Genomic DNA, 57,671 nt, shown 5'->3' on the forward strand with positions numbered 1-57,671 from the left:
CAGGCGCGGGATGGAGCAGTCTGGTAGCTCGTCGGGCTCATAACCCGAAGGTCGTCGGTTCAAATCCGGCTCCCGCAACCACTGAAATAAATAAGAATAAACAGACACTCTTTAAGAGTGTTTTTTTATGTCTAAAATTTAGTAAGTGACTCATAACCCGAAGGTCGTCGTCACTGCGTGATGCGTTCGCTCTTCATAAACTCTGGCTCCCGCAACCACTGAAATAAATAAGAATGAACAGACACTCTTAAAGAGTGTTTTTTTATGTCTAAAATTTAGTGAGTGACTCATAACCCGAAGGTCGTCGTCACTGCGTGATGCGTTCACTCTTCATAAACTCTGACTCCCGCAACCACTGAAATAAATAAGAATAAACAGACACTCTTAAAGAGTGTTTTTTTATGTCTAAAGTTTGGTGAATGACTTACAACCCAAAAGCCGTCGCTTTACTGTTTACCACGTTCAATTGGCTAATCAGGAAGGAGCAATAAACGGCTATAAAGGTTAATTTAACTCATAGGGTTTATAGGTTAGTTTTGAATATAAAAGGAACTTAGCAGCTTAATTAGTGCTAAAAGTAGTTATTTTTTTAAACTTAGCGTAGCTTATGTAGCAGTAACGTAAATATTTTAGCAAGAGTAGGCATGACAGAACTTTACCACTGGTTTGATTTAATAGGTGTTGCAGTATTTGCCATATCGGGCACCTTGGTAGCGTATGAAAAGAAGATGGATGGCTTTGGTGTTGTTGTACTTGCTACCGTAACCGCTATTGGCGGAGGAACTGTTCGCGATGTGATATTAAATGTTCCGGTATTTTGGCTGCACGACCAAAGTTATTTTGCTGCAATTTTAGCTGCAATACTACTAACAACGCGGCTAATAAATAAGCAAAGAACCATACCCCACTATAATTTACAAATTGCCGATGCGTTTGGTTTAGCTTTTTTTGCTGTAATGGGCACGCAAAAAGCATTGCTCGCCGGTATGCCAGATATGACAGCAGTGATTATGGGGGTTATTACCGGATGTTTTGGTGGCCTAATTCGTGATGTACTTGCCCGGGAGATCCCCATGTTGTTAAAGGGCGAGCTTTATGCAACCACCTGTATAGCGGGGGGAATAGTGTACACCTTGTGTATTAACTTTTCGCTTATCGTTGAAGTTGCGATGATTTTGAGTATGTTGATGACTCTGTTACTGCGTTTTGCTGCCATAAAATGGGGTATTGTATTACACGTTTTTAAATATCCCGACTAAACTAAAGCTAAAGGGTATTTATTAGGATAGGGAATGTCGTTAGCTCGCATATATTCTCGTGCTCAGGTGGGCATAAATGCCCCCGAAGTGATTGTTGAGGTGCATTTAGGTAATGGTTTGCCTGCTTTTCATATTGTAGGTTTGCCCGAGGCCTCGGTAAAAGAATCTAAAGACAGAGTGCGTAGCGCACTTGAAAATTCTAAGTTTGGTTTTCCCGATCAACGTATTACTGTTAATTTAGCCCCTGCCGATTTACCAAAAGACGGTGGCCGATTCGATCTTGCTATTGCCGTAGGTATTTTAGTCGCCTCAGGGCAAATAGTGTGCTCAGACATTCATAAATATGAGTTTTACGGGGAGCTGGCACTTAACGGTGAAATACGTGGCGTAAATGCTATTTTGCCCTCGGTGCTTGCTGCTAAAGAGCAGGACCGCTGCTGTTTTTTACCACTGGCAAATGATAGCTTAGCTAGTTTAGTTAACGGGGTTAAACGCAAAGCCGTAAGCTCTATTGCAGAAGTGTGGGGCGATTTACTTAATCAGCAACCACTACCGTTAAATATACAATACCCAGATTGCACGCAAGCTCCTGATTTTTTGCTCGATTTAAGTGATGTGAAAGGCCAGCCTGGGGCAAAACGAGTACTCGAAATTGCCGCTGCAGGAGGCCATAACTTACTATTTTTGGGCCCCCCTGGTACGGGTAAGTCAATGCTGGCTCAACGTATGGCAACCATTATGCCGACCATGTCAGATGATGAAGCAATTGCTACTGCAGCGCTTTATTCTATTATTGGCCAGTCGATTGATTTAACTAATTGGCGACAACGGCCATTTCGTAACCCTCACCATACCTGCTCTGCCGTTGCATTAGTCGGTGGCTCGTCAAACCCTAAACCAGGGGAAATTTCATTGGCGCATAATGGCGTGCTTTTTTTAGATGAGTTGCCAGAGTTCGAACGTAAAGTGCTCGATTCGCTGCGTGAACCTATGGAAACTGGTACTGTCACTATTTCGCGTGCGGCAAGGCAAATGGAGTTTCCGGCGCAGTTTCAGCTTATTACGGCGCTAAACCCCAGCCCTACAGGTTGCCATAATGATAAGCGGGCAACGCCTGATCAAGTAATGCGTTATTTGTCGCGTGTTTCGGGGCCGTTTATTGACCGTATTGACTTACAAATTGAATTACCAAGGCTAACGAGTGTTGAGTTACAAAGTAGCAAACCCGAAGAAACCAGTGCAGTAGTAAGAGCGCGAGTAGAGGCTGCTTATTATTTGCAGCTAAAACGCCAAGGTAAAGTGAATGCGCGGTTAAACAATAAAGAAATGAGTATACATTGTGATCTCGCTTCCACTGAGTTGCAGTTTTTAGCCAGAGCGAGTGAAAAACTGGCATTATCGCCACGCTCATACCATAGAATAATTAAAGTAGCGCGTACTATTAGTGATTTAAAAGGGGCGGAGCGTATTAGCTTAAATGAGCTAAAAGAAGCACTTAACTACCGCGCCTTTGAGCGCTTACTAGCGCAATTAACTAAGTACTAAATAGAGAGCATATAACCTTTGCCGCGTACGGTAACAATGCGCTTTTGATCTTTTTCATCATTTAATTTTTTACGCAAACGGCCAATTAACACATCAACAGTACGATCGTTTGGGCTCCAATCAGGCTGGCCTATTTCTTCAGATATTTTTTCGCGAGAAGTTGCTTTACCTGCGTTACCAATTAAACAAATAAGTACTTTATGTTCCGCTTCGGTTAAGCGCGATTCAGCACCTGTAGCTGTAATTAGTGTGCGGTTGTCGGGGTGTAATTTAAAGTCGGCATATTCTATAAACTCTTCGCCGTTATCATCGTTTTTATCATTGTCTGAATTTAAGTGTGCAATGCGTTTATATAAAGCACGCATGCGCAGCTCTAGTTCAAGTAAGTCTACGGGTTTGCATATGTAGTCGTCTGCGCCTTGGGCAAGGCCAGCAATGCGATCGGCCTGTGAATCACGGCTCGATAATAAAATTACGCCAATATCGGTAAGAGTATTTAGCTCTTTTGCAAGTTGTAAGCCGTCGCGCTTTGGTAAAACAATATCAATAATGGCTAATGAAAAAGCACCGCGCAAATTAACTCGCGACCTTATAGTGCTCAGTGCATCGGCGCCAGTAGGGTCAACTTCTATTGTAAACTCGGTATTTGTAAAATGATTTTGGATGCGTTTAACGAGTAATTCGTCGTCCTCAACCAATAAAACATGAATAGTCATAATACTTTATTGTTAATGCTTATAGTTTTCTATGGTAGCACCATTAAGTAAAGGCTGAGAAGGGCGTTTATTGTTTTTAAGTAAGCTAATGTTTCAAAAGTAGTTAATAAGTTTACAGTTTAGAAAATTTAGCACCTTTAGGGTTTTATTAAAGGTGCTATTTAGCCTGCTGTACTCAGAATAAATATCTTAATCTAAGTTCACTTAATTATTAAAAACAATTTAGCACTAGTCGTTAGGGTAAAGATAATCCCACCATTGTGGCTCATTTTTAAGTTTTTTATCAAAATAAGCTAGCATGGTATTCCACCAATCAAAACGTTTGTCGCGGGCAATAATTTGATGGTTCGCACCTTTGTATTCTATTAACTCTACATCTTTATTAAGTAATTTAAGTGCAGTGTACATAGTTAAGCTTTCGCCAACGGGTACGTTAGTATCACTGTCACCATGAATGAGTAGCATAGGCGTGGTTACTTTATCGGCATTAAATACCGGGCTATGTTTACTATAAAGCTCGGGGTTATTCCACGGAAAGCTGTTTTTAGACGCTTCGCCAGAATATAAGTAGCCCCACCATCCTTCACCCCAGTAAGATGTGAGGTTAGAAATACCAGCATGAGAAATCGATGCGCTAAATAAGTCGGTTTTAGTTGCTAAATGCATAGTCATAAAACCACCGTAAGAGGCACCTAGGTTGCCTACCTTTTCGCTATCTACATAGTTGTATTTATTTAAAAATGCCTGCGTGCCTGCAATTATATCGTCGCTGGTGTAGTTGCCCCACGCATTAACGTGCTGCGCCGAAAACTTTTGCCCAAAGCCGGTAGCGCCTGTTGGCTGTATTACATAAACCACATACCCGTTTGCCGCCCATAAATTAAACGGATAACGTCCAGTAAAGCCTCGTGTCACTGGCGATGTGCCGCCATAGTAATAAACCAGCGCTGGGTGTTTTTTAGTTTTATCAAGGTGATTTGGGATATAAACACGCCCTGAAATTTCAACGCCATTTTTATTAGTGAAATTAAATTCTTCGAGAGTTGGAATTTGTGTATTTGCATAGCTAAGTGGCTTTGAATCCCAGACTATTTTAGCGGTGTTTTTACTTATATTAAATCGCTTTAATTGTTGTGGACTAGAAGCCGTGGTGCCACTGAGTAATATTTCAATGTTGCGCTCGTTTGAGTAGCTAAACTGCTCAACAATATCTAAACCGATATTTAATTTTTTAAAGCGCTGCTTACTTAAATCAAATAGGTAGAGCGGTTGGGTGTCGTGCTCAGTAACCTTTAGTAATGCGTCGCCATTGTTTAATACATTCAGGCTTCCAATTGCCGGATCAAACTGTTTACTGAGTGCTTTAACGTTTTTTCCGCCGTCTGTAAGCAGGTAAAGTTGACCGTCGTAGTTATTCGCTAGCATTTCTTTTGGCAATGCTCTACCTGCCCCATTTTTAAAGTCGGGACCTGCAACAACATACACATCTTTATTGGCGTATTTGGCCTGATTAAAAGTTTTAAATTTACCCAAAGAAGTAAGCTTATTTGATTTTAAATCAAGCTCTACTAGTTCTGTTTCTGGATGAGTTGACGCTTGCATAGCGACTACAGGGCGGCTCATTAATAGTTTACCGCGCTTATTGTTAAAGTCTTCAAAGCTATGCGAAAGCGGCCCTTGGCTGAGTGTTTTTATTAAACCACTTTGTGTATCAAGCATATAAACTTGGCTTACTGAGCGTGCGTATGACCAGCGATCTTGTAACCCTTTATAATGCTTTGTAAGCTTGTCATTACCCTTGTCTGATGCAGGGTTAGACCAACTAAATATTACACTGTGCTCGTTATAAAAGGTAAAACCGCTAGCGCCTTCTAAGCGAGTAGAGAGGGTTTTTATTGATAAGTTTTTACGGTTGAGTTGTTTTAATTCACCGTTTAGTAAATACACTAAAAAGCGATTGTCTGGGCTCCAAATAAGGTTGCTTGGTTGTTCTGCCTCAAAGCGATACAGCGTTTGATTGTCGGTGTTTTTAAGTTCAGTTACATTGTTTGCTTGATTTAGAGTTTTATCATTAAAGCGGCGCGTTGTCGTAATATAGTGCTCTGAGTTTGGTGCTAATGATAAGCCGCTAATAGTGGGGGCATCAAATAACTGCTTTGCCGATAAACGCTTAGTTTGTGAAGTGCTAAGGGTAATGTTATCGCTCGGTGTTTTTGGTGCAAAGTCGAGTGTTACATCGTGCCAATTTGCAACTTGTTGCGCAACAATAATAGCAGTATGACTACCATTATTTAAGGCGAGTTTGTAGCTGCTGTTGTCTGCCTTTTGCAATTCGCCATTTATAAACAATTGTCCTTGTTCAATGCCTTTTAAGGTTAACGTACCTTGGCTAAAACGCGTGGTTTCTATATTAAACTTAAGTGCCTGTAAGCCGCCTAAAGTGAGTGCATTTATTTTATTAAATGGCTGCCAGCTGTGTTTTTTGTCAAACACCGAAAAGTTAGCTATGGGGAGTTGTAGCTGGGGTAATAAGTTACTAATTATGGTATCGCTTTGGGCCGTTTGAAAAGGCTTTAATTGCATGTTTTCAGCCAGTGGCCCAATAAATTGAATTTTAGATTTATCAAGCGGCGCTGCAAGCGTAGCAAAACTTAAGCTGCTAAGAGTAAAAAGGGCAAAGGAGTGTTTAAATAGTTTATTGCTATGACGCCAAAGTGCGTTAAGTTTCATTATTATACCTATTATTGAGTCTTTGGCCAAATATAGCATGTATTGTTATCATGCCCATATATTCAACTAAGCGGAGATCAAATGACATTACTGATAGTTTATATGGTCGTTGCCATTGTTATTTCATTTTTATGCTCAGTAATGGAAGCCGTGCTGTTAAGCATTTCACCTAGTTATGTTGCATTACTGCGTAAAAAGCAGCCTGTATTAGCTAAGCAGCTCGAAAAACTAAAAAATAATATTGATCAGCCATTAGCGGCTATTTTAACGCTTAATACGGTGGCGCATACCGCCGGAGCCGCTGGAGTTGGCGCGCAAGCAGCTATTGTATTTTCGGATGCAGCAGTAGGGGTTGCCTCTGCAGTGATGACTTTATTTGTGCTGGTGTTTTCTGAAATCATACCTAAAACGTTAGGGGCAAACTATTGGCGAGTACTTACCCCAAGTGTGACTTACGGTTTACGTTTTTTAGTTATATTGCTTAAACCTTTTGTATGGCTTGCACAAAAGCTGACAAATTTAATGGGACCAAAGCATGACCAAGCCTATTATATTCGCCAAGAAATAGAAGCCATGGCCGATATAGGCACTGAGTCGGGGGCGCTGCACCAAGATGAGTCTGAAATAATTCGTAACTTATTACATTTTAGACATGCCAAATTATGCGATTTGATGACCCCACGTACAGTTATTTTTAAAGTTCATAAAGACTTAACCGTAAACGAATACTTGAACCTGCATGGTTCGTCGTCGTTTTCTCGCATATTGGTGTTTGATAAAGACACTGACGATATTATCGGCTTTGTGCATAAAAACGATATTATGTTGGCATGTCATCGCTTAGGTAGCGATTACAAAATTAGTAAACTAGTAAAGCCAATCTATACGGTTCCTAGTTCGCAAAATGCGTCGTCGTTGTTACAAACCTTATTAACAGACCGCACGCATATTTGTTTAGTGGTTGATGAGTATGGCGACGTACAGGGTATTGTTACGCTTGAGGACATGATTGAAGCACTAATGGGTTTAGAAATTGTAGATGAGCGCGATCAGTCCACTAATATGCGTGCGGTTGCGAAGCAGCGTTGGCATAAACGTTTGGCAAATAGTAAAAACTTAGTCACTGAAGAGGATAAACACCCTAGAGGAGACAACTAAAGAGGTCTCCTTATTAGCTTGGGGGTTTATAGTTAATGGTATTTCCTGTCACTTTAATCCAATATTGTGCCCAGTCTATAAATTCACTCTTAGATTTAGGACGACTAAATAAAAATCCCTGTATTGCTAAGCGAGTTTTGTAATGCCTTAAATAGGCAAGCTCTTCGGGGCGCTCAACCCCTTCTGCTACTAGTTCTAAATGCTCTTGATTGGTAATGTCGATGAGGGAGCTTACAACAACTTGAGAAAACTGATCTGTTTCTATATTACTAATAAGTGTGCGGTCTATTTTTATTTCGGTAAAGGGCAAGTTTTTAAGCTGGCTCATGTTAGTAAAGCCAACGCCAAAATCGTCAAGCGATAAACCAAAACCATGCATTCTTAAGCGGTTTAATGTTTCTAATTGGCTTAGGCTTGAAAGTGCATGTTGTTCGGTTATCTCAATAATAATATCACTAGATTTAAGCTGGTTAAGTTTTAATATAAGCAATAGCTTATTTGGGCAGCTAAGATCGTTTAACTGCATGGGGGATAAGTTAAATGCCAGTTTTAAATTTTGTCCTAGCTGCTCTTTTATATTTTCGAAATCACTGGTGGCTTTTTCAAAGAGCGCAAATGTAATTTCATTAATTAGATCATGTTGCTCAGCAAGGCTAATAAAACGAGCTGGTAAAATTATACTACCGTCGGTATTTGACACAATACGCGCTAATACTTCAGCACTTTTTATTTTACTGGTATTAATACATATTTTAGGTTGATAAAACGGCGTTATTTCGTCATTTTTTAATGCGTTAATAAGCTCTGTTTTTGAAATAGCAGGTTCTTTTATTAAAGTGTGGCTATTTAAATAGGCAACTTTATTTAACAAGGAGCCTACTTGAGTTAATTGTACGGGCTTAGAAATATTACCGATAAGGTGAGCATTATGCTGCTTGGCTAAGTTGGCAGCTAAACTAATTACCTTATGCTCCATTTCAGAAATAATAATAATGGCGCCTTGGTAATTTAGCTCTCCTAAATGGCGTATTAGCTCCATGCCATCCATTTCAGGCATGTTTAAATCGGTAAAAATGGCATCAAAATAGTTTATGTCACGTTTAACTTTTTCTAGCGCTTTTGTAGCACTTAGGCAAGTGGTTATGGTATCCGACATATCTAACTCAGTGAGGATTGCTTCCATTACAATTAAAATAGCTTTTGAGTCATCAACGACCAGAATATTAGGCACTACTTTTTTCACTGTTATCCCTTTCAATGCATAGTATGTACTACTGTAAAAGTAGTAGATTCTCATGTGTTTGCCATTCTTTTAATGTGTTTATTAGCCGGCTAATAAAAAGTTGTTATTAATCATGCTCGCTCGTGTTTTTTAGCTGAGTCGGTATACTAGCGCTATTGTTTTAAACGGTTTTAATTATGATAAGAATAGAACTTAAGTTAGCCGAACAGCCTTTTACACTAATGGTTTCTGGGCAAAAAGTTGTGCAGATATTTCATAGTCAACAAGCGATTACTTTTGATAACCCCCGCGACAACTATTATCAATTTACTTTTGATAACAAACTAATAGGTATTGATAGCTCATTGGTAAATGAGCAGAGTATTTCGTTGTTTGTAAACGATGAGTTTGCTACGCAACTTGCTTTACCTGCAGCTACTGGCGATGAAACTAAAAAAGGCTGGCTAGGATTGGCCGCACTTGGTTTTAAGTTATTTAAAAGTGCCAAAGTAATTAAGGTGGTGTTAGCGGGAGCGTCAGTTGCCGGCTATGCCTGGTTATTCAGTATTGAGTTTGCACTTATGCTTATTGCTTGCTTAGTGGTGCATGAATACGGCCATGTGCGTGCCATGCAATATTTTGGCATTAAAACCAAAGGCATTTATTTAATTCCGTTTGTAGGCGGGCTTGCAGTAAGTGATGATAAAATTACCACTCGCTGGCAAGATGTAGTGATTTCTTTAATGGGCCCCGCATTTGGGCTTATAACGTCAGTATTAAGTTTAGTGTTGTACTACGCTACCGAAATGGAAATATTTGCCGGTGTTGCTGTGCTTAGCGCTTTGCTTAACTTATTTAATTTACTGCCTATTTTACCGCTTGATGGTGGCCATGTATTAAAAAGTATTAGCTTTTCTATGCGCTCATGGGTCGGTTTAAGTGTATGTTTATTGGGAGTACTGTTTGGTTTATGGCTAAGTTACACCTTTGGTTTAATGTTGTTGGTGTTCTTTTTGTTTATTGGTGCGCTGGAAATTGTATTTGAATGGCGCGGCAGGCACACTTCACATTTAATGCCACTTGATAAGTATGGCCAAGGTTTTTCAGCGGTGATGTATGCGCTGGTGGTTGCAGGACATGTAGCAGTGATGATGCATTTTGCTGACTCAGAAAACCCCATTTTAAGCTTGCCAATGAAAATATTATCGAGCTAATCGTATTTAAAAGCAGGGCTGTAATTGCAGTCCTGCTTAATACATTATTTTTATACAGTTAATAAAAGCTCAACATTAAGGATATAAATACCCCAGTTACAAATAGCTGCACTACACAAAATCCCATAATGTCTTTGGCTTTTAGGCCTGCTATAGCAAGTACAGGTAATGCCCAAAAAGGTTGAATTAAGTTAGTCCACGCATCGCCCCAAGCTACTGCCATTGCAACCCTTGATATGTCGGCGCCAAGCGCTTGCGCTGCGGGTATTACAATTGGCGCTTGTACCGCCCATTGTCCGCCGCCCGAAGGCACAAATATATTAACCAACCCGGCACTTATAAAACTAAAAAATGGCAAACTGTCTGCATCCGCTATGGCAATAAAACCGCTTGATATTTGCTGTGCTAGGCCACTATCAACCATTACCGCCATAATGCCGGCATAAAACGGAAATTGAATAACAATACCTGCGCCACTAGGAATTGCCTGCTGTAAGCTATTGAGTAAGTTATGCGGTGTTTGATGTAAGGTTATAGCTAAAAACAAAAACAACGCAATTACGCTATTTAAGTTTAAGCCGCCACCGGCAACTAAAAAGTAATAACCTAAATAAATTAACCCCAGTAAGCCAATTGTAATACCAAGTAATTTACTTTGCTCTAAGTGTTGGGCTGGCCTGGTAATATTAATTATTGCAGGGGAGGTACTTTTTAATAGTGCGGGGTCTATGTAAACACTTTCCTCGGCGCTTGGTAGCATGTAACGGTTAACTAGCGGCATAATAATAAATAACCCTACTAGTATGGCAATATTAAAGCCAGCAAATAGCGTTTGCTCAGTGCTAATAATCCCCATGCTTGATTGCAAAAAGTGCCCTTCGGTGGCTATCGTCAGTGGAATTGAGCCTGCTAACCCGCCATGCCACACTACAAAACCTGAGTAGGCGCTGGCAACTAATAAGCGGTAATCAACTCGGGTGTGTTTAGCAATGGCTTTGGCAAATAACGCGCCAATAACTAAGCCAAACCCCCAGTTAAGCCAACTAGCGAGTAGTGAAATAAGCGTTACTAATATAATTGCTTTTGGTGCAGTGTTAGCAAAGGTGGCGAGCTTTTCTAGTAACTTACTAATAGGTGGAGTGCTTGCCAACATATAGCCGGTAATTAACACCAGCAGCATTTGCATTGCAAAGCTAAGTAAGTTCCAAAAACCATCGCCCCACGCTTGCAGTACCTCAATACCGGTTGTTGGAGTAAACACGCTAGCGATAACTAAGGTAATAACACTTAGCAGTATTACAAATATAAAGGGATCAGGCAGGTAGCGCTCAACGAGCTTGGTAAAGGGAGTGGCTATTTTATTAAGCATAACTAGGACTGTTGTTAGTATTATTTGCAGGGTAATTAATCACGAAAAACATTAATTGGCAAACCGCATTTAGTCTTATGGGCGTTATGTTTAAATGAGAATAGTGAAAATATTGCTTAAACCAATAGCATAAAGTAACGTGTTGTTTATAGATAATTTACTAACTAAGACTTTGTATTATGCCGGTGATATTTAAAAGGCTAGTGTTACTTGTACGGGCTCATATAGATCAGTTGAGTTGGCAAGCAGTGGCACTGGCTATTTTGACTCATATGCTTTTAACATGGGGATTGTTATATATAGCAAATGAGCAAGCACTCACCTCCCTAACAACCTTTTTTTATTATTACACGGTAACCACTTCAACCGTAGGGTATGGCGATTTTAGCCCAACCACAGATTTAGGGCGTTGGGTGGTGGCTTTAATACAAATACCTTTTGGTTTAGCTTTATTTGGCGTTCTGTTAGGCAAAACAGGGCAAACAATAACTTACTTAATTAGGCGCGCTATGACTGGTGATAAAAACTTTGCTCACAGTAGCAACCATATTATTATTTTTGGTTGGCACGATACCCGTACTAAAAAAATGATTGATTACATTCTGGCCGACACTAAACGTACCGAACGGCGTATTTTACTTGCAGTAACTGAGCAAATGGAGCACCCATTTTTAAGTAACGAAAGTGTCGACTTTGTGCGGTTAAGTAGCTTTACCGATTTAGAGGAGCTAAAACGTGTAGCTATAAGCTACGCCGATAAAGTGATTATTGACGGCCAAGACGACGATCAAACCTTTACTACCGCATTGCGTATTAGCCGTTTAGTTAAAGATGATTGCCATATAAGCGCGCATTTTTTAGATGAAACAAAAGTAGATATGCTATTAGAGCATTGCCAAAATGTAGAATGCAGCAGTGTTAAATCGGCAGAAATACTCGTACGTTCAATGCAAGATCCAGGTTCGAGCCGAGTGCACGAAGAGCTCCTATCAATTTTACATGGCGATACGCAGTTTAGCTTAGCCATTCCAGAGCAAAGCAAAGAGATGGAGTTTGGTACTTTGTTTCATCATTTTAAACATCAGCATGATGCTATTTTACTTGGTGTGGCGCACAACTTAAGTGCACAAAATATGGATTTAAATCCGCCGCTTGATTATAAAATTAGCGCCGGCGACATTTTGCACTACATAGCAGTAGAGCGAGTATTAAGTCGTGAGGTTGACTGGCCGGCTTTGGCAAAAGCATGAACGAAGTTATATTTTTAATCATTCTTTTAATTGCCTATATTTTACCTGTGGTTATTGTACTCAATAGTAAGCGTACTCAAGGCCACGAAAAAAATGCTTGGTTAATTGGCATTGTATTTTTTTCGTGGTTAGGGCTTATTATGTATTTAGCCATAGTGCCTAAACATGGGCGTAAAAAAAGGCAAAATAAAAAGCCTTAAATATAAGGCTTTTGGGCAATAGGAAGTAGTGGTATTGCAGGCCGCTAGTTTAAATTTTAGTACTATTCAAGCTCTTTCAGTTTGTGCTTCACAAGAGGGTCGTTTGGCGCTAATTGCTTGGCGACTTCGAGTAATTGGATGGCATCATCGGGGTGCTGATCTTGATGTTTAAGCGCTACATCAATAAGTGGCTGAATATCAATGCTAGCTTGATGCTCCTGTACGTGAGCTGTTTTTTCGTCTATCAAAATATTATGTGCAGTACTTAGTAATTCTAGGCGATGCGCCGATTTTTTATTCGCTTTATTGAGCCTTTTGTAATAGTCCTCTTTAAAGCGTAAGGTTTTAGTTTGCAGGCGAAACTGCGCAATATCAATTAGTTGATGGCGCATAAAGTCCACAGCTACTTGCTTATAAAAACCAAACTTGTTTAAGTAAGTGGCGTGAGTGCCGTGACCCATACCAAATACCCGTAAATGGTTAAGTTGCTTATAGCGCTTGGCATGTAGTCGATCAATACGATTAGTGGGGTCGTAAATAATATAGCCTTGGGCGTTGCCTAAATCTAAATCGGCATAACTGCCTTCCCAATCATATTGCTGAGCTATATCTGTGCTAGAGCGGTCGTCCCATGGCACTAAGCTTTTATTTTTAGTGCTAACAGGGTGAAAAAGCAATACCTGATCTAGCTTTAATAATTTTGCAAAAGCACCAACCGCAAAGCCACCACGGCTTAAGCCATAACCTAATCGAGTCTTAAAAGATGTAAGCAGTGGGGATAATTGTTCCAGAAAAAAAATTAAATTGCGGTTACGAAACCAATTACTTTTCCCTAGGTGCTGAAAGGCAATCACATTTACGTTTTGTTTTTGTGCCAGGTGATAACCCCAGGGCGCGAAGTCTGCGTGAAGGTCTTGCTCCTGCACATCAGTACCAGCAGGCGAAAAGGTAAATAGTAGGGGCTTATTAATATCAATAAAGTCGTACTTAACATATACATCGCCAAGTAAATCTCCCCCAGACATTGGCAGTTTGGCTTGCTGCTCATCACACGAAAGGGTTAACCACTCATCTAACCAATACAGTAACTTCATTTTTCCTCCACAAAAACAAGCGGCGAATTATAGCAAATTACCATAGATAAGAAAAACAAACGTACTTTTGTATTAGTGTCAGAGAGTTATACCTGTTGCATAGAGGATTGCTTTACTTATAAATTAGCCGGTAACTAAATTTACCGCTTTTTAAATAACTAGGCTCAGGTTAAATAGTAAAATATTTTACTCCTCAGCCATGTGGGTGATTATTTGCCAATCACTTTTGGTTACGGGCATTATTGACAATCGCCCGCCTTTTTTAAGCGCTATGTCGGTGATGCGAGGGTTAGCTTTTATTTCTTTTAAGCTAACCAGAGAGTTTAAATGAGATTGATAAGTTACTTCTACTACTACCCAGCGAGGATTGTCGCTGGTGGCTTTAGCATCATAATAATCACTACTTAAATCAAACTGAGTTGGATCTGGGTAAGCTGCTTTTGTTACTACAGCAATACCTACTACGCCTACGAGCTTGCAGCTAGAATGGTAAATCATTACTAGGTCACCTACTTTTACCTCGTCGCGCATAAAGTTACGTGCTTGGTAATTACGTACCCCTTCCCAAAGTGTGGTTTGATTTTGTGCATTTTTAAGATCGTCAATCGAAAATGCATCGGGTTCAGTTTTAAATAGCCAATACGCCATATCAGGACTCGTAGAATGATTTACATCCCTCTATTGTATAGTATCATTTGGGTATTAGAGAATTGAGGAAGTAATAATGAGCCAAGTATTAGATGATTTATTGTCGTTGTTAACACTTGAAGAAATTGAGCAAGGTTTGTATCGAGGGCAAAGCCAAGATTTAGGTTTTGGTGCTGTATTTGGCGGCCAAGTTATGGGCCAAGCGCTATCTGCTGCAAAAGAAACGCTACCAGAGGGGCGTATTGTACATTCACTCCACTCTTACTTTTTACGCCCAGGCGATGCCACTAAGCCTATTGTGTATGATGTAGAAGCTATTCGCGATGGTAAAAGCTTTAGCACTCGTCGGGTTAGTGCTATTCAGTACGGTAAGCCTATTTTTTACATGACAGCGTCTTTTCAAGGGGCTGAAGAAGGATTATCGCATCAGGCGACTATGCCTGACGTACCTTTACCCGAAAAGCTGCGTTCATCGTTAGAGTTTTATAAAGAAAACGCCGAGCAAATACCCGCAGCTATACGCAATCAATTTATTAGTGAAATGCCAATAGAAATACGTCCGGTGACCTTTCATAACCCATTTAAACCTGAAGCAATGGAGCCAGTTAAGCACATTTGGTTTAAAGCTAACGGTGAAATGCCAGACGATCAACGTATTCATAATTACTTATTAGCGTACGCGTCTGATTTTGAATTTTTACCAACTGCTTTGCAGCCGCATGGTGTGTCTTTTATGCAACCTAATATGCAAGTTGCCACGATTGACCATGCAATGTGGTTTCATCGACCATTTAGAATGGATGATTGGATTTTATACTCAGTTGACAGCCCAAGTGCAAGTTCTGGTCGAGGGTTAGTAAGAGGGCAATTTTTTGACCGCCAAGGCAACTTAATTGCCTCAACAATGCAAGAAGGGGTTATGCGTCAGCGCTAACTTACGCACTAGTAACAAAGGGTAGTAGGTGCCATATAAATTGTACGGCACCTACATTTAAACAAGTAAGCGGCGTTGCACTCACTCAAAACTAAGGCTTTATTTACACTGACCTTGTACTATATCGCTAATTGACTGCCAAACACGTGCTGGCAATAATGCTTTAAGATGCATATAAGTTTCACATAATTGCACGCTGCCTATTAAGCCCGCATCACCATCGGTAATTAAAGACTGTGCGCGTAAATTATCAATAAAGCTGACCAGCACCTTTTTATCAAAAAACTCTGGGGTTTTAATCCCATGCAAAGTACCTAAGCGTTGTGCTAGCACTTGGCTTTCTCGCTCTAACTCTGCTTTTTCAATGCCGTTGCTAGTTTGTATAAAGCCAATCACAATGGCATAACGCTGCAACGTAAAGTTTAGTGCTTTACCTAACATATCCAATTTAGCCAAACAGTCGTTGGTATTGGTTATATGAATGTTATCGCCATCAAGTTCTATTAAGTTTTGATCTACAAAATTAGCTAAAATACGCGTAATGTAGTCCTCATCTAGCTCTCGTAAATACCATTCTTTAGCAAATAGCGGATAAAACGCAGCAACTAGCTGCTGACACTTTGAAACTGTTGTGGTTTTTTCTCTAAACAAATGCAGTGCAATTAAACTTGGTACGGCAAAAAGATGTAAAATATTATTACGATAATAATTAAAGAGTGTTTTTTCTTTATCGTTAATCGCGATAATTTCGCCAAATTCATCACTTATCACATCAAACTTATTAAGCTTTAATGCATGCGTTAACAGTTGCTCTGGCGTTTCCTCTGGAGCTGTTACTTTATTACTGTAGCTGGCGTCGCGTTGTAAGCGTAAGTAAAAATCAAGTTGCGCTAAAAGTTTTGGCTTACTCAGTGCGTGCTTGTCGTTTACCAGTAAAATCATCGCTAATAAATTAACCGCATTAAGTGCCGCTGCATTGTTAATTTTAACCATAACTTGGTCGGCTAGGTTTGCCACTTGTGGGCCTAACCATTGTGGTTTTTGTACATCGGTAGGGTGTATGTCGTCACGCCAATTGGGTTGGTTGTCGTTTAAGTATTGGTTTATGGAAATAGGGTCACCAAAGTTTAAATAACCTCGACCATAGTTTTTAAGATTTTTAATCGCTTTAAAAATTCCAAAGATAGACTCACCTTTTTTATCATTTCCAGCGAGTTCTTTAAGGTACGTGTTAATTTCCATAACGTGCTCGTAACCAATATATACCGGCACAATAGAAATAGGGCGGTCAATACCACGCAGCATAGCTTGCATGGTCATTGCTAACATACCCGTTTTAGGTGGTAACAAACGCCCGGTGCGGCTACGCCCGCCCTCGGTATAAAATTTAACAGAATAACCTTTAATAAATAACTGGCTTAAATATTCTTTAAATACTGCAGAGTAGAGCTTATTACCGGCAAATGAACGGCGAATAAAAAACGCACCCGAGCGGCGAAAGATCCCGCCTGCCGGAAAAAAGTTAAGGTTAATACCCGCGGCTATATGTGGTGGTACTAAACCTTGATGATAAATAGCATAAGTAAGTAGTAAGTAATCCATATGGCTGCGATGGCACGGCATATAAATAATTTCGTGGCCTTTATTAGTCAGCTCATGAATTTGCTCTGTGTATTTTATATCTATACCGTTATATAGCTTATTCCACAGCCAAGTTAAAAAGCGCTCAGCTACGCGTATCATTGCCTCTGAATAGTTAGCCGCTATTTCATTAAGTAACTTAACCGCATTTTGACGTGCTTGCGCTTGGCTAATGTTTTTAGCTTTTGCTTCGTCTTGTATGGCTTTTTTTATTGTTGGAGAGGCTAATAATGAGTTAAATAGCTGCTCGCGCGATGGCATTTTAGGGCCTGTTGCGGCAAGTTTTTGGCGGCGAAAGTGCACGCGGGCTACTCTTAATAGTTTTTGTGGAAGCTCGTTAACGTCCGCTTTTTCGTCTACTAAAAGTGATAAGTCGAGTGGTTGGCTAAAGCGGATAAAGTTATCTCGGCCAGAAAACAACACCACAAATAACTTTCTAAACCAACTTGGTGTTAATGAGTGTGTTATGAGCGTGCTAAGTCCGGGCTTTTCTTTGCCGGGCGCTCGGCCCCATAAAATAGTAACAGGAATAACCTGTACATCTTTTTGACCACTACTTAATAAGTGATCAATAATTTGTTTGCCTTGCGCTAGTGCATTAGTTGGCTTTGCTATGTCACCAATTAATGGAGGTGGGTTTTCAATCCCTATAAAGCGGTCTAAGCGTTGTGTGCCTAATACTTGTTGTTCTCTAGGGTCGGGTAATCCATGGCGTTTACATACCCGAGCAAGCGCCGCTAAGTCAAAGCGAGAGTTTAAGCGCACAATATAAAAGGTAGGGTTTTTAGAGTTTAATTCATATTGTTCAGTCGGCTTTTCTGGCAGTACCTTACTTCTTACAAGTAAGCGGCTTACTCCAGCTGATAAAACATTTAAGCAATAATTTACAATACGCATCGACTCACCATATAGAGAGTAATTACCCATATAATTTGGGTATATAAAAGCAAAATTGGCGCATATGATAACATAAGATCTAAAAAAGCCTTTAATTTGCGTTGCCGATTAGTCAGTACGTTATGGCTTAATATATATGCATTACACTTGATTGTAGCTGCTCTATAATAGGTTGCAGTATATTTGAGCAACCAGCAGGCTGTAATTATTTACTAATTAGCTGTTGCATTTATCACCAATGTAATTATAATACGCAGGCTTTCAAAATTCCCAAGGGAACTTGGAAGGATAAATTAAGCTAGGATTTCTAGCTAATAAACAGGAGTTCCGATTTGGAACTCAACGTAGATATAATCTAACAACCGACATCTTAATATTTAAGATTGTTTCGGTCGTTTTTTTATGCTCTTTTAAATGCTCTTTATATTGAGGTTAAGAATGTCAAATCAACGCATTCGTATTCGCCTAAAAGCTTTTGACCACCGTTTGATTGACCAATCAACGGCGGAAATCGTGGAAACTGCGAAACGCACTGGCGCACAAGTACGTGGACCAATTCCACTACCTACACGCTTTGAACGTTTTACTGTACTAACATCACCGCACGTTAATAAAGACGCGCGTGATCAGTACGAGATCCGCACCCATAAACGTCTGATCGACATCGTTGAACCAACTGACAAGACTGTTGACGCTCTTATGCGTTTAGATCTTGCTGCTGGTGTAGATGTTCAAATCAGCCTGGGTTAATCGGAAGATTAGAGAGGTTTTAGGAAAATGGCATTAGGTCTAGTCGGTCGTAAAGTGGGTATGACACGAATCTTCACTGAAGATGGTGTATCTATCCCTGTGACAGTTATTGAAGCGACACCTAACCGCATTGCTCAGATTAAATCTGAAGCAACAGACGGTTATAACGCGCTTCAAGTAACCGCAGGCACTAAAAAAGCAAGTCGTGTAAACAAAGCTTCAGCGGGTCATTTCGCTAAAGCTGGTGTTGAAGCGGGTCGCGGTCTGTGGGAATTCCGCCTAAATGGTGGTGAAGGCGATTTTGAAGTAGGCGCTGAGCTTACTGTTGAATTATTCAACGAAATCAACAAGGTTGACGTAACCGGTACTTCTAAAGGTAAAGGTTTCCAAGGTGGTGTTAAGCGCTGGAATTTCAGCATGCAAGACGCTACACATGGTAACTCTCTATCTCACCGTGCTCCTGGTTCAATCGGTCAAAACCAATCACCTGGTAAGGTGTTTAAAGGTAAGAAAATGGCCGGTCATATGGGTGCTGAGCGTGTAACGACTCAAAACTTAGAACTAGTTCGCGTTGACGCTGAGCGTAATTTGCTTTTAGTTAAAGGTGCAGTACCTGGCGCTATCGGCGGTGACGTTATCGTTAAACCAGCTGTTAAAGCATAAGTCCTGGAGATTTAGTGATGGAATTAGCAATTAAAGACGCTTCTGGCGGTCTTGAAGTTTCTGAAGCTACTTTTGGACGTGAGTTTAACGAAGCATTAGTACATCAAGTAGTTGTTGCATACGCAGCAGGTGCTCGTCAAGGTACTCGTGCTCAGAAGACACGTTCTGAAGTAAGCGGTGGTGGTAAAAAGCCATGGGCTCAAAAAGGTACTGGCCGAGCACGTGCTGGTACGATTCGTAGCCCAATTTGGCGTTCAGGTGGCGTTAGCTTTGCAGCTAAACCACAGGATCATAGCCAAAAAGTAAACCGTAAAATGTACCGCGGTGCGATTAAAAGCATCTTATCTGAATTAGTTCGTCAAGAGCGTTTAATCGTTGTTGAAAGTTTTGCTCTAGCAGCACCAAAAACTAAAGAACTAGTTGCTAAGCTTAAAGAACTTGAGCTTAAAGATGTTCTTATCGTGACTGAAGAAGTAGATGAAAATCTTTTCTTATCGGCACGTAACCTTTATAAGGTTGACACGCGTGATGTAGCTGGTATCGATCCTGTAAGCTTAATTGCTTTCGACAAGGTACTTATTACAGCCGCTGCTGTTAAGCAACTTGAGGAGGCGCTAGCATGATTCGCGAAGAACGTCTTTTAAAAGTGATCGTTGCTCCACATATCTCTGAAAAAAGCACTATTGCTGCTGAAGAAAACAATACTATTGTTTTTAAAGTAGCAAAAGATTCAACTAAAGCTGAAGTTAAAGCAGCAGTTGAGAAGCTTTTTGAAGTAGAAGTAACGGGTGTTCGCACACTTAACGTTAAGGGTAAAACAAAACGTACTGGCGCACGTTTCGGTCGTCGTAACGACTGGAAAAAAGCTTACGTTACTCTTAAAGAAGGTAGCGAGCTAGACTTTGTCGGCGGCGCCGAGTAATAAGGGGATAGAATTATGGCACTTCAAAAGTGTAAGCCTACTTCTGCGGGCCGTCGTCACTTAGTTAAAGTGGTTAACTCTGATTTACATAAGGGTAAGCCGTACGCACCACTATTAGAGAAAAACTCTAAATCAGGTGGTCGTAATAACAATGGTCGTATTACGGTTCGTCATATCGGTGGTGGTCATAAGCAACATTACCGTTTAATCGATTTTAAACGTACTAAAGATGGCATTCCAGCCACTGTTGAACGTTTAGAATACGATCCAAATCGTAGCGCAAACATCGCTCTTGTATTATATGCAGACGGTGAGCGTCGTTACATTATCGCACCAAAAGGCTTAAAAGCTGGCGATGCAATCCAGTCTGGTGTTGATGCACCAATCAAACCTGGTAATGCATTACCAATGCGTAATATGCCTGTAGGTTCGACTGTTCACAACGTAGAATTAAAACCAGGTAAAGGTGCTCAAATCGCACGTTCTGCTGGTGCATACGTTCAAATCCTTGCTCGTGATGGTCAGTATGTAACATTACGTCTTCGTTCAGGCGAAGTACGTAAAGTTGAAGCTGATTGTCGTGCGACTCTAGGTGAAGTAGGCAATGCTGAGCATATGCTTCGTTCACTTGGTAAAGCAGGTGCAAATCGCTGGCGTGGTATCCGTCCGACAGTTCGTGGTGTTGCCATGAACCCGGTAGATCACCCACACGGTGGTGGTGAAGGTCGTACATCTGGTGGTCGTCATCCTGTGTCTCCATGGGGTAAGCCGACTAAAGGTGCTAAGACACGTAAGAACAAGCGTACTGATAAGTTTATCGTACGTCGTCGTACTAAATAATAGTTGAGGAATAGCCATGCCACGTTCTCTCAAGAAGGGTCCTTTTATAGACCTACACTTGCTGAAGAAGGTAGAGAAAGCGTTGGAAAGCGGAGACAAGAAGCCAATTAAAACTTGGAGCCGTCGTTCAATGATCATACCTAACATGATCGGATTGACCATCGCTGTCCATAATGGTCGTCAGCACGTTCCTGTGTTTATCACAGACGAAATGATCGGTCACAAACTAGGTGAATTTGCACCAACTCGCACTTACCGTGGCCATGCTGCGGATAAGAAAGCGAAGAAACGATAAGAGGGGAAGATAAATGCAAGCATTAGCTAAACATAAATTCGCCTCTGGTTCGGCGCAAAAAGCACGTCTAGTTGCAGATCAGATCCGCGGACTACCGGTTGATCGCGCACTAGAAATCCTGGCGTACAGCCCGAAAAAAGCGGCTGTATTAGTAAAGAAAGTACTTGAGTCTGCTATTGCTAACGCAGAGCATAACGAAGGTGCTGACATTGATGAGCTTCGTATAACAACGATCTTTGTGGACGATGGTCCTACAATGAAACGTATTATGCCACGTGCTAAAGGACGCGCAGACCGCATCCTTAAGCGTACAAGCCATATCACTGTTATGGTTTCAGATAGCTAGGAGATATAAGTAATGGGACAAAAAGTTCATCCTACTGGTATTCGCCTAGGTATATCTAAACCTTGGGTTTCTACCTGGTACGCGAGTTCAAAAGATTTCTCTGCACAGCTTTTTGGCGATCACAAAGTACGTACATTCCTTACAAAGGAATTGAAAACGGCTTCTGTGTCTAAAATCGTTATTGAGCGTCCAGCAAAATCAATCCGCGTAACAATCCACACGGCTCGTCCGGGTGTTGTTATCGGTAAAAAAGGCGAAGACGTAGAAAAATTACGTCAAGCGGTAACTAAAATCGCTGGTGTACCTGCTCAGATTAATATTTCTGAAGTACGTAAACCAGAACTAGATGCACAACTAGTAGCAGACGGCATTGCCTCTCAACTAGAGCGTCGTGTTATGTTCCGTCGCGCTATGAAGCGTTCGGTACAAAATGCAATGCGCATCGGTTCTAAAGGGATTAAAGTTGAAGTTAGCGGTCGTCTTGGCGGCGCAGAAATCGCACGTACAGAGTGGTATCGTGAAGGTCGTGTACCTCTACATACTCTTCGTGCTGATATCGACTACGCAACTTCTGAGGCCTTAACCACTTATGGTATCATTGGTGTTAAAGTTTGGATCTTCAAAGGCGAAGTTATTGGTGGTTTACCACTAGTACAAGAGCAAGAGAAGCCAGCTAAACGCGCACCAAAGAAAGCCAAAAAAAGTGCTAAGTAGAGGTAGCGAGTAATGTTACAGCCAAAACGTACAAAATTCCGTAAAACGCACAAAGGTCGCAACCGTGGTCTAGCGCAAAACGGTAACAAAGTAAGCTTCGGTACTTTCGGTTTGAAAGCTACTGGCCGTGGCCGCATGACTGCTCGTCAAATCGAAGCAGCTCGTCGTGCCATGACGCGTCACGTGAAACGTCAAGGTAAAATCTGGATCCGTGTTTTCCCAGACAAGCCAATCACGAACAAACCGCTTGAAGTTCGTATGGGTAAAGGTAAAGGTTCTGTTGAGTATTGGGTTGCTGAAATTCAGCCTGGTAAAGTACTTTACGAAATGGAAGGTGTTTCAGAAGAGCTTGCTCGTGAAGCGTTTGACCTTGCTGCTCGTAAATTGCCATTCAAAACAACTTTCGTAACTCGGACGGTAATGTGATGAAAGCTAGCGAACTAAAAGATAAAAGCGTAGAAGAGCTTAATACTGAACTTCTAGGACTTCTTCGTGAGCAATTTAATATGCGCATGCAAGCAAGCACTGGTCAGTTAGCTCAGACACACACGCTAAGAACAGTACGCCGCGATATCGCGCGTGTAAAAACAGTTATTAACCAGAAGGCAGGTCAATAATGAGCGATAAAATTCGTACTCTTCAAGGCCGTGTAATTAGCGACAAGATGGAAAAATCTTTCACTATTGCTATCGCACGTTATGTGAAGCACCCAATTTATGGGAAATTCATTCGACGCACGACTAAGCTACACGTACATGACGAAAATAATGAAGTTCAGGCTGGTGACGTAGTTACTATCCGTGAATGTGCTCCAATTTCTAAGAGTAAATCTTGGACATTCGTAGCAGTTATTGAACGTCCAAAACAAGCTTAATTTTTAATTAAGTCTGTTTTATAAAAAGCCCCGGCATTTATTTGCTGGGGCTTTTTGTTTTTACGAAGCTGCGAGTTTGAGCTGCAAGCAATCAGCAACTCAGAGTTAATTTAGCGCTCTTTTATGATTGTGGTATTTATACATAACAACAATATTTATCTACTCAATAAAGCTCAGGCACAAATAGCCCCTTTTATCCTTCGAAAATACATTTCTTAATCTGTTTTTAACTATATTTACTAAAGTTAATAACTAAATAGAATATCAAAGTTGATTCTGTTCTTTTTTTAACTCTGCATTGCCCGCTATCCTACAAGCTCAGTAAACCTCAACAGATAGTCTCTGGGTGAGGTAAAACTCATTTTGAACGACGTATAACAGTACGTTGTGTTTAACTTTTAGGGTTACGGGGAATTGATTCATGTTGCTAGGTCAACTAAACGCTGCGGCAAGTCCGCTATCGCAAGAGCAAGTACTAAAGCTGCAAGGTTTAGTGGCTGAGCTTAATCCAATTCAACAAGCATGGGTTAGTGGTTATCTTGCTGCAAATGCTAATACGGCGGCTTTAGGCGGTGCTGTGGGAGCAGCTCCAAGTGCTGGTGAGGCAGTTGCATTAACTATTTTATATGGCTCGCAAACAGGTAATGCAAAAGGTGTAGCTGCTAAGTTAAAAGCACAAGCAGAGTCACGCGGTTTAGCCGTAAAGCTAGTGAGCATGGCCGATTACAAACCAACTGCACTAAAAAAAGAAAAGTTTATAACTGTGGTTGTTGCAACTTACGGCGAAGGTGAACCACCAGAAGATGCAGAGGCTTTACACGAATTTTTAACCACTAAAAAAGCGCCTAAGTTAGATGGGGTGAAGGTAGCCGTGATTGGCTTGGGGGATTCGAGCTATGAATTTTTTTGCCAAACAGCAAAAGACTTTGAGCAGCGGTTAAATACACTCGGCGCAGAAACAATTTATCAACGCGCCGATTTAGATGTAGATTACGAAGACGAAGCGACAACTTGGATCACTGGCGCATTGGATGCCTTTGAACCGGATTTAAAAGCACAGCAAGGTAGTTCAGGTGGTCAAGTTATTGCAATGCCGTTTGCTGGGTCAACTACTGTGGCAAGTCAATATACTAAACAAAACCCGTTTGCCGCAGAACTAGGTTTAGTGCAAAAAATTACAGGTCGCGATTCAACTAAAGATGTCCGCCACGTAGAAATTTCGCTTGAAGGCTCAGACATTAGTTATATACCAGGTGATTCATTAGGTGTGTATTTTTTAAATGACGAAGCCCGTGTTGATGAGTTGCTTACACACACGCAAATTGATGCAGCTAGTTTAGTAAAAGTTGCAGATGAACAGCTAAGTATTCGCGATGCACTGATTGAAAAACTTGAATTAACGCAGTCGTACCCTGGCTTTGTGGAAAAATATGCAATAGCGACAGGCACACCACAACTATTAAAATTGGTTGAAGATAAAGCGGCAATGCATCAATACATTGAGCCGCGCCAAATATTTGATGTAGTTGCACAAAACCCCGCTAAGCTCGACGCGCAAACACTCGTCGATTGCCTGCGTAAATTACAAGCACGTTTATATTCAATTGCCTCTAGCCAAAGCGAGGTTGAAGACGAGGTACATTTAACCGTAGCATTAGTTGAGTTTGATGCCTTTGGTCGTGAGCATTTAGGCGGTTGTTCGGGCTATTTAGCGCGCCGTGCTGAGGAAGGCTGTAAAGTTAAGGTATTTAGTGAGCATAACGATAATTTTCGTTTACCAACGAATGATGAAACACCAATCATTATGGTTGGCCCTGGTACGGGAATAGCACCGTTTCGAGCCTTTTTACAAGAGCGTGATGCGCGTGGCGCATCAGGTAAAAACTGGCTGTTTTTTGGCAATCCACATTTTACTCAAGACTTTTTATACCAAGTTGAAATTCAAGGTTACTTAAAGTCGGGTTTACTAAGCAAAGTAGATGTTGCATTTAGCCGCGATCAAGCCGAAAAAGTGTATGTGCAAGACAAGTTGCGTAGTAACAGCAAAGCTATTTTTGAGTGGCTTGAAGCTGGCGCACATTTTTATGTGTGTGGCGACGCTAACAATATGGCAAAAGATGTGCACCAAACATTACTCGAAATTATTAAAGAAAATACCGGCAAGAGCGATGAAGATGCTCAGCAGTATTTAAAAGATTTACGCAGCGCAAACCGCTATCAGAAAGACGTTTACTAAAATTAAATATTTAAAGCAGCCGTCACTGTCACTAATTTAGGATTAAACATGAGCGAACAAGATAAAAACGTAAAGCTTTCTGATAACGAGCGCATGAAACGAGAAAGTAATTTTTTACGTGGCACTATAGCAACAGATTTAAAAGATGAGATCACCGGTGGTTTTACCGCTGATAACTTCCAGTTAATTCGGTTTCACGGTATGTACCAGCAAGATGACCGCGATATTCGTGGTGAGCGCGCTAAGCAAAAGCTTGAACCATTACACAACGTAATGTTACGTGCGCGTATGCCTGGCGGTATTATTAAGCCTGAGCAATGGTTAGCCATAGATAAATTTGCAGAAGAAAAAACCAGCTATGGCAGTATCCGTTTAACTACGCGTCAAACGTTTCAGTTTCATGGTGTATTAAAGCCTAATATTAAAGGCATGCATCAATTACTGGATAGCGTTGGAATTGACTCTATTGCTACCGCAGGCGATGTTAATCGAAATGTGTTGTGTACTACTAATCCGGTTGAGTCAGAGCTGCATCAAGAAGCGTATGAGTGGGCTGCAAAAATTTCAGAGCACCTATTACCAAAAACCAAGGCTTACGCCGAAATTTGGCTTAATGGTGAAAAAGCAGAAACCACAGAAGAGCCAATTTTAGGTTCTAATTACTTACCGCGTAAGTTTAAAACAACGGTAACAATTCCGCCGAATAATGAAGTGGATGTGCACGCCAATGATTTAAACTTTGTAGCTATTGCCGAAAATGGTAAATTAATTGGCTTTAACGTACTTGTCGGTGGTGGCCTTGCCATGACACATGGCGATACAGCAACCTACCCACGTAAAGCAGACGACTTTGGTTTTATTCCACTAGAACATACGTTAAAAATTGCCGAGCATGTGGTGTCGGTACAGCGCGATTGGGGTAATCGTTCAAATCGCAAAAATGCTAAAACAAAATACACATTAGATCGAGTAGGCGTTGATGTATTTAAAGCGGAAGTAGAGAAACGTGCGGGTGTTGAGTTTGCTTCAAGTCGTCCTTATAAATTTACTCACCGAGGCGATCGTATAGGTTGGGTTGAAGGTATAGATGGCAAACATCACTTAACATTATTTATTCAAAGTGGGCGTATTTTAGATTATCCAGACAAACCACTAAAAACAGGCTGTCGTAAAATAGCAGAAGTTCACCAAGGTGACATGCGCATGACGGCAAACCAAAACTTAATTATTGCTGGTGTAGCTGCAAATCAAAAAGCCGTGATTGAAGAAATTGCCCGTAACCATGGTTTAATTGACGATAAAGACACCGAACAACGTAAAAATTCTATGGCGTGTGTGGCACTGCCAACATGCCCATTAGCTATGGCTGAAGCTGAGCGTTATTTACCTAGTTTGGTTGAAAAAATAGAAGCACTGTTAGCCAAGCATGGTGTGCCGAATGACAGTATTATTATGCGCGTTGTGGGTTGCCCCAATGGCTGTGGGCGTGCCATGTTAGCCGAAGCGGGATTGGTTGGGAAAGGTCCGGGTAAATATAATGTGTATCTAGGCGGTAACCTTGAAGGCACACGTATTCCTAAATTATATTTAGAAAATGTGGGTGAAGACGTGTATTTAGCTGCTTTTGATGAATTAATTGGTCAATGGGTTAATGAGCGTAATGACGGTGAATGCTTTGGTGATTTTGTGATCCGCAAAGGCATTGTTGCTGAAGTTAAAGTATCAGTTACCGATTTTCACGCATAATAATAAGCCAGTGCAACACACTGGCTAAGGTTTGGAATTTACCATGAGTGAATTTAAAAACATTTTACAGTTAGATAAACAAAGCCAAACTAGCATGCTAGCAGACGCCAATGGCATACTGAAAAACATGAGCGCCGAGCAGCGCGTGCAATGGGCACTTGAAAACTTACCTGAGACACATTTTTTATCATCGAGTTTTGGTATTCAAGCGGCCGTAATGTTGCACTTAATAACATTACAACAGCCAAATATTCCGGTGGTATTAACAGATACAGGTTATTTGTTTCCACAAACGTATCAATTTATTGAGCAAATGACGGCACGTTTATCACTCAATTTAAAAGTGTACAAATCAGAGCTTAGCCCTGCTTGGCAAGAAGCTAAATTTGGCAAGTTATGGGAGCAAGGAGAGGCCGGAATTAAGCAGTACAATCAGCTTAATAAAGTTGAGCCGATGACTCGCGCCTTAAAAGAAATTAATGCTGGTACGTGGTTTAGTGGCCTGCGTCGCGACCAAGCATCAAGCCGTGCTGATAAGCAAGTAATTGAAATTAGCCGTGGTACAGTAAAAGTTTACCCAATTATTGAGTGGACAAACCGCGATGTATATCAGTATTTAACTAAGCATAACTTGCCGTACCATCCTCTTTGGGAAGAAGGCTATGTCTCTATGGGAGACATACATACTACACGTAAGCTAGAGCCCGGTATGACCGAAGAGGAAACTCGCTTTTTTGGTTTAAACCGAGAGTGTGGTTTGCACATTGATGGTGATGGTATTTAATATTATTGATTATCTCGCTCAATATTTAATAAAACGCAGCCTTGGCTGCGTTTTTTACTTACACAAAAGGATTGCCTGATTGATTGCTTTTTATTAAACTTGGCCGAATAAAGGATTAATTTTAAGCAGGAAGGCTATGAAATACTTTACCTATTTAGCAGTGTCAGTAATGATTATTGCTGTTATTTCTCTATTTTATTTAAAAAAGCCAAACGGAGAAACATGGCTTAGTACATCTGTTGTGATCAACGAATCTCAGCAAATTAAAGATAAAATAATCTCGTTTACCAGCAATACGTTTGAGCAAGCCGTTAGTAGCGTGTCGAACACACCCTCAACAACCCGCAGTAAAATATTTAAGTGGCAAGATCGGCAAGGCCAATGGCATTTTTCAGATACGCCTCACCCTAATGGTAAAAGTGTTGAAGTAAAACTAGACCCTAAAGATATTAACGTGGTGGTTGCCCAAGATACGGCTATTTTATCGGGCAGTTCCAAATCCTCAGCAGTAAATAGCACTTCAGCTACACCTACAGTTTATGATCCAGTATCAATTAAAAAGGTGTTTGATGACGCTGAAAAAGCAAAACAAAAATTAGAGCAACGTACTAAACAATTAAATGATTTAAACGGTTTTTAATTATTCATTATTCATTATTTGTGTTTATGGCTATGCGCTTTTAAATAACGCTTTTCTGCTTCCATAAGTAAAATAGTTAAATAAATTTTAGTGGGTAACGATAATAATACGCCAATAGCAATGCAGGCTGCCGCTATAATTATGCCGTTAATACCATGCTGGCGAGTAAAGTAGCTTGATACAATTAACGCATGACCAGTCACAATTAGGCATAACCCAAGTACAATTGATATTTTAAGTAGCCTAATAATTATGATTTGTGACATAGCGCCCTCACTAATAGTCTTACTAGTGTAGGGTGTTTTTAAAGCATTACCTTGATTTATCGCAACTGACGCGCATAAAAAAGCCTAACAAAATTGTTAGGCTATGATTAAATTTTAGGCGTAAGTTTAAGTTGCTATTAGTTAATCGAGCATATTACGAAGTACATACTGTAAAATGCCACCGTGTTTGTAGTAATCCCACTCTTTTGGCGTATCAATACGTACATCGGCACTAAAGCTTACTTTTTTACCTTCACTATTGGTTGCAATAACGCTAACTTCCTTGGTTTTATCAAACAAGCCTTCAATATCAAACTGCTCTTGGCCGGTTAAACCTAGCGACTCATGACTTTCGCCATCTTTAAACTGTAGCGGTAAAACTCCCATACCAATAAGGTTAGAGCGATGAATACGCTCATAGCTTTGTGCTATTACAGCTTTAACACCTAACAGTAGCGAGCCTTTCGCCGCCCAGTCACGAGATGAGCCGGTACCATATTCTTTACCAGCTAAAATAACCAATGGCGTATCGTTCTTTTGATATTCCATGGCGGCATCATAAATACTGGCAAGCTCATCATCAGGTTGCGTGCGGGTAACACCGCCTTCAGTACCAGGTGCAAGGAGGTTTTTAAGTCTAATATTAGCAAATGTACCGCGCATCATTACTTCGTGGTTACCACGACGCGAACCATAAGAGTTAAACTGCGCTTGCCCTACTTTGTTATCTTGTAAATATAACCCTGCTGGTGAGTCTGCTTTAATCGCACCGGCTGGCGAAATATGATCCGTAGTAACCGAGTCACCTAGTTTTGCTAAACAACGTGCGCCGGTAATGGTTGGAATACCCGGAGGCTCAATACTCATACCATCAAAAAAGGGTGCTTTTTTAATATAGGTTGATGCATCATCCCAATCGTAAAGTTTCCCATCAGGTATTTGAATTTTTTGCCAACGGCTATCGCCTTCGTATACGTTAGCATAACTTTTTTCGAACATTTCTCTGGTTACCGTTTCCTTAACTAAATCGCTTACTTCTTTAACACTTGGCCAAATGTTTTTAAGGTAAATATCGTTACCGTTAGCATCTTGTGCCAGTGGTTCGTTATATACGTCAATATCGGTTCTTCCCGCAATGGCGTAAGCTACAACAAGCGGAGGAGATGCTAAAAAGTTCATTTTAACATCTTGGTGAATACGCCCTTCAAAGTTACGGTTACCCGATAAAATTGAGCTCACAACCAGTTTGTGCTTTTGAATAGCATCTGAAATTTCAGGAGCCAGCGGGCCTGAGTTACCAATACACGTTGTACAACCATAGCCAACTAAGTTAAAGCCTAGGCTTTCTAAATCGTCCATTAGCCCTGCTTTTTCTAAGTAGTCAGTAACGACCTTAGAGCCAGGAGCAAGTGATGTTTTAACCCAAGGTTTTACATTAATCCCTAATTGCTTGGCTTTTTTAGCAACTAAGCCAGCCGCTAAAATAACACTGGGGTTAGAGGTGTTTGTACAACTAGTGATTGCGGCAATAACACAGGCACCATCTTTTAGTTCGAACTCTTGGCCCTTAAAGTTTACTTTTGCTGCGCCTATAAACGGCGCTTCATTGCTTGATTCGTCAGGATTAGTTACAGGGCCTTCGCTTTCGATACGTGCTTGCTCTGTATCACTGCTGCTAATTTTTGCTAAACGCTCGTCTTGAAACTCTTTTAAATGCTGACTAATTGCTTCGCCAGCTTTATCAAGTGATATTCTATCCTGTGGGCGTTTAGGGCCAGCAAGGCTTGGTACTACGTCATCTAATATCAGTTCAAGTTTATCGGTGTAATTAGCTTCATCGCCATCGTTACGCCATAAGCCTTGATGCTTAGCATAATCTTCAATAAGTTTAAGCTGTTTCTCATCGCGGTTGGTTAAACGCAGATAGTTAATGGTTTCGTCATCAATCGGGAAAATACCACATGTAGCACCATATTCTGGCGCCATGTTGGCAATTGTTGCTCTATCGGCAAGTGGTAAGTCGGCAAGGCCATCACCATAAAACTCTACAAATTTACCTACGACACCATGGTTACGTAGCATTTCGGTAACGGTAAGTACTAAGTCGGTAGCTGTGGTGCCCTCTGGTAAACGGCCGTTTAATTTAACCCCTACAACCTGAGGTATTAATAAGCTAATAGGTTGGCCAAGCATAGCGGCTTCGGCTTCAATGCCGCCTACGCCCCAGCCAAGTACGCCTAAGCCGTTAATCATAGTGGTGTGCGAATCGGTACCCACTAAGGTGTCTGGGTACGCGTACTTTTGGCCATTACGTTCATCATTAAAAACAACGCGCGCTAAATACTCTAAATTTACTTGGTGCACAATACCGGTTGCTGGAGGGACAACTTTTAAGTTATCGAAGGCAGTTTGGCCCCAACGTAAAAATTCATAACGCTCTTTATTACGGTCATATTCAAGCTTGGCGTTTAAGTCAAACGCACCCTCGTTACCATAGCCATCTACTTGCACAGAGTGGTCAATAACAAGTTCAGCAGGAGAAAGTGGGTTAATTTTTGCAGGATCGCCGCCTAGTTTTTCCATCGCATCGCGCATTGCCGCTAAATCGACAATGGCAGGTACACCGGTAAAGTCTTGCATCACAACACGGGCAGGCGTAAACGCTACTTCAGCAGAGGGTTTAGCTTGAGGGTCCCAATCTAATAGGGCTTGAATGTCTTGTTCTTTAATGTTTTCGCCGTCTTCGTTACGAAGTAGGTTTTCGAGTAGTATTTTTAAAGAAAAAGGTAAGCGTTTGGCTTTGTCGCCAAGGCCTTTAAGAGAGTGAATATGAAACTGCTCACCATTAACGGTAAGTTGCTGCTGGGTTTTGAAACTATTATTCATTATTTGCCCCTTTTGTTATTAGATAAGTGTTGTGTAGAGTGACCTTTTATAGTTTGTGAATTGCAAAGTGTATACCAAGATAAAAAACAGTGTTTAAAGCGTGATTTTTAAACAGCCATTACAATAGAGATGATGCTGAAAGTTTTTAATTCAAGGGAGCCAGCTAGACTTACCCAAAAGATATTTTTAATTTGCATACAACCAGCCTTGCTGTTTGCCTTTAAAGCTAACGCAAAGTAGCAATATGGCAATTACTACCACAAACAGTGGCATAAATACCGCACTAGATCCCATTATTTCAACGCTGTTAATAACAATAAAATTGTAATACTGTTGGATTAAAATAGCTATTAACGACACGGTAAATACGGGCAGTGCAAATGACTTTTTAGCGAGCAATAAAGCACTGCCAAGCGTGCCGCCAAAGACTGCAATAGCAAATGCAATGGTTGACCAAACGGGAATGTTAGAATATGCAGCTTGCTGATCTATAGGCATTTTGCTAATTACTTCAGGTGTCATCAGCATTTGTAGTGCAAAGGCAATAACGCCGCATAAGTTCCATATAAGCGCTACCCATGCGAGTGGTTTTAACCACTTAGGAGGGGGGTGTGCAAGCATTTAATTACCTTACTTTTTTTATAGTTAGTGAGGTAATTAAAGATCAAAAAAGCCAACTATACAAGCTGGCTGGTTTTATAAATATAAAATCAAAAAAAGACTATAATTTAACCGAATGAAATAGGGCGACGACCGGTTTTTTCATCTACTTTAGGTTTTTTAGTACGCTTACGTTTATTTTTTGCAGGCTGACTCGCTGGCTGCGGTGCTGCTTGGCTTGGCTCAGATTGCGGCTGCTCGGCAGGTCGCTCTACCGGTGTTGCATCTTCGGTTAATGCAAGTTGAAAAAGCTCACCATCAAATTCTAGTATGTCGCCACTGTATAGTTTTTTCCGTTTAATTGTACAAATTTCATGGTTAACACCCACATAACCTTCAGCAATTAAGTTTTTTGCTTGGCCGCCGCCTTCTACTAAATTTAGTACTTTTAATAATTTACACAGCTCAATCGGCTCTTCTTCTAATTCAATTTCTATATATTCTTCGTTCATGTTTGCTCTCGGTGGGGTAACGCATTAACGCTAGTATAAAGTGAAGTCACTATTTTTGCATCAAAGTGCGTATACAAATCTAACCATGGTTTTCTATGTGTTCGCTCAACTTGGCAATACGTAAGCTCATACCTTCAATTATTCTATCTTTAATTTTTTCGCGTATTACATTGGGTAAGCGAGTAAGGGCATCAGAGGTAATAGCAAGCACAATTGCATCCGTTTTAGCACGTGCGCTAATGCTGCGTGCGCGGTTATTAATAAAAGCGCCTTCACCAATAAACTCCCCAGGACGTATAGTACCGAGCTCTAATAAATGGTTGTGCTTAAACACTATTAATGCACCGCTAAGTACTATAAATAAGCGCTTATCGTTGTCGTGCTGTTTAAATAAAAATGAATTTTCGCGCACTAAATATAATAAACCAAACGACTCTAAAAGTATTTGGCGCTCGTTAAGGCTAAATTCTTTAAAAAATCCTAAACGGTTGATAATTTCCATCTGTTTAAATAGCGGAATGTTCTCTATTAACTTCATTAATTACCTAAGAGTTATTACGCGCAAAACTAATTAATGTTGCGCTCTTTTAATTTACGGGTCAATGTATTGCGTCCCCAGCCTATTTTTATAGCGGCTTCTTGTTTGTGGCCTGCGCAATTGGCGAGTGCTGTTTTTATTAAGCGGGTTTCTAGTTGCGCTTGAATATTAGGCCAAATATTTTCCTTACCTTGTTTAAGTTCCTGATTAAGCCATAACTGGAAGGCATCTAACCAATCGCCTTCTTCTTGAGTTAGTGATGCATTAATAATTTCAGGTGGCAAGTCTTGCTCGCTAACAAGCTCGCCAGGAGCCATAACCGTAAGCCAACGGCAGGTGTTTTCTAATTGACGTACGTTACCGGGCCAACTGAACAAGCGTAGCTGCTCAATTGCTTTAAGGCTAAGAATTTTACTTTCTACTTGTAGATCTTTAGCGCTTTTATGTAAAAAGTGCAGTGCTAGACGCTCAATGTCTTCGGTACGCTCTCGAAGGGCTGGTAAGCGCAGGCGCACTACATTTAAGCGATGAAATAAGTCATCCCTAAACTTGCCTTGTTTTACGAGCTCTTCAAGGTTTTGATGGGTTGCAGCAATAATACGCACATCTACTTTTATGCTTTTATGCCCGCCAACACGGTAAAACTCACCATCAGATAATACCCGCAGTAGTCGAGTTTGTACGTCGAGAGGCATATCGCCAATTTCATCTAAAAATAGGGTGCCGCCATTGGCTTGTTCAAAACGGCCTTTTCGCACGCTATCTGCACCAGTAAAAGCCCCTTTTTCATGGCCGAATAATTCTGACTCAACCAGCTCTTTAGGGATTGCGGCCATATTTAGCGCAATAAATTGGTTTTCTTTACGTGGACTATGGTTGTGCAGGGCGCTGGCAACAAGCTCTTTCCCCGTTCCTGACTCACCATTAATAAGTACACTCATGCTTGAGGCTGCAAGCTTACCTATGGCCCTAAACACTTCTTGCATGGCAGGTGCTTCGCCAATTATATGTGCGCTTTTAGGGGGCGTGAGTTTACGTTTAACTTTTTTTGTAGAATTAGCTCTATAGGCGCTTTCAACTAGGGCAATCGCCTCGTTTAAATCAAAAGGTTTGGCTAAATATTCAAAAGCCCCTTTTTGAAAGGCATTTACGGCGGAATCGAGATCTGAATGCGCGGTAATAATAATAACCGGTAAGCCGGGCACTTGCTCTGCTATTAGCTCTAGCAGTGCCATGCCGTCCATACCGGGCATTCTTACATCGGAGATCAGCACACTAGGTTGGCTAAATTTTAATGCATTAAGCACACTTTGTGCTTCAGCAAAGCTTTGTACTGTAAAACCTGCGCGAGTAAGCGCTTTTTCTAATACAAAACGAATTGAGGCATCGTCATCTACAAGCCAAACTGTTTTCATGCATACTCCAAGGCGTTAATCTGCAAAAGGCAGATAAATATTAAATTCGGTGTGACCAGGCCAGCTATCGCACTCAATATAACCATTGTGTTGATCAATTAATGTTTGCGCTATAGAAAGCCCCAATCCAGAGCCGCCATCTTTATTAGTGATCATAGGATAAAACAAAGTATCGCGTACACTAATATCAATCCCTGGGCCATTATCGAGCACTTGAATTAACAAGGCTTTTTTGGGTGCCTTACCGGGCCGGCGGTGCTGATAGTTAATTCGGGTTTTAATTTTTATTTCCCCACCATTAACTAATGCCTGCTGGGCATTACGCACAATATTAAGCACCACTTGCTGCACTTTACTTTGGTCAATATAAACATCGGGAATACTCGGATCGTAATCTTTTACCAAGCGAATATTGTCACTATTATCTAGGGTACTTAATTTGATCACCGACTCTAAGGTTTGATGTATATTGCCATAAGACTTTTGCGGTAATTGGTTAGGCCCAAGCAGTCTATCTACTAATTCACGCAATCGGTCGGCTTGCTCAATAATAAGCTCGGCACATTCATTTCTTTCTTGCTGGTCTACCTCGTATTGCAATAACTGCGCCGCTCCGCGAATTCCCCCTAAAGGGTTTTTAATTTCGTGCGCTAAACCTCGAATTAAATTACGTGCGGCTTGGTATTGGTGCATTTGATTTGATGCTTGATCGAATTTAATTTCATCATCGGTTTGCCGACATTCTAATAAAATATAAAGTGCACCTTGGTATTTTATCTGTTTTGAACTGACTGCTAATTTAGCATGGCGAGAATCAACAAATACCACGTCAGCCCTATGCTGGTGGCAATCTACGCCATCAATTAAAGAGTATTGCGCTATGCGTTTTAAATCGATTGAATGGTAGTTAAATAAATCATCAAAAGACTGCCCTAATAAACGCTTAGTGCCTAAACCAAGTAGTTCACTGGTACTGGTATTGGCATAAATAAGCGTAAAGCTTTCGTTTAAAAGCATCACGGCGGTGGTTTGATTTTGCCATATGGCATTGAGTAGCTCAGGGCTAAAGTGTGTGTTATTAAGCATTGTTGCACCATTTTAGTGCGCCTGTGTTTTCAGGCAAGTAATTTAATGAAATTGCACTGCAATTGCTATTTTTAATGTGAATTAGGTGGGAGTTAATTACCTAAGCTTAAGCCTTTTCTATGCATAAAAAATACACTCAATGGGCTTGTCGCAATGACTTGGTTTTGTTTGTTGTACAGCTTAACTTGCAGAGTGTGCTCACCACGCTCTACATCTCTTAAAGCAAAGGTTGAGGTATCACTTGCTGCGCCATAGGCTTTACCATCAAGAAATAGCTGTATTGTAAAGTCGTTTTCAAAGCGGGGGGTAATGCGAGTAGATACATACACAGAGCCGGTGTTTTCACGAATAGTTTGCTGATGCTCAGGCGATGCAATACCAATACTAAATGCAACCGGCTGCGCTTTAGTTTGATTATTTAATATATCTGTATTTGTTGCAGGCATGGTTAAATCTTGGCTGGTGAGTTTTATCTCTTTGGCGCCAATATGGGGGGTATCTGAAAACACCAGTACGCCATTTTTATCTTTCCATGCGTAAATTTTTTTTTCACCAGCGTAACTACAAACACTTAATAATGAAGTAATTAGTAGTAATAAAATCTTGCTACTCACTCTGCAACCCTGCATTTTTAACATTAACTTTACTTTAGTGGAGAAAGTACTAATTTACCATTAAAAAAGCCCGCAAAGCGGGCTTAAAGGTATATTTTATAACTGTTAACTAAAATTAACAGCTGTAATACATTTCAAACTCAATTGGGTGCGTTGTCATGTTAAGTTTTTCAACTTCTTGACTCTTAAGTTTAATGTAAGCATCAATTAAATCATTAGAGAACACGTCACCTTGATTTAAAAACTCACGGTCAGCATCAAGAGATGCCAGTGCTTCTTCTAATGAAGAGGCAACGGTTGGAATTTCTGCTGCTTCTTCTGCAGGTAGGTCGTATAAATCTTTATCCATTGCATCACCAGGATGGATTTTATTTTTAATTCCATCAAGGCCAGCCATAAGCATGGCAGCAAAAGCAAGATACGGGTTAGCCGTTGCATCAGGGAAGCGTACTTCAATACGACGACCTTTAGCTGATGGTACTACCGGAATACGAATCGATGCAGAACGGTTACGTGCAGAGTATGCAAGCATTACTGGTGCTTCGTAACCTGGTACTAAACGTTTGTACGAGTTAGTAGAGGCATTAGCAAACGCATTAATTGCTTTAGCATGTTTAATAATACCGCCAATGTAATAAAGCGCATCTTCAGAAAGACCGCCGTACTTATCACCTGCAAATAAGTTAACACCGTCTTTAGCTAACGACTGATGACAATGCATACCAGAACCGTTATCGCCAACAATAGGTTTAGGCATAAAAGTGGCTGTTTTGCCGTATAAATGAGCCATGTTATGAATAACATATTTCATTTCTTGAATTTCATCGGCTTTAATCACCATAGTATTAAAGCGCGTAGCAATTTCGTTTTGTCCTGCAGTTGCTACTTCGTGATGATGTGCTTCAACAACTTGTCCCATTTCTTCTAATACTAGACAAGTAGCAGAGCGCCAATCTTGAAAGTCATCAACAGGAGCAACTGGGAAGTAACCGCCTTTAACGCCAGGGCGATGACCTGTATTGCCGTCTGCGTATTCTTTATCTGAGTTCCAAGCAGCTTGCTTAGAATCGATTTTGTACATAGAGCCAGACATGTCTGTTTTATATTTTACGTCATCAAATACGAAGAACTCTGGCTCTGGGCCAAATAAAACCGTATCAGCAATACCCGTAGAGCGCATATATTCTTCAGCACGCTTTGCTACAGAGCGAGGATCGCGCTCGTAACCTTGTAATGTAGAAGGCTCTACTACGTCACAACGTATAATTAATGTGGCTTCTTCAGTGAATGGGTCAAGCTTAGCTGATTCAGCAACAGGCATTAGCACCATGTCTGATTCGTTTATGCCTTTCCAGCCAGCAATTGAAGAACCATCGAACATTTTACCATCTTCAAAAAAGTCTTCATCAATTTGGTGATGAGGAATTGAAATATGCTGCTCTTTACCTTTGGTATCAGTAAAGCGTAAATCAATGAACTTAACGTCATTTTCTTTAATAAAATCTAAAACCGATTGCGACATGTGTCCTCCAACTATAAGGTTTTGTTATTGCTGCTTAAATGCTTTGTGTTTTATAAGCTGATTTTGTGCCACTATTGTAACTTAATGTTTATAAACATAAAAAATACAAAAGTAATAACGGCTGTTTCTAATGCGCACCATTATGGTGCGTAAATGCTTCAATATAGTGCAACAGTTACAGAGTAAAAAGTTGCTCGCTATTTAATCGTGATAGACTAACATAAAGTAAATACAAAAGACTGACCAAAATAGCAATAAAGTCATTAAAGTGGAGGTTTTTATAAAAATATTAAAAATTTTATTTTTATAATTAGTTAATTTAAAACAGTAGGTTAAATAAAAAAACCAGAAAGTTTGCAAATTTATTTTGGATAAACTTTCATCCATTCCATTTATAAGGGATAATATGCGCCCTTTTAAATCCTATGCTGGGACATCTCGTGAAAACGCAGGTGAGTGCGTAAGCCCCTGCAGGATCAATGAGATTCAATTTCTCTGAGTGAATATTAATGAGTATCGAAAAGATAAGAAATATAGCAATTATCGCCCACGTTGACCACGGTAAAACTACACTGGTTGACAAACTGCTTGAGTTTTCAGGCACATTAGAAACACGCGGCGGTAATGAAGAGCGCGTGATGGATTCAAACGATATAGAAAGAGAACGTGGTATTACCATTTTAGCGAAAAACACCGCTATTTCATGGAACGGCTACCACATTAATATCGTAGATACTCCAGGACACGCCGATTTCGGTGGTGAAGTGGAACGCGTACTTTCAATGGCTGACTCAGTATTACTAATTGTTGACGCTCAAGAAGGCCCAATGCCACAAACGCGTTTTGTTACGCAAAAGGCATTTGCGCAAGGTTTAAAGCCAATCGTAGTAATTAACAAAATCGACAAGCCAAGTGCACGTCCTGATTGGGTTATGGATCAAATCTTTGATTTATTCGATAACTTAGGCGCCACTGACGAGCAGTTAGATTTTAAAGTAATCTATGCATCAGCAATCAACGGCTGGGCAACATTAGATTTAGACGAGCCATCTGATAACATGGATGCCATGTTCCAAATGATCGTTGACGAAGTATCACCACCAGATGCAGATCCTGAAGGTGACTTCCAAATGCAGATTTCTCAACTTGATTACAACTCATACGTGGGTGTAATTGGTGTTGGTCGTATCAAGCGTGGTTCTGTTGCTCCAAACCAACAAGTAACTATTATTAGTGCTGATGGTACTAAACGTAACGGTAAAATTGGTACAGTACAAAGCTACTTAGGCCTTGAGCGTATTGAAACAGACCGTGGTTATGCAGGTAACATTGTTACTGTAACCGGTATTGGCGAGCTTAAGATTTCAGATACTGTTTGTTGTCCTACTAACGTTGAAGCATTACCACCACTAAGTGTTGATGAGCCAACAGTAACAATGACATTCTCTGTAAATAACTCACCGTTTTGTGGTAAAGAAGGTAAGTTTGTAACGTCACGTAATATTCGTGAGCGTTTAGACAAAGAGCTAGTACACAACGTAGCACTTCGCGTTGAAGATACTGCTAGCCCAGATAGCTTCCGTGTTTCTGGCCGTGGTGAATTACACCTAGGTATCTTAATCGAAAATATGCGTCGTGAAGGTTACGAGCTTGCTGTATCTCGTCCAGAGGTAATTTTGCGTACTGTTGACGGTGTATTAGAAGAACCGTTTGAAACAGTAACAATTGACTGTCAAGAAGAGCATCAGGGTTCTGTAATGGAGCAAGTTGGCCTACGTAAAGGTGAGCTTACTAACATGTCTCCAGATGGCAAAGGCCGTATGCGTTTAGACTTTATTATCCCAAGCCGTGGCTTAATTGGTTTCCAAACTGATTTCATGACAATTACTTCGGGTTCTGGTCTTATGTACCATACGTTCGATCATTACGGTCCTCATAAAGGCGGTTCAATCGGTGTTCGTAAAAACGGCGTAATCATTGCAAATGCTACAGGTAAAGCACTGACTAACGCATTGTTTAACTTACAAGAGCGCGGCCGTTTATTCATCGGTCACGGTGTTGAAGTTTACGAAGGTATGGTTATCGGTATTCATAACCGTGATAACGACCTTACAGTTAACGCCCTTAAAGGTAAGCAGTTAACTAACGTACGTGCATCTGGTACAGATGAAGCACAAACGCTTTCTCCACCTTTAAACTATTCACTTGAGCAAGCGCTTGAGTTTATTGATGAAGATGAGTTAGTTGAAGTAACGCCACTAAACATTCGTATTCGTAAGCGTCATCTTACAGAAAACGAACGTAAACGTGCGGGTCGTGCGCCTAAGTCATAATCTATTAATTTAGAATAATGATTTTAAAAGCCGCTGTATTGCAAAATACAGCGGCTTTTTTGTGTTTGTGGGTTAGCTAAATAAAAGGTTAAAGAGGGTAGATTAAAGAAATTACAACCACCGCGATAATTGGTGCGCTGTGCACTTGTGCACTGCATTGAGTTTTTTCCTCTAAAAGCGCAGCGCCTCTTAACCTCTTTGTGAATAATTCACTTAAAGATCTTTTGTACGCAGAGTGAGCTTAAAACAGCCGATAAGGCTAAGTACTAGTGTTTGTTGGTAGGGTATTTTTCGTTGGGTTTCGCTGCGCTCAACCCAACCTACGTGCATTAGTTAAAGTTTAATTGTTTCGCCTTCATTTAAAATATACAGCGGTACTGGTGCATTCATTTGTTTATACATATGCAGTAAGCGCGATAGCGCTGAGTGGCTGCTGTGATCGCCCATTTGCCAACTTGAGTTGCCATATCCCCATGGTATCATTACTTTGCAATTAAGCTCTGTGGCCGCATTGAGGGCATCCTCTGGCGTAGTATGAACGTATCGATACCCTTTAGCGTTGGTTTTATGGTAATAAGAGGCAATTGGCATTAGGCATAGGTCTATATCACCGTATTTTTGTTGTATGTCTTTAAAGTGTTTTGAATAGCCAGTATCGCCGGCAAAAAATAAGGTGCTGCCATTTTGTTCAAGCAGCCAGCCATTCCAAGAATCTTTATTATCATCTTCGTAAATATAGGGAATAAGCACCCGATTACTAAAGTGATGTGCAGGCACTGCGTGTATGGTTAAGTCCTCAATGCTGGTTTTTGCATACCACGCCATTTCAGTAATATTAAAGCCACCCGTTGGGAAGTTATCTGCCATGCCTAGCGGGGCTAAATAACGTGGTTGATTACCCAGTTTTTTAATATCTGCTTTATTAAAGTGATCATAATGAATATGCGAATACATAACGGCGTTAATGTTTTCAAGTGTTTGCTTATTTGGCCATGCTCCGGGTTTGCGATAAAACCCACCTGCAAGCTTAAAGCCTAAATCAACCGGTGAATCAAACTGCTCACTAACCGGATCAAATAATACATTTTGCCCATTACGTGTGCTGACCACAAAGCTGGCATGCCCTAACCAACGAACCGTATAACCGGTATTGAGCGGCGGCTTAATTTGCTTACCTTGATACTGGCAGTTGCTGCTGGGTGTTTCGCAAATCAAGTTCGGATGTGGCGGGTAGCAGTTTTGCTCGCAGGTGGTTGGGTAAACCTTTTTGCCTTGATATAAATTATGGTAACGACCTGTTTGGTTGTTAACAGCAATAACTGAGTTTTTATCAGCTATTTTTTGCACCTGGTTAGGTGTACTACACGCTGATAAAAAACAGCTTATAAAGATTATAAGGGTAATGTGTTTCATAATTAAATCCGTTTTAAATAGTGCTAAAGCAGCCATGCAGCCATAAAAAAGCCTGCAATAATGCAGGCAAATTTAAATATAATATCAGCTAATTAACCGGCACTATTCATTTGTTCAATAAATTTATTTGAGTCGGCAATCGATTTGTTCATGTCGTTCATAAGCAATTGTATATCGCGTTTAAGGTTAGTGAACTCGCCTTTAATAGCCGATACCGCTTGTGCGTTTAAGTTATGCTTTAAGTATAAAACGTTATCATGAAGCGATGTTAATACCGGCTCCATTTTGCTCTCTGCGCTGCGCATTGAGCGTAATAGCTGATCAAATTGACGCTTAGTCGCGGCTAGCTTTTTACTGCTTTCACGTTTAAGTGATGCGCTTTTATATTGCTCAAGCTCATCGCTCCACTCATCAAATAAGGCTTCTGCTACGTCTTCTACTTTATTGATGTTAGTTGACACTTCGTTAGCGGCATTTAAGCTCGACTCATAGTCATCGTTTAACTGATTGTAAGTGTCTTGCAGTTCGCCACCATTAAAATCAATAAGTGTAGTTAAGCGCTCAAGCGCTGACTTAAACTCTTCTTGAGACTCTTGTTGCGAGTCTTTGGTTTCTTCTACGCGGTCAATAAGAATATCGCGTTTGTGTACGCCTACCTTTTCCATGGCCGAGTAATAAGCCGACTGGCAACCCGATAATGTTAGTGCAAGTGCAAGTACGGTAACACTCAGTAATGTTTGTTTTTTCATTTGGTTTCCTATTTACGTGTGTTAATGCTGTAAATTATGGTGCTGATTGTTATTATGGTCAAAATTATATTAGCACAAGTCAATGTTATGAACGATAAGCTCTCTTATTATAAACAGCAAGTTGGATCTTTTTTACGGCAGCAACCCGGCTGGTGGATGCAATATATTAACCGCTGTATTGATGACCAAATAACCGTTAACGCGGGCTATTTAGCTTATGTAACTTTGCTGTCTTTGGTGCCATTAATTGCCGTAGGTGTGGCGATATTTTCGGCTTTTCCGGGGTTTGAATCAACTCGATTAGCAATTGAAAGCTTTTTATTTACTAACTTTGTGCCTACTTCGTCAGATGTTATTAAAGAGCATATTAGCTCGTTTGCGGGCAATGCAAATCAAATGACCGCAGTGGGCATTGGCTTTTTAGCTGCTATTGCCTTGTTACTTATTCGTAATGTTGATGCCACGCTTAACCGTATTTGGCGAATTAAGAAAAAGCGTCCAATGATGATTTCGTTTGCCGTTTATTGGATGGTACTTAGTTTAGGGCCCGTATTTTTAGGCGGCAGCATTGCAGTTACTTCGTATATTGTATCGTTGGTGTCGTTTGCTGATCAGGGGATTCCGGGGTTTAGTGGCTTTTTATTAAAGTTATTACCGTACGGCATTTCTATGGTGGGTTTTATTATGCTCTACACCTTGGTGCCCAACACTCGAGTGTCGTTTAAAGCGGCGATACCTGGGGCACTATTTGCTGCCATGTTGTTTGAGTTAACTAAAAAAGGTTTTGCGCTTTATATTAGCCACTTTCCATCTTATGAAGTTATTTATGGTGCAGTTGCTACCATTCCTATTTTGTTTGTGTGGATATATTTGTCGTGGATAGTGGTGTTGCTGGGCGCTGAGCTTACGGCGTGTATTAGCCCTGAAAATGTAGAAGACACGCCCGAAATAGAGCTAGACGAGCAAGAAAACACAAAGGATACGCTGTAAAATGCAAGGTTTAATACAACGTGTAAAACATGCCAAAGTAGAAATTAATAACCAAGTAGTTGGCGAAATTGGTCAAGGAATTTTAGTGTTGTTGGGTGTTGAAAAACAAGATGACGAGCAAGCGGCCGATAAGTTGCTGCATAAGATTAGTAATTACCGCATTTTTACTGACGAAAACGACAAAATGAACTTAAGTCTAAAAGATATTGCTGGTGAGCTATTAGTGGTATCGCAGTTTACTTTGGCGGCAAATACTAAAAAGGGCATGCGACCTAGTTTTTCATCGGCGGCAACCCCAAGCCAAGCTAATGAGTTATACGAGTACTTTGTAGCGCAAGCCAAGGCGCTTAATTTAACGGTTGCTACCGGTGAGTTTGGTGCCGATATGCAAGTGAGCTTGTGTAACGATGGGCCAGTGACCTTTAATTTAGCTGTTTAGTGATCACCACAATATGATTTATATAGCCTGCTACCTTTTGCGGGCTAACTTTATAACCAAATACATTAAGTAATACTTGCTGTAACTGTTTTAATTGCGACTCATGTTGCGATAAAAAATTAATAAATAGCGTGCCGTTGTTGTTAAGGGCTGCGTGTATTTTTTGATAAAAAGCGGGGGCGAATAAAAATCGTGGCGCGTCTATTTGGCTAAATAAATCTAAAATAATCCAATCTATGTTGCGGGCGCGCCCCAGTACTTGCTGAGCATCCTCACAAAGTAACCGCTGTGTATTATTACTAGGCACTTGCTGCGTAGTAAAAAACTTTTTATAACAACTAATTATATCTGCATTTATTTCAGCTGAGGTGATTTTTGCGTGTGGATATTGGTGCAGCAAATAATTACGAATTGCGCCGCCGCCAAGCCCCAGCTCGAGTACTTTTTTAGGGGCGCTTAAAGTGTGCCAATGCTGTGCTAAGCACTGTAAGTGTGGAAGTAATAAATTGCTTGGTTGCTGCTGCGTTACCACAGATTGCAGAGTGTCATTTATTAGCAGCCAACGCAGTTGCTGATGTTGGCGTACTTGAATGTGATCGCCCCCATATTTATGCCAATAAAGTAACTGGCCAATACTGTGGCTATTTTCAATAAAATAGCTATTAATTAGGCCATTTACAGGGTTTATGTATTCGCTCATGTTGCCCAGCATAAACTAGCCGAAGCAAAGCGCAATGGCTTTTGTCATTAATTTTTTACACTTTGTATTTGCCATCACCAAAGTCGTATTGGCAGTTTTTTTTAGATGGAGTATGGTATTTGCCATAATTAAGTGACGCTGTATTTTATTTACGGCTTAACAGCAGGAGTATGTATGTTTCAGGTAAGTACACCGCAAAGTAGTGAAGATTGGCAAGCCTATTATCAATTACGTTGGGAAATTTTACGTGCCCCTTGGGGTGAGCCACGTGGTTCTGAACAGGATGATTTAGAACAAGATGCCGAGCATCGCTTTATTAAAAATAAAGCGGGTAAAGTATTAGGGGTGGCGCGGCTGCACTTTAATAACCAGCAACAAGCTCAAGTTCGCTATATGGCTGTAGCTGAAGAAAGTCGTAATCAGCATATTGGTAGTCGTTTATTACATGACCTAGAAAAAATAGCATGGTCACAAGACGCTGCAGAGTTGGTGTTATTTGCACGCGAGCGCGCACTCGAATTTTATAAGCGCCATGGTTATGAAACGCAAGAAAAAGCGCATTTGGCGTACGGCGATGTACAGCACTATAAAATGGTAAAACAAAAGCCATCAGAGCCTGGCTGGTTTCGCCACCCTAACTGGACTCAAGTGCTGCAAAATACCTGGCGTGAGTCAATTCCAATTAGTGATGCAATGGGCATTAAAGTAGAGAGCTATACCGACTGGCAATTTACGACTAGCGCAGATTTAGATGCTAATTTAAACCTGCATAACACTATGTTTGCTGGTTCTATTTATAGCTTAGCAACCCTTACGGGGTGGGGCGCAACCTACTTAGCACTAAAAGAAGCAGGGCTTGAAGGAAATATTGTATTAGCCGATGCCAATATTAAATATTTAAAACCGCTTAGCAGTGATCCACGCGGCTGTGTTGATATACAAAGCTGTAAGGGTAAGCTCAGCGAGTTAGAAACTGAAGGTAAAGCCAGCTATTTAGTACCTGTTATTATTTATGATGGTGATAAGGTAGTGGCTGAATTTGAAGGGCAGTTTGTAGTAAAAAAATAAGCTGTTAGCACTTTATAGTTAAATTAAAGCACGAAAAAAGCCAAGCGATGCTTGGCTTTTTAATTTGTTTAATTTAATCGCTAATTAATTAAAGTAAATCGGTAAGTAGTATACCTACGCCAATTCTTTCTATATCAGCGTTATAATCAATTAAGCTTTCGCCATAGCCATTAAAGTACTGTGCATAACCACGCACTCGGCCCCAAAGCGGAAATGACCAATCGAGCTGTAATGCACCGCGATTGTCTGAATTTAAGTTGTTACGGGTCATAAAGCTAAATTCATGTTCATTAAGGCGATACGCACCGCTAAACTCAAAGTAACCCATGTATTTGTAAATGTCAGGGTTGTCGTCGCCTCTTGGGTCTAAAGGTGTTTCTTTCTCGCTTTCTGAAATACGATACCAAGGCTTAAAGTTAAACACAAAGCCATTTTTTTCCCAAATAAAGTTAGCGTAAATACGGTTCCATGAACGCGAATTTGGCTGGCTATTACCGTTAGACTGATGCGAAATACCCAAAACAACAGCCATTTCATCGCCCCAAGGAACGTGTTCTGGATCTAAATAGTTAACCCAAAAAATTTCTGGCTCGTAGTTGGTCTCACGAAATGGTGATGAGCTTTCTTTGTTATAAAGCTGCCAATATGACTGTAGTGTAAAGGCAAAAAATATAGCTTGGTCTTCATCAGAAAAGTCATTGAATAGAGGCACCTTAATTGAAAGCTGATATTTGGCTTCTAAGTTATCGAGTGGCTCGTCATTTTTTTCGCCAGTTAGCTCGTCGAATGTTTCAAACGAGCTATTGTTCGGATGCGATACATACGAAATAGGTAAAATGTAGTTACGTTTATGTGGCGTAATCACATTACGGTTTTTTTGGCTTACCGCTTCACGTGCTTTGCGCTTATCGATGGCTGTAAGCTGCTTATCCTCTTCAAGAGCAGAGCATTTTTTACGAAGCTGGTCGAGTGTTTGTTTGCCGTCCCCACCAATCACTTCATTTAAAATACATTGTTTTACCAGCTCAATATTACTATTTTGCTCATTGCTTTTAGATTTTTCTTCAGCAAAAACAGTAGTAGTAACTAATGTTGAAAGTATGATCAAGTATCGCCAGCTCATTGTAATTCCTTTGTGAGTGTGGAGGGTTTAATAGATTAACGTAATTATAACCTCTTTTTACATATGCAGCGGTGAACTTTTACTGAATTTACGTATATTTTGTATAATTAGATAAAAATAAAAGCGGCCTAAGCCGCTTTTATAATGCAAATTAACTATAGTTAACTTACTCTCACGCAATGAGAAGGGAGAGCTTAAAGCTCAAATACGTTAGTAAAAAATTTATACAGTTCAGTGCCTTGATTAACACTCGCCGAGGCAAAGTGCAGTATGGCAATGGCATCACACTCAAGAATAAGTGTTTGTAGTGGCTGTTCACTTAAATAACGTTCCATGCGCAGTATTTTAGCAATTGGCTCACCCGCTTTAATATGCCCGCCTAGGGGGGCAATATACTCAACCATTCCGCCCATGGGCGCGTAGTAAGCAAAGTAATCGTTTAAATGACACGCGTAGCGAGTAATGTTAGCTGGAGTGTAGGGCGCATTTACAAATACGGCTTTATAATTTAAGTAACTTAAAATACTGTTTGCATCGTTTAGTGCTTCGCTCAAGTCTATTTTTTCTTGGCTGCCTAGCTCTACAGTAAAAGCTTCTACAGGTATGCTGAGCTCGCGGCCTTGCTTGCTCAGTGCTTCGCTTAAATGCCACCACGGGCAAAAGTTTGCCTCATCCATCGCACCATCAAAGTCACTTGGAATAAGCAGTACGTGCTCAATATTAAAGTAGCGAGCGCTATTAGTCGCATAGGTTGGGCAGTACAAGTGCTTGCTTGAAATAGGACCTGTGTGTAAATCCAGTACTATATCAGCTTGGTGAGCGAGCTTTTGTAAGTTAAGCGCAATGCGTTTACCAGTATTGAGTAAATAAGCAGGGCCATTAAGTTTACTGTCAACTTCGTCAATAAGTGCCTGTTTGAACGCGCTTTTTAATATGGCATCGTCGTATTGCATATGGTTTTGTGCAAACTGAGTGACTAAATCAGTATTATAATGATACATCCTATTCCAATTAGTGCCGGTGATAGGGTCGAACCGACCTAGGGTAAATTCCCCCGACTTTTGATTGCAACCAATAGGGTTGGCATAGGGCACTAAAGTAATATCACCTTTAAGATTAAGGTGCTTTAATTGTTCAAGTAGTTGAAAAATTACCGCGTTACCTTGTACTTCAGCTCCGTGCATGTTGGCCTGAATATACACACTTGGCCCCGTGCCATCGCCTTTTAAACGATACACAGGAATAGTGAGTGGTAAGCCATTGGCAACTTCACCAACGACGATGTTTTCTTGACTAATTGGTGAGGCGATCATGAGTATCTCAACATTTTAATTTTATCTCAGGTACATTATCTTAGGTACATTATCTCAAGTAATAACTGGCATCTTCGGCTGCACGCAAACAGCTAAGTTTGTTTTGTTCTAAAACATATTCGCCAGCAAGTTCGTGGCATAAAAAGTACGGCATACTTTCACTAAAACCATAGGCACCACATTGACTAAACACCAACCAGTCGTGCTCATTTAGATCACTTGGTAATGCGTGCTCGCCCAAGCAATCGAGTGCGGTACAAAGTGGCCCGTATAAGCTCATAGCTTGGGTTGGTGTGTGTGAATCTCGTAGTAATGCTGCTGGAAAGTCTTGACTAGTGACGGCTGGGCGCAATAAGTGGTTTATACCGCCACTTAAAATAACTTGTTGTTGGCCATAGTTTTGTTTGCGCTCTACTACTGGGGCTGCGTAATGTCCGCATTCACCCACGGCATAGCGGCCAAGCTCCATCCATAACTCTTCAACGCCCGCCTGTTTTTTAATTTTAGCGAGGGCAGTTATTAAGTCATCCCAATTAAGCGTTATGTCGTTTTGCGTATACGGAATACCTAAGCCGCCACCTAAATCTAAAATTTTAAGGTTTATATTTAAATCGCGGGCAAGTTGGCTAAGTGGTGCAATCATTTGTGACCACAACTCACTGAGTTTTTGCGTGCTGAGCATATTTCCCCATTGAAAAATATGCAGGCCATCAAAGCTAAGTGCGTCATAGTCGGTAATATTAAGTGCCTGCCACTCTGTACAACCGAGTCCGAATGGCGTGAGGCTATCGCCACCTAGTGGATTTTTTTCGCCCTCGGGCCAACGTAACTGTACGCGCAGTAATACCTGTAGTTGACAGTTTTGTAGCTTGGCTTGTTCATTGAGCCAGCGAACTTGATTAATACTTTCGGCAACAAAAGTACGTACGCCGCGCTCAATAAAGTGTTTAATTTGTTTTGGGCTTTTAGCTGGCCCGGTGTTGAGCACGCGATCGCTACTAACGCCTTGAGCAAGTACTTGCTCAAGCTCGCCTTTACTGGCTACGTCAAAATTAAACCCGGCGTTATCTAAGCATTGAATAATTTTAGACAGCGGATTCGCTTTAACCGCATACCAAAGTTTTACTTCGGTTTGTGCGACCAATTGTGCCAAGTGACTATTTAGCGTATCTAGGTCGTAAACAAAAAATGGGCTATCGAGTTGGCTTGATAATTCATTAATTGCCGTTTTAACGCCCGTGCTCAAAAAGCTCATTAACGTAAAACCTCTTCAAGTAGTAATGATGCATCACTTTGCTCATCGCGGTACTTAACAATTAACGCGCACGACATGCTTAAACCTTGTGCACGCGCCCATTCGTTTGAAGCAGGGCGAGAGCCTGGTATTACAATAGCGTACTCAGGAATTGGCTCGCCTTTGTCTAGTTGGCGCTCGTTTACACAGTCGTAAACCGGAATTGTGGCCGATAAACGCACACCAGGAGCAAGTACTGCGCCTTTTTTAATTACTACGCCTTCAACAATTACGCAGCCTGCGCCAATAAATGCATCATCTTCAACTACCACTGGGCTGGCACCAATTGGCTCTAACACACCGCCAAGTTGCACGGCTGCGCTAAGGTGTACATTTTTACCTACTTGCGCGCACGAGCCAACTAAAGCGTGACTATCTACCATAGTGCCTTCGTCAATGTATGCGCCAATATTTACATACGCTGGTGGCATAATAATAGTGCCTTTAGCTACATAAGCACCACGGCGAACGCTTGAGCCACCCGGGACCATACGTACGCCATCGGTGGCACTAAACTGTTGTGGCGCTAAGTTATGTTTATCAACAAAGCCACCGACAAATTCGGTGTTTGTACCATTTTTAAAGGCTTCTAAAATACCTTGTTTTACTGCAACGTTAGCCTGCCATTGGCCGCTTTCGTTTTGTGATGCTGCGCGTACTGCGCCCGACTCTAAATTATTTAATAGTTCTAACCAGCTCATTATAAAAACCTATGTTTAATGCCAAGATAAAATGGTGTTGTTTGCTTGTTCAATGCACGTTGTTTGCGTTAATTCGAGGTGAGTTAACGGTGGGCGTAAATACGAACTCGTTAATCGCCCTTGTAAATGCATGAGTACTTTAACGGGAATGGGGTTTGCTACAGTGAACAAGCTACTGATTGCGCTTGACCACTGAGTAAATAAATTGGGGTATTGGCCACTTAGGCTACGCTGTACGAATTCGTGAGTTTGTAGCGGCCAAGCATTAGCTGCTACCGATACCAGCCCTTTAGCGCCGGCTTGGGCAAAGTAGGGCATAAGCGCATCGTCGCCGCTAAAAATAGCTAAGTTAGGAGCCGCTTGACGGTAAGCTTCAAATTGCGCAATGTTGCCACTGGCTTCTTTAAGTGCCCATAGGTTTTTATGTTGTTGTAGGTTTTGAATGGTTGCCACTGGAATATCGACAGCGCTTCGCCCTGGTACGTTATAAAGCATACAAGGGTGTTTACTTATATTTAAAAGGCTTTCAAACCAATGGGTTTGCCCAATTACACCGGGCTTTGCATAAAGCGGCGAGCCAAGTAAAAAGCTATGAATAGGCAAGTGGTTACAGTATTCAACCCAGGCTAATTGCTGTTTGAGGTTCATACCACCTACAGCCACCATTAAGGGTACATTAGGCGATAATTGGCACACGTGTTCAACAATGGCTTGTTGCTCTTTAAGTGTTAAGGCTAAGCCTTCGCCTGTGCTGCCTAGTAATAAAATAGCATTATTGGCAGCGGCTTGCTCAGCAACCAAAGTGGTTAAGGTGCCATAGTCGATTGTACCGTTTTGATTAAACGGAGTAACGAGCGCCGTCCAGACTGAGTAGTCATCTAAATTAAAGTTTTTGATCATCTCTCGCGAACTTATAGAATGTTCGGTGAGTTAAGAAGCTATATAGGAAAGAGCCGCATTAACATCGTTCGAACAAATACCCACGTGTAGGGTATGTTATAATTCGAAGAGCGAATGGGCTTAAATAATAGGGCGCACGGCCTTATTATACTAAGACCAGAAGCTCTCCACCAAACTAATAAGCTACGTTTAAATAGCTATTGGTGACAGTCGCTAGGATTCAACCTAGTCGCCCGAAACAACAATGACACAAATATTGTTGTTTCTCGGCGTTGATTCCCCTTACGTATGCTCAATGGAGTTTGTGCTCCTAACATACGCTACCTGAATAACGCACCTCTTCCAGCCCTTTATATTTGTACTGCTAGCAATACAAATATAATTAAATAGGGTAAGTGCAATGATTAAATCATTTTAGCCATCTGGGTGTCAAGCAGCTAAGTGCAGATAGTGTCATCGATTTTGGTAACGGTTACGTATAAGGACAATTTCCCTTAAACTAGGGGGTAATCGCGGCGCGAAATTTGTAACTGCAAAATAAGGTTTCAAGCAGATGGAAAAATTTAATGATATTTATCAGCGAGCAGTAGAGCGAAAAGGCTCAACACAAATGCTACAGCAACTACTCGCTAAACCTGCATCTAAGCGACAATTAGTAGCTTTAAGTGATGATGATTGGCTGGAAGAGTTTACGCGCAAGGTTTTTCAAAGTGGCTTTTACTGGTCGGTTATTAACAGCAAGTGGGCAGGCTTTAGAGAGGTTTTTTGGCAGTTTAGCGTTGAAAAATTATTAATGATGCCACCCGATATGTTGGAGCAAAAAGCCAGCGACGAGCGTATTGTTCGCAATTATAAAAAAGTAAAAACGATCCCCGAAAATGCGTTCATGATCCATGAGGTTACCCAGCAACATGGTAGCTTTAGTCAGTTTATTGCAGACTGGCCAAGTGAAGATATTATTGGTTTGTGGGCGTACTTAAAAAAACACGGTGCACGCTTGGGTGGAAATACCGGCCCTTATACTTTGCGTGCATTGGGTAAAGATACCTTTTTATTATCGCGGGATGTTGAGAGTTATTTGCGCGCGCACAAAATTATTGATGGTGGCTTACAAACTAAAAAGTCGTTAACTGCAGCGCAAGCGTTCTTTAATGAATTACAGCAACAAAGCGGTTTGAGCATGCAAGAGCTAAGCTTAATTATAGCCTACAGTGTAGGCGATAATCGTGTAGGTATAAGCCAACAACAGTAGAGGGTAGTTATGAATTTAATGCCAAGGTACAGACAAGTAGCCGACAATTTTGCAATTGAAGATCGCCCATCTAAGGTGGCCGCCCCACAGCTATTACTTTGGAATGACAGCTTAGCTAAAGCGTTTAATATTAATGTCGTTCCTGAGTTACGGGCCAGTACTTTTAGCGGCAACGAACAGCAAGTAATTGCAGCGGTTGCACTGGGATACTCAGGGCATCAATTTGGACATTTTTCACCACGTTTAGGCGACGGGCGTGCTCATTTGCTAGGTGCAGTAGAGGATGCGCAAAACCAGTTGTGGGACATTCAATTAAAAGGCTCTGGTGCCACTCCTTACTCTCGTGGTGGCGATGGCCGCTGTGCACTTGGCCCAGCAATTCGTGAATATATAATGAGCGAAGCAATGCAAGCGTTAGGTATAAAAACTACGCGCTGCTTAGCTGTGGTTGGTAGTGGCGAAACAGTGTACCGAAACCCACCTCAACCTGGCGCTATTGTAACGCGCTTAGCCAGTAGCCATATTCGTGTTGGCTCGTTTCAGTATTTAGCAACGCAAGGCGACGTTGCAGGGCTTAAAAACCTTGCCGACTTAGCTATTGAGCGTCATTACCCAAAAATTCAAGCAACAGGACCTGAGCGCTATTTAGCATTTTTAGCTGCAGTGATTAAAAACCAAGTTGAGCTGGTGGTTAGTTGGATGCGAGTAGGCTTTATACATGGGGTAATGAATACCGATAATACGCTGGTTAGCGGCGAAACTATCGACTATGGCCCATGTGCCATGATGAACAGCTTCGATTTTGATACCGTGTTTAGCTCTATTGATAAGCAAGGGCGTTATGCATTTGGTAATCAACCTAATATTGCTAACTGGAACTGCGCCCGCTTAGCTGAGAGTTTAATACCGCTTGTAAATGATGACGACGAACAAGCTGTGGCGTTAATGACCCCAATAATAGATGGTTTTGCTGAGCAATTTAATGTTGAATTTAGTGCAATGTGGGCAAAAAAACTGGGCTTAGCTGGCACAGATACAGAAGATAAAGAGTTAATTGCAGAGCTATTACAGTTATTAAAAGAGCACCAACTCGACTATACCAACACGTTTGATGCACTAACCGAGTCTTTAACAGGTGGAGTGAGCATACCAGTGGTATTAGTTCAGTGGGCCGGTAAGTGGCAAAAACGTACCGATGATCGCAGCTATACCGTAATGCGCGCAGCTAATCCGCGAGTTATTCCTCGTAACCATGTGATCGAAAAAATACTTAGTGAGTATAATAAGACTGGCTCAAGTGAATTACTGCATGAGTTTATGCAGGTTATGCACACACCTTATGAAAATACTGACAAATTGGCAAAATTTCAGGATGCACCTAGCAGTGATAAAGAGTATTATACTTTTTGTGGTACTTAATTATTAGATTGAAATTTAAGTTGCTGATCATAAAAGCTCATTTAGCGGCTGCAGTGATGATTTATTATTGAGAGAAATATAAACTCAGCTAGTGAAGTCGGTATGGTTATTTAATAAATTTAGATACCAGCGATAGTATTTATTATCTAGGGGTTGGGTAAAGTAATTAATATGTCCTAAACTTACTGATACTTGTATATAGAGTGTTGAAACGAATTAATTTATCTTTTGTTAAGTATTGATTAATAAAGGATCAGGTAATATTAATAAAACTGGTTGAGCTAGAACGAATTAGCTATATTTTTTAATTGTTAAAATGGGAAGAAAACAATGAAATTAAAATCACTTACAATCGCAATCGCGTTAGCTGCAACTAGCGCATCAGCATTTGCAGCAGAAAAAACTGAAGGTTTTTACATTGGTGTGTTCGGTGACTATTACGATGCATCTTGGAAAAACTTGAACATGTACCAAAACTTGGAAGTTAATGAATCTGCAAGTTGGGGTGCTGAAGTTGGTTACCGTTTCAGTGATTACTGGAGTGCACGTCTTGAGTATGCAGATATGGACTTTAATGCATTTCTTAAAAATCCGATTCCTAATGGTAATCGTAACGACGTAGACGGCGAGCGTTTTGGTGTTGATGCACTTTACCACTTTGGTGGCGGTCCTTTCTATGGTTTATTTGGTATTAAAGAAGTAAAAGTAGCAACAGATAATACTTTCTTAAACGCAGGTGTTGGTTACCAGCACTTCATTACAGACGGCTTATTTGTTAACGCAGAAACATCTGTTTATCAAGGTCTTGACCGTGGTTATACCGATGTGAACGCTAAACTAGGTATTAACTACTTATTTGGTCAAAGTTCAGTAGCAGAAGAGCCAGTTCAACCAGCTCCAGAGCCAGTAATTGTTGAAGTTGCACCAGTAGATAGCGACAACGATAACATTCCAGATGCAGATGATCAGTGTCCTAACACACCAATGACAGATGCAGTTGATGGCACAGGTTGTACTTTATACGAAGATAAAGAAGTAACTGTAAGCTTATTAGTGACTTTCCCTAATAATACCTCTGCAGTATCTACACAGTACTTAAACGATATCGATAAAGTAGCTGAGTTCTTAAAAGAGTACCCAGATACAACTGTTCTTTTAGAAGGTCATACTTCTTCTGTAGGTAAAGCATCTTACAACAAGTGGTTATCTAAAAAACGTGCTGACGCAGTAGCTAAAAAATTAGTAGCTGATGGCGTAGCAGAAGACCGTATTACTACAGTTGGTCTAGGTGAAGAGCGTCTTAAAAATGAAGCGAACACTAAAGCAGCACACGAAGAAAACCGTCGTGTAGAAGCGCATATCAAAACGATTAAAAACGTTAAAGTTTTACGTTAATAAAATCGATTGAATTACAAAAACCCAGCTTTATGCTGGGTTTTTTTTTGTCTACTAAAAACCCAAATTAAAAATAAATACTAATGATTCTTACTTAATAAACATTCATGGAAATTGATTTTACTTTATCTACTATTCATAATACTTATAGTCGGTATAATCAGTTGCTGAACTGGATAGATTTTCATCTACCTATAAAAGCTTTATAATTAAGCGTTAGAATACTATAAGTATTGGGTAACATTGCGCTTATGAAGCGCTACCGAATACTTTCACGTCACCAAGAGGGCAATATTGTGCTACAAGAATATCGTAAACACGTAGAAGAACGTGCCGCGTTAGGTATCGTACCAGCGCCATTAGATGCTCAGCAAACGGCTGATCTTATTGAATTAATCAAAACTCCACCGGCTGGTGAAGAAGAATTTATTCTCGACTTATTTGCTAATCGTGTACCGGCAGGTGTTGATGATGCAGCTTATATCAAAGCAGGGTTTTTAGCGGCAGTTGCTAAAGGTGAAACTAATTCTCCACTACTTTCTAAAGAAAAAGCGGCAGAATTATTAGGAACTATGCTAGGCGGTTACAATATCGCACCTATGATAGACCTACTTGATGACGACACACTTGCACCTATCGTAGTAAAAGGCCTTTCAAACACATTATTAATGTTTGATGCATTTTACGATGTAGAAGAAAAAGCAAAAGCGGGTAACACATTCGCTAAGCAAATTATTGAGTCTTGGGCAAATGCAGAATGGTTTACTAATAAACCAGCTGTTGCTGAAAAGATCTCAGTTACTGTATTTAAAGTAACAGGCGAAACAAATACGGATGACTTGTCACCTGCACCAGATGCATGGTCTCGTCCAGATATTCCACTACATGCTTTAGCTATGCTAAAAATTGAACGTGACGGTATCACTCCTGACAAACCAGGCGAAGTAGGCCCAATCACCCAACTAGAAGAATTAAAAACTAAAGGCTTACCACTAGCTTACGTTGGTGATGTTGTTGGTACGGGTTCTTCACGTAAATCTGCAACTAACTCAGTGCTTTGGTTTATGGGCGATGATATCCCGTTTGTACCAAATAAGCGTGTTGGCGGTGTATGTCTAGGTAATAAAATTGCACCAATCTTCTTTAACACTATGGAAGATTCTGGCGCTTTACCAATTGAGCTAAATGTTGATGAACTTAACATGGGCGAGCAAATTGACATCTACCCATACGAAGGTGTTGTTAAGCAGCATGGTACAGATAAAGTAATCTCTAAGTTTGAACTTAAATCTGAAGTGATTTTAGATGAAGTTCGTGCTGGTGGTCGTATTCCACTAATCATTGGTCGTGGTTTAACAGACAAAGCACGTACATCACTTGGTTTAGGTGCTACTGATATATTTAAAGTACCAACAGCAACTGAAGTATCAGATAAAGGCTTTACACTAGCGCAAAAAATGGTTGGTAAAGCATGTAACGTTGCAGGTATTCGCCCAGGTCAATACTGTGAGCCTAAAATGACAACTGTTGGCTCGCAAGATACAACAGGTCCTATGACACGTGATGAACTTAAAGATTTAGCTTGTTTAGGTTTCTCTGCAGACTTAACAATGCAGTCTTTCTGTCATACATCGGCATACCCAAAACCTATTGATGTAAACACGCATCACACGCTTCCTGATTTCATCATGAACCGTGGCGGCGTTTCACTTCGCCCAGGTGACGGTATTATTCACTCATGGTTAAACCGTATGTTATTACCAGATACCGTAGGTACTGGTGGTGATTCGCATACACGTTTCCCATTAGGTATTTCATTCCCAGCTGGTTCGGGTGCAGTAGCATTCGCAGCAGCAACAGGTGTTATGCCTCTTGATATGCCTGAGTCAATTTTGGTTCGTTTTAAAGGCGAAATGCAACCAGGTATCACATTACGTGACCTTGTACATGCAATCCCTTACTACGGTATCAAGCAAGGCTTATTAACAGTTGAGAAAAAAGGTAAAATCAACGAGTTCTCTGGTCGCGTACTAGAAATTGAAGGCGTTGAGCACCTAACTGTTGAGCAAGCGTTTGAATTATCAGATGCATCTGCTGAGCGTTCAGCTGCAGGTTGTACGGTTAAGCTTTCAAAAGAGTCTATTTCTGAATACCTAGAATCAAACATTGTTATGCTTAAGTGGATGATCTCTGAAGGTTATGGCGATGTACGTACAATTGAACGTCGTATTAATGCAATGCAAGACTGGTTAGCTAATCCTGAGCTTATGGAAGCAGATAAAGATGCTGAATACGCTCACGTAGTTGAAATCGACTTAGCTGAGATTAAAGAGCCAGTTCTTTGTGCTCCAAATGATCCAGATGACGCGCGTTTACTTTCTGATGTTGCTGGCGAGAAAATTGATGAAGTATTCATCGGTTCTTGTATGACTAACATTGGTCACTTCCGCGCGGCT

At 40.8% G+C, this 57,671-nt stretch carries 54 protein-coding genes, 1 tRNA gene and 1 riboswitch (1 of these 56 running past the window's edge); of the genes, 31 read left to right on the forward strand and 24 right to left on the reverse strand.

The window, feature by feature from the left end; all coding sequences use genetic code 11:
* Window positions 1-4 precede the first annotated feature (4 nt).
* The 3 genes from HC000_RS07825 to HC000_RS07835 all read left to right on the forward strand — a co-directional run bounded on the left by HC000_RS07825 (window position 5) and on the right by HC000_RS07835 (window position 2,804).
* Window positions 5-81, forward strand: a tRNA-Met gene (locus tag HC000_RS07825).
* 563 nt (window positions 82-644) lie between these two features.
* A complete protein-coding gene (locus HC000_RS07830) occupies window positions 645-1,259 on the forward strand; it encodes a trimeric intracellular cation channel family protein (RefSeq protein ID WP_011326851.1) in 615 nt (204 codons plus the stop codon).
* 33 nt (window positions 1,260-1,292) lie between these two features.
* Window positions 1,293-2,804 (forward strand): YifB family Mg chelatase-like AAA ATPase, encoded by a 1,512-nt coding sequence (locus tag HC000_RS07835; RefSeq protein WP_089367560.1) that lies wholly within the window; start codon window positions 1,293-1,295, stop codon window positions 2,802-2,804.
* Here the strand turns inward: HC000_RS07835 and HC000_RS07840 are convergent.
* Window positions 2,801-3,520 (reverse strand): response regulator transcription factor, encoded by a 720-nt coding sequence (locus HC000_RS07840; RefSeq protein ID WP_011326853.1) that lies wholly within the window; start codon window positions 3,518-3,520, stop codon window positions 2,801-2,803. The two genes, HC000_RS07835 and HC000_RS07840, sit on opposite strands and share 4 nt — an antisense overlap.
* A gap of 228 nt (window positions 3,521-3,748) precedes the next feature.
* Complete coding sequence (locus HC000_RS07845; protein ID WP_179807375.1) at window positions 3,749-6,250, reverse strand: prolyl oligopeptidase family serine peptidase; 2,502 nt, start codon at window positions 6,248-6,250, stop codon at window positions 3,749-3,751.
* Between the two features lie 81 nt (window positions 6,251-6,331).
* On the opposite strand from HC000_RS07845, the gene HC000_RS07850 reads away from it, so the two are divergent.
* Entirely contained in the window at window positions 6,332-7,408 is a 1,077-nt protein-coding gene (locus HC000_RS07850) for a hemolysin family protein (protein WP_011326855.1), read from the forward strand.
* A gap of 13 nt (window positions 7,409-7,421) precedes the next feature.
* On the opposite strand, the gene HC000_RS07855 is transcribed toward HC000_RS07850, so the two are convergent.
* Complete coding sequence (locus HC000_RS07855) at window positions 7,422-8,651, reverse strand: EAL domain-containing protein (RefSeq protein WP_179807376.1); 1,230 nt, start codon at window positions 8,649-8,651, stop codon at window positions 7,422-7,424.
* 176 nt (window positions 8,652-8,827) lie between these two features.
* Here HC000_RS07855 and HC000_RS07860 point away from each other — a divergent pair, with 176 nt between their 5' ends.
* Complete coding sequence (locus HC000_RS07860; protein WP_179807377.1) at window positions 8,828-9,844, forward strand: site-2 protease family protein; 1,017 nt, start codon at window positions 8,828-8,830, stop codon at window positions 9,842-9,844.
* Between the two features lie 58 nt (window positions 9,845-9,902).
* Here the strand turns inward: HC000_RS07860 and HC000_RS07865 are convergent, their stop codons facing one another.
* Window positions 9,903-11,213: a TIGR00366 family protein gene (locus HC000_RS07865; RefSeq protein ID WP_179807378.1), complete on the reverse strand. Its 1,311-nt coding sequence runs from the start codon at window positions 11,211-11,213 to the stop codon at window positions 9,903-9,905.
* 179 nt (window positions 11,214-11,392) lie between these two features.
* On the opposite strand from HC000_RS07865, the gene HC000_RS07870 reads away from it, so the two are divergent.
* Both HC000_RS07870 and HC000_RS07875 read left to right on the forward strand, forming a co-directional pair.
* Complete coding sequence (locus HC000_RS07870) at window positions 11,393-12,463, forward strand: potassium channel family protein (protein WP_179807379.1); 1,071 nt, start codon at window positions 11,393-11,395, stop codon at window positions 12,461-12,463.
* Entirely contained in the window at window positions 12,460-12,663 is a 204-nt protein-coding gene (locus tag HC000_RS07875) for a PLDc N-terminal domain-containing protein (RefSeq protein ID WP_011326860.1), read from the forward strand. The genes HC000_RS07870 and HC000_RS07875 overlap by 4 nt, the downstream gene beginning before the upstream one ends.
* Window positions 12,664-12,725: 62 nt before the next feature.
* Here the strand turns inward: HC000_RS07875 and HC000_RS07880 are convergent, their stop codons facing one another.
* Window positions 12,726-13,757 carry a cytosolic protein gene (locus HC000_RS07880; protein ID WP_179807380.1) on the reverse strand — a complete coding sequence of 344 codons (1,032 nt, stop codon included), beginning with the start codon at window positions 13,755-13,757 and terminating at the stop codon, window positions 12,726-12,728.
* Window positions 13,758-13,943: 186 nt separating this feature from the next.
* On the reverse strand, window positions 13,944-14,405 hold the full coding sequence (locus HC000_RS07885; RefSeq protein WP_089367564.1) for an EVE domain-containing protein: 462 nt from the start codon (window positions 14,403-14,405) through the stop codon (window positions 13,944-13,946).
* Between the two features lie 76 nt (window positions 14,406-14,481).
* Here HC000_RS07885 and tesB point away from each other — a divergent pair, with 76 nt between their 5' ends.
* Window positions 14,482-15,339 carry an acyl-CoA thioesterase II gene (gene tesB, locus HC000_RS07890; protein WP_179807381.1) on the forward strand — a complete coding sequence of 286 codons (858 nt, stop codon included), beginning with the start codon at window positions 14,482-14,484 and terminating at the stop codon, window positions 15,337-15,339.
* A gap of 99 nt (window positions 15,340-15,438) precedes the next feature.
* On the opposite strand, the gene plsB is transcribed toward tesB, so the two are convergent.
* A complete protein-coding gene (gene plsB / locus HC000_RS07895) occupies window positions 15,439-17,877 on the reverse strand; it encodes a glycerol-3-phosphate 1-O-acyltransferase PlsB (RefSeq protein ID WP_011326864.1) in 2,439 nt (812 codons plus the stop codon).
* Window positions 17,878-18,315: 438 nt separating this feature from the next.
* Between plsB and rpsJ the strand changes: the two genes are divergently transcribed.
* The 15 genes from rpsJ to HC000_RS07970 all read left to right on the forward strand — a co-directional run bounded on the left by rpsJ (window position 18,316) and on the right by HC000_RS07970 (window position 28,687).
* Complete coding sequence (gene rpsJ, locus HC000_RS07900) at window positions 18,316-18,627, forward strand: 30S ribosomal protein S10 (RefSeq protein WP_002957900.1); 312 nt, start codon at window positions 18,316-18,318, stop codon at window positions 18,625-18,627.
* A gap of 27 nt (window positions 18,628-18,654) precedes the next feature.
* Entirely contained in the window at window positions 18,655-19,290 is a 636-nt protein-coding gene (rplC, locus tag HC000_RS07905; protein ID WP_011326865.1) for a 50S ribosomal protein L3, read from the forward strand.
* A gap of 17 nt (window positions 19,291-19,307) precedes the next feature.
* Window positions 19,308-19,913: a 50S ribosomal protein L4 gene (gene rplD, locus HC000_RS07910; RefSeq protein WP_002957897.1), complete on the forward strand. Its 606-nt coding sequence runs from the start codon at window positions 19,308-19,310 to the stop codon at window positions 19,911-19,913.
* On the forward strand, window positions 19,910-20,212 hold the full coding sequence (gene rplW, locus HC000_RS07915) for a 50S ribosomal protein L23 (protein WP_011326866.1): 303 nt from the start codon (window positions 19,910-19,912) through the stop codon (window positions 20,210-20,212). The genes rplD and rplW overlap by 4 nt, the downstream gene beginning before the upstream one ends.
* Window positions 20,213-20,227: 15 nt before the next feature.
* On the forward strand, window positions 20,228-21,052 hold the full coding sequence (gene rplB / locus HC000_RS07920) for a 50S ribosomal protein L2 (protein WP_011326867.1): 825 nt from the start codon (window positions 20,228-20,230) through the stop codon (window positions 21,050-21,052).
* 16 nt (window positions 21,053-21,068) lie between these two features.
* Complete coding sequence (gene rpsS / locus HC000_RS07925; protein WP_010376377.1) at window positions 21,069-21,347, forward strand: 30S ribosomal protein S19; 279 nt, start codon at window positions 21,069-21,071, stop codon at window positions 21,345-21,347.
* Between the two features lie 13 nt (window positions 21,348-21,360).
* The gene (gene rplV / locus HC000_RS07930) at window positions 21,361-21,693 is read left to right on the forward strand and encodes a 50S ribosomal protein L22 (protein ID WP_002957892.1); all 333 of its coding nucleotides are present in this window, start codon (window positions 21,361-21,363) and stop codon (window positions 21,691-21,693) included.
* Between the two features lie 12 nt (window positions 21,694-21,705).
* The gene (gene rpsC, locus HC000_RS07935; RefSeq protein ID WP_011326869.1) at window positions 21,706-22,407 is read left to right on the forward strand and encodes a 30S ribosomal protein S3; all 702 of its coding nucleotides are present in this window, start codon (window positions 21,706-21,708) and stop codon (window positions 22,405-22,407) included.
* A 12-nt stretch (window positions 22,408-22,419) separates the two neighbouring features.
* Window positions 22,420-22,833 (forward strand): 50S ribosomal protein L16, encoded by a 414-nt coding sequence (gene rplP / locus HC000_RS07940; protein WP_011326870.1) that lies wholly within the window; start codon window positions 22,420-22,422, stop codon window positions 22,831-22,833.
* Entirely contained in the window at window positions 22,833-23,024 is a 192-nt protein-coding gene (gene rpmC, locus HC000_RS07945) for a 50S ribosomal protein L29 (RefSeq protein WP_011326871.1), read from the forward strand. Before rplP ends, rpmC begins: the two co-directional genes overlap by 1 nt.
* Window positions 23,024-23,281, forward strand: a complete 258-nt coding sequence (rpsQ, locus tag HC000_RS07950; RefSeq protein ID WP_011326872.1) for a 30S ribosomal protein S17 — start codon at window positions 23,024-23,026, stop codon at window positions 23,279-23,281. The genes rpmC and rpsQ overlap by 1 nt, the downstream gene beginning before the upstream one ends.
* Before the next feature lie 421 nt (window positions 23,282-23,702).
* Window positions 23,703-25,517 (forward strand): assimilatory sulfite reductase (NADPH) flavoprotein subunit, encoded by a 1,815-nt coding sequence (locus HC000_RS07955; protein ID WP_179807382.1) that lies wholly within the window; start codon window positions 23,703-23,705, stop codon window positions 25,515-25,517.
* 48 nt (window positions 25,518-25,565) lie between these two features.
* Window positions 25,566-27,263: an assimilatory sulfite reductase (NADPH) hemoprotein subunit gene (cysI, locus tag HC000_RS07960; RefSeq protein ID WP_011326874.1), complete on the forward strand. Its 1,698-nt coding sequence runs from the start codon at window positions 25,566-25,568 to the stop codon at window positions 27,261-27,263.
* Between the two features lie 43 nt (window positions 27,264-27,306).
* Entirely contained in the window at window positions 27,307-28,047 is a 741-nt protein-coding gene (locus tag HC000_RS07965; protein WP_179807383.1) for a phosphoadenylyl-sulfate reductase, read from the forward strand.
* A 136-nt stretch (window positions 28,048-28,183) separates the two neighbouring features.
* Window positions 28,184-28,687, forward strand: a complete 504-nt coding sequence (locus HC000_RS07970) for a DUF4124 domain-containing protein (RefSeq protein WP_011326876.1) — start codon at window positions 28,184-28,186, stop codon at window positions 28,685-28,687.
* A 14-nt stretch (window positions 28,688-28,701) separates the two neighbouring features.
* Here HC000_RS07970 and HC000_RS07975 read toward each other — a convergent pair whose 3' ends face one another.
* The 9 genes from HC000_RS07975 to glnA all read right to left on the reverse strand — a co-directional run bounded on the left by HC000_RS07975 (window position 28,702) and on the right by glnA (window position 38,126).
* Window positions 28,702-28,953: a hypothetical protein gene (locus HC000_RS07975; RefSeq protein ID WP_011326877.1), complete on the reverse strand. Its 252-nt coding sequence runs from the start codon at window positions 28,951-28,953 to the stop codon at window positions 28,702-28,704.
* Window positions 28,954-29,094: 141 nt separating this feature from the next.
* Window positions 29,095-31,839, reverse strand: a complete 2,745-nt coding sequence (gene acnA, locus HC000_RS07980; RefSeq protein WP_011326878.1) for an aconitate hydratase AcnA — start codon at window positions 31,837-31,839, stop codon at window positions 29,095-29,097.
* Between the two features lie 186 nt (window positions 31,840-32,025).
* A complete protein-coding gene (locus tag HC000_RS07985; RefSeq protein WP_179807384.1) occupies window positions 32,026-32,460 on the reverse strand; it encodes a hypothetical protein in 435 nt (144 codons plus the stop codon).
* Between the two features lie 107 nt (window positions 32,461-32,567).
* Window positions 32,568-32,951 (reverse strand): RNA-binding S4 domain-containing protein, encoded by a 384-nt coding sequence (locus HC000_RS07990; protein WP_011326880.1) that lies wholly within the window; start codon window positions 32,949-32,951, stop codon window positions 32,568-32,570.
* Between the two features lie 79 nt (window positions 32,952-33,030).
* Window positions 33,031-33,489 carry a cyclic nucleotide-binding domain-containing protein gene (locus tag HC000_RS07995; protein ID WP_011326881.1) on the reverse strand — a complete coding sequence of 153 codons (459 nt, stop codon included), beginning with the start codon at window positions 33,487-33,489 and terminating at the stop codon, window positions 33,031-33,033.
* Window positions 33,490-33,518: 29 nt separating this feature from the next.
* A complete protein-coding gene (gene ntrC / locus HC000_RS08000; RefSeq protein WP_011326882.1) occupies window positions 33,519-34,904 on the reverse strand; it encodes a nitrogen regulation protein NR(I) in 1,386 nt (461 codons plus the stop codon).
* 15 nt (window positions 34,905-34,919) lie between these two features.
* Window positions 34,920-35,990, reverse strand: a complete 1,071-nt coding sequence (gene glnL, locus HC000_RS08005; protein ID WP_011326883.1) for a nitrogen regulation protein NR(II) — start codon at window positions 35,988-35,990, stop codon at window positions 34,920-34,922.
* 92 nt (window positions 35,991-36,082) lie between these two features.
* Window positions 36,083-36,604: a DUF4124 domain-containing protein gene (locus HC000_RS08010; RefSeq protein WP_089368922.1), complete on the reverse strand. Its 522-nt coding sequence runs from the start codon at window positions 36,602-36,604 to the stop codon at window positions 36,083-36,085.
* Window positions 36,605-36,719: 115 nt separating this feature from the next.
* Window positions 36,720-38,126, reverse strand: coding sequence for a glutamate--ammonia ligase (gene glnA, locus HC000_RS08015; protein ID WP_011326885.1), 1,407 nt, complete (start codon window positions 38,124-38,126; stop codon window positions 36,720-36,722).
* A 509-nt stretch (window positions 38,127-38,635) separates the two neighbouring features.
* Between glnA and typA the strand changes: the two genes are divergently transcribed.
* Entirely contained in the window at window positions 38,636-40,459 is a 1,824-nt protein-coding gene (gene typA / locus HC000_RS08020; RefSeq protein ID WP_179807385.1) for a translational GTPase TypA, read from the forward strand.
* A 333-nt stretch (window positions 40,460-40,792) separates the two neighbouring features.
* Here typA and HC000_RS08025 read toward each other — a convergent pair whose 3' ends face one another.
* Together HC000_RS08025 and HC000_RS08030 are read right to left on the reverse strand one after the other, a co-directional pair.
* On the reverse strand, window positions 40,793-41,872 hold the full coding sequence (locus tag HC000_RS08025; protein ID WP_011326887.1) for an MBL fold metallo-hydrolase: 1,080 nt from the start codon (window positions 41,870-41,872) through the stop codon (window positions 40,793-40,795).
* A gap of 92 nt (window positions 41,873-41,964) precedes the next feature.
* A complete protein-coding gene (locus HC000_RS08030; RefSeq protein ID WP_086993793.1) occupies window positions 41,965-42,621 on the reverse strand; it encodes a DUF2959 domain-containing protein in 657 nt (218 codons plus the stop codon).
* Window positions 42,622-42,708: 87 nt separating this feature from the next.
* Between HC000_RS08030 and HC000_RS08035 the strand changes: the two genes are divergently transcribed.
* Window positions 42,709-43,611 (forward strand): virulence factor BrkB family protein, encoded by a 903-nt coding sequence (locus HC000_RS08035; RefSeq protein WP_179807398.1) that lies wholly within the window; start codon window positions 42,709-42,711, stop codon window positions 43,609-43,611.
* Window position 43,612: 1 nt separating this feature from the next.
* Window positions 43,613-44,050, forward strand: a complete 438-nt coding sequence (gene dtd / locus HC000_RS08040; protein WP_058372331.1) for a D-aminoacyl-tRNA deacylase — start codon at window positions 43,613-43,615, stop codon at window positions 44,048-44,050.
* On the opposite strand, the gene HC000_RS08045 is transcribed toward dtd, so the two are convergent.
* Window positions 44,034-44,750, reverse strand: a complete 717-nt coding sequence (locus HC000_RS08045) for a fused MFS/spermidine synthase (protein ID WP_257025457.1) — start codon at window positions 44,748-44,750, stop codon at window positions 44,034-44,036. The genes dtd and HC000_RS08045 overlap by 17 nt on opposite strands.
* Before the next feature lie 174 nt (window positions 44,751-44,924).
* Between HC000_RS08045 and HC000_RS08050 the strand changes: the two genes are divergently transcribed.
* A complete protein-coding gene (locus HC000_RS08050) occupies window positions 44,925-45,818 on the forward strand; it encodes a bifunctional GNAT family N-acetyltransferase/hotdog fold thioesterase (RefSeq protein ID WP_011326892.1) in 894 nt (297 codons plus the stop codon).
* A gap of 88 nt (window positions 45,819-45,906) precedes the next feature.
* Here HC000_RS08050 and HC000_RS08055 read toward each other — a convergent pair whose 3' ends face one another.
* The 5 genes from HC000_RS08055 to dapA all read right to left on the reverse strand — a co-directional run bounded on the left by HC000_RS08055 (window position 45,907) and on the right by dapA (window position 51,149).
* Window positions 45,907-46,941, reverse strand: a complete 1,035-nt coding sequence (locus tag HC000_RS08055; RefSeq protein WP_179807387.1) for a phospholipase A — start codon at window positions 46,939-46,941, stop codon at window positions 45,907-45,909.
* Between the two features lie 194 nt (window positions 46,942-47,135).
* Window positions 47,136-48,254, reverse strand: coding sequence for a succinylglutamate desuccinylase/aspartoacylase family protein (locus tag HC000_RS08060; protein ID WP_179807388.1), 1,119 nt, complete (start codon window positions 48,252-48,254; stop codon window positions 47,136-47,138).
* Window positions 48,255-48,303: 49 nt separating this feature from the next.
* On the reverse strand, window positions 48,304-49,509 hold the full coding sequence (locus tag HC000_RS08065; protein WP_179807389.1) for a PLP-dependent decarboxylase: 1,206 nt from the start codon (window positions 49,507-49,509) through the stop codon (window positions 48,304-48,306).
* Window positions 49,509-50,249, reverse strand: coding sequence for a 2,3,4,5-tetrahydropyridine-2,6-dicarboxylate N-succinyltransferase (locus tag HC000_RS08070; protein ID WP_011326897.1), 741 nt, complete (start codon window positions 50,247-50,249; stop codon window positions 49,509-49,511). Before HC000_RS08070 ends, HC000_RS08065 begins: the two co-directional genes overlap by 1 nt.
* Before the next feature lie 15 nt (window positions 50,250-50,264).
* A complete protein-coding gene (dapA, locus tag HC000_RS08075; RefSeq protein WP_011326898.1) occupies window positions 50,265-51,149 on the reverse strand; it encodes a 4-hydroxy-tetrahydrodipicolinate synthase in 885 nt (294 codons plus the stop codon).
* 152 nt (window positions 51,150-51,301) lie between these two features.
* Window positions 51,302-51,499, reverse strand: a riboswitch (Lysine riboswitch).
* 203 nt (window positions 51,500-51,702) lie between these two features.
* On the opposite strand from dapA, the gene HC000_RS08080 reads away from it, so the two are divergent.
* From HC000_RS08080 to acnB, 4 genes are all read left to right on the forward strand, one after another.
* Window positions 51,703-52,401 (forward strand): DNA-3-methyladenine glycosylase I, encoded by a 699-nt coding sequence (locus HC000_RS08080; protein WP_011326899.1) that lies wholly within the window; start codon window positions 51,703-51,705, stop codon window positions 52,399-52,401.
* A gap of 9 nt (window positions 52,402-52,410) precedes the next feature.
* Window positions 52,411-53,820 carry a protein adenylyltransferase SelO family protein gene (locus HC000_RS08085; protein ID WP_179807390.1) on the forward strand — a complete coding sequence of 470 codons (1,410 nt, stop codon included), beginning with the start codon at window positions 52,411-52,413 and terminating at the stop codon, window positions 53,818-53,820.
* Window positions 53,821-54,150: 330 nt separating this feature from the next.
* Window positions 54,151-55,215 (forward strand): OmpA family protein, encoded by a 1,065-nt coding sequence (locus HC000_RS08090; RefSeq protein WP_179807391.1) that lies wholly within the window; start codon window positions 54,151-54,153, stop codon window positions 55,213-55,215.
* A gap of 296 nt (window positions 55,216-55,511) precedes the next feature.
* Window positions 55,512-57,671: the 5' portion of a bifunctional aconitate hydratase 2/2-methylisocitrate dehydratase gene (acnB, locus tag HC000_RS08095; protein WP_011326902.1), read on the forward strand. The gene runs 438 nt beyond the window's last position; 2,160 of the gene's 2,598 nt are visible here — the first part of the coding sequence; the start codon lies at window positions 55,512-55,514; its stop codon lies beyond the right edge, outside the window.

The sequence above is a fragment of the Pseudoalteromonas sp. MIP2626 genome, assembly GCF_013414205.1.
Classification (GTDB): Bacteria; Pseudomonadota; Gammaproteobacteria; order Enterobacterales; family Alteromonadaceae; genus Pseudoalteromonas; species Pseudoalteromonas nigrifaciens.

What these genes read in the sequence shown, in the direction of transcription:
- HC000_RS07880 (WP_179807380.1), bottom strand. Translation starts at nt 13,757, where the DNA reads ATGAAGTTACTGTATTGGTTAGATGAGTGGTTAACCCTTTCGTGTGAT.
- HC000_RS07870 (WP_179807379.1), top strand. Translation starts at nt 11,393, where the DNA reads ATGCCGGTGATATTTAAAAGGCTAGTGTTACTTGTACGGGCTCATATA.
- HC000_RS08090 (WP_179807391.1), top strand. Translation starts at nt 54,151, where the DNA reads ATGAAATTAAAATCACTTACAATCGCAATCGCGTTAGCTGCAACTAGC.
- HC000_RS07970 (WP_011326876.1), top strand. Translation starts at nt 28,184, where the DNA reads ATGAAATACTTTACCTATTTAGCAGTGTCAGTAATGATTATTGCTGTT.
- cysI (WP_011326874.1), top strand. Translation starts at nt 25,566, where the DNA reads ATGAGCGAACAAGATAAAAACGTAAAGCTTTCTGATAACGAGCGCATG.
- rpsQ (WP_011326872.1), top strand. Translation starts at nt 23,024, where the DNA reads ATGAGCGATAAAATTCGTACTCTTCAAGGCCGTGTAATTAGCGACAAG.
- ntrC (WP_011326882.1), bottom strand. Translation starts at nt 34,904, where the DNA reads ATGAAAACAGTTTGGCTTGTAGATGACGATGCCTCAATTCGTTTTGTA.
- HC000_RS08065 (WP_179807389.1), bottom strand. Translation starts at nt 49,509, where the DNA reads ATGAGCTTTTTGAGCACGGGCGTTAAAACGGCAATTAATGAATTATCA.
- HC000_RS07850 (WP_011326855.1), top strand. Translation starts at nt 6,332, where the DNA reads ATGACATTACTGATAGTTTATATGGTCGTTGCCATTGTTATTTCATTT.
- rplC (WP_011326865.1), top strand. Translation starts at nt 18,655, where the DNA reads ATGGCATTAGGTCTAGTCGGTCGTAAAGTGGGTATGACACGAATCTTC.
- HC000_RS08060 (WP_179807388.1), bottom strand. Translation starts at nt 48,254, where the DNA reads ATGATCGCCTCACCAATTAGTCAAGAAAACATCGTCGTTGGTGAAGTT.
- HC000_RS08045 (WP_257025457.1), bottom strand. Translation starts at nt 44,750, where the DNA reads ATGAGCGAATACATAAACCCTGTAAATGGCCTAATTAATAGCTATTTT.
- HC000_RS07835 (WP_089367560.1), top strand. Translation starts at nt 1,293, where the DNA reads ATGTCGTTAGCTCGCATATATTCTCGTGCTCAGGTGGGCATAAATGCC.
- rplB (WP_011326867.1), top strand. Translation starts at nt 20,228, where the DNA reads ATGGCACTTCAAAAGTGTAAGCCTACTTCTGCGGGCCGTCGTCACTTA.
- dapA (WP_011326898.1), bottom strand. Translation starts at nt 51,149, where the DNA reads ATGATCAAAAACTTTAATTTAGATGACTACTCAGTCTGGACGGCGCTC.
- HC000_RS07830 (WP_011326851.1), top strand. Translation starts at nt 645, where the DNA reads ATGACAGAACTTTACCACTGGTTTGATTTAATAGGTGTTGCAGTATTT.
- HC000_RS08055 (WP_179807387.1), bottom strand. Translation starts at nt 46,941, where the DNA reads ATGAGCTGGCGATACTTGATCATACTTTCAACATTAGTTACTACTACT.
- tesB (WP_179807381.1), top strand. Translation starts at nt 14,482, where the DNA reads ATGAGCCAAGTATTAGATGATTTATTGTCGTTGTTAACACTTGAAGAA.
- HC000_RS07985 (WP_179807384.1), bottom strand. Translation starts at nt 32,460, where the DNA reads ATGCTTGCACACCCCCCTCCTAAGTGGTTAAAACCACTCGCATGGGTA.
- HC000_RS08025 (WP_011326887.1), bottom strand. Translation starts at nt 41,872, where the DNA reads ATGAAACACATTACCCTTATAATCTTTATAAGCTGTTTTTTATCAGCG.
- rplV (WP_002957892.1), top strand. Translation starts at nt 21,361, where the DNA reads ATGCAAGCATTAGCTAAACATAAATTCGCCTCTGGTTCGGCGCAAAAA.
- HC000_RS07885 (WP_089367564.1), bottom strand. Translation starts at nt 14,405, where the DNA reads ATGGCGTATTGGCTATTTAAAACTGAACCCGATGCATTTTCGATTGAC.
- dtd (WP_058372331.1), top strand. Translation starts at nt 43,613, where the DNA reads ATGCAAGGTTTAATACAACGTGTAAAACATGCCAAAGTAGAAATTAAT.
- HC000_RS07865 (WP_179807378.1), bottom strand. Translation starts at nt 11,213, where the DNA reads ATGCTTAATAAAATAGCCACTCCCTTTACCAAGCTCGTTGAGCGCTAC.
- HC000_RS07965 (WP_179807383.1), top strand. Translation starts at nt 27,307, where the DNA reads ATGAGTGAATTTAAAAACATTTTACAGTTAGATAAACAAAGCCAAACT.
- HC000_RS07955 (WP_179807382.1), top strand. Translation starts at nt 23,703, where the DNA reads ATGTTGCTAGGTCAACTAAACGCTGCGGCAAGTCCGCTATCGCAAGAG.
- rpmC (WP_011326871.1), top strand. Translation starts at nt 22,833, where the DNA reads ATGAAAGCTAGCGAACTAAAAGATAAAAGCGTAGAAGAGCTTAATACT.
- acnA (WP_011326878.1), bottom strand. Translation starts at nt 31,839, where the DNA reads ATGAATAATAGTTTCAAAACCCAGCAGCAACTTACCGTTAATGGTGAG.
- typA (WP_179807385.1), top strand. Translation starts at nt 38,636, where the DNA reads ATGAGTATCGAAAAGATAAGAAATATAGCAATTATCGCCCACGTTGAC.
- rplD (WP_002957897.1), top strand. Translation starts at nt 19,308, where the DNA reads ATGGAATTAGCAATTAAAGACGCTTCTGGCGGTCTTGAAGTTTCTGAA.
- HC000_RS07990 (WP_011326880.1), bottom strand. Translation starts at nt 32,951, where the DNA reads ATGAACGAAGAATATATAGAAATTGAATTAGAAGAAGAGCCGATTGAG.
- rpsC (WP_011326869.1), top strand. Translation starts at nt 21,706, where the DNA reads ATGGGACAAAAAGTTCATCCTACTGGTATTCGCCTAGGTATATCTAAA.
- HC000_RS08080 (WP_011326899.1), top strand. Translation starts at nt 51,703, where the DNA reads ATGGAAAAATTTAATGATATTTATCAGCGAGCAGTAGAGCGAAAAGGC.
- rpsS (WP_010376377.1), top strand. Translation starts at nt 21,069, where the DNA reads ATGCCACGTTCTCTCAAGAAGGGTCCTTTTATAGACCTACACTTGCTG.
- HC000_RS07875 (WP_011326860.1), top strand. Translation starts at nt 12,460, where the DNA reads ATGAACGAAGTTATATTTTTAATCATTCTTTTAATTGCCTATATTTTA.
- rplW (WP_011326866.1), top strand. Translation starts at nt 19,910, where the DNA reads ATGATTCGCGAAGAACGTCTTTTAAAAGTGATCGTTGCTCCACATATC.
- glnA (WP_011326885.1), bottom strand. Translation starts at nt 38,126, where the DNA reads ATGTCGCAATCGGTTTTAGATTTTATTAAAGAAAATGACGTTAAGTTC.
- HC000_RS08030 (WP_086993793.1), bottom strand. Translation starts at nt 42,621, where the DNA reads ATGAAAAAACAAACATTACTGAGTGTTACCGTACTTGCACTTGCACTA.
- HC000_RS08050 (WP_011326892.1), top strand. Translation starts at nt 44,925, where the DNA reads ATGTTTCAGGTAAGTACACCGCAAAGTAGTGAAGATTGGCAAGCCTAT.
- plsB (WP_011326864.1), bottom strand. Translation starts at nt 17,877, where the DNA reads ATGCGTATTGTAAATTATTGCTTAAATGTTTTATCAGCTGGAGTAAGC.
- HC000_RS07860 (WP_179807377.1), top strand. Translation starts at nt 8,828, where the DNA reads ATGATAAGAATAGAACTTAAGTTAGCCGAACAGCCTTTTACACTAATG.
- rpsJ (WP_002957900.1), top strand. Translation starts at nt 18,316, where the DNA reads ATGTCAAATCAACGCATTCGTATTCGCCTAAAAGCTTTTGACCACCGT.
- HC000_RS07995 (WP_011326881.1), bottom strand. Translation starts at nt 33,489, where the DNA reads ATGAAGTTAATAGAGAACATTCCGCTATTTAAACAGATGGAAATTATC.
- HC000_RS08035 (WP_179807398.1), top strand. Translation starts at nt 42,709, where the DNA reads ATGAACGATAAGCTCTCTTATTATAAACAGCAAGTTGGATCTTTTTTA.
- glnL (WP_011326883.1), bottom strand. Translation starts at nt 35,990, where the DNA reads ATGCTTAATAACACACACTTTAGCCCTGAGCTACTCAATGCCATATGG.
- HC000_RS07840 (WP_011326853.1), bottom strand. Translation starts at nt 3,520, where the DNA reads ATGACTATTCATGTTTTATTGGTTGAGGACGACGAATTACTCGTTAAA.
- HC000_RS08070 (WP_011326897.1), bottom strand. Translation starts at nt 50,249, where the DNA reads ATGAGCTGGTTAGAACTATTAAATAATTTAGAGTCGGGCGCAGTACGC.
- HC000_RS08085 (WP_179807390.1), top strand. Translation starts at nt 52,411, where the DNA reads ATGAATTTAATGCCAAGGTACAGACAAGTAGCCGACAATTTTGCAATT.
- HC000_RS07845 (WP_179807375.1), bottom strand. Translation starts at nt 6,250, where the DNA reads ATGAAACTTAACGCACTTTGGCGTCATAGCAATAAACTATTTAAACAC.
- HC000_RS07975 (WP_011326877.1), bottom strand. Translation starts at nt 28,953, where the DNA reads ATGTCACAAATCATAATTATTAGGCTACTTAAAATATCAATTGTACTT.
- rplP (WP_011326870.1), top strand. Translation starts at nt 22,420, where the DNA reads ATGTTACAGCCAAAACGTACAAAATTCCGTAAAACGCACAAAGGTCGC.